Source organism: Flavobacterium bizetiae (assembly GCF_902804475.1).
Lineage (GTDB): Bacteria > Bacteroidota > Bacteroidia > Flavobacteriales > Flavobacteriaceae > Flavobacterium > Flavobacterium bizetiae.
Genome location: NZ_CADCSU010000139.1, coordinates 1 through 51015, shown reverse-complemented (window position 1 = coordinate 51015; position 51015 = coordinate 1). Strand labels below are relative to the sequence as shown.

General features: G+C 33.1%; 42 protein-coding genes. 29 read left to right on the top strand and 13 right to left on the bottom strand.

The window, feature by feature from the left end:
• Positions 1-189: 189 nt before the first annotated feature.
• On the bottom strand, positions 190-627 hold the full coding sequence (locus FLACOL7796_RS19130; protein ID WP_173972402.1) for a DUF4268 domain-containing protein: 438 nt from the start codon (positions 625-627) through the stop codon (positions 190-192).
• A 91-nt stretch (positions 628-718) separates the two neighbouring features.
• Between FLACOL7796_RS19130 and FLACOL7796_RS19125 the strand changes: the two genes are divergently transcribed.
• Together FLACOL7796_RS19125 and FLACOL7796_RS19120 are read left to right on the top strand one after the other, a co-directional pair.
• The gene (locus tag FLACOL7796_RS19125; protein ID WP_173972401.1) at positions 719-1375 is read left to right on the top strand and encodes an NUDIX hydrolase; all 657 of its coding nucleotides are present in this window, start codon (positions 719-721) and stop codon (positions 1373-1375) included.
• Positions 1376-1493: 118 nt separating this feature from the next.
• Positions 1494-2324: a lysophospholipid acyltransferase family protein gene (locus FLACOL7796_RS19120; protein WP_173972400.1), complete on the top strand. Its 831-nt coding sequence runs from the start codon at positions 1494-1496 to the stop codon at positions 2322-2324.
• Positions 2325-2449: 125 nt separating this feature from the next.
• On the opposite strand, the gene FLACOL7796_RS19115 is transcribed toward FLACOL7796_RS19120, so the two are convergent.
• The 3 genes from FLACOL7796_RS19115 to FLACOL7796_RS19105 all read right to left on the bottom strand — a co-directional run bounded on the left by FLACOL7796_RS19115 (position 2450) and on the right by FLACOL7796_RS19105 (position 4743).
• Complete coding sequence (locus tag FLACOL7796_RS19115; RefSeq protein ID WP_173972399.1) at positions 2450-3082, bottom strand: hypothetical protein; 633 nt, start codon at positions 3080-3082, stop codon at positions 2450-2452.
• A 6-nt stretch (positions 3083-3088) separates the two neighbouring features.
• On the bottom strand, positions 3089-3583 hold the full coding sequence (locus tag FLACOL7796_RS19110; protein ID WP_173972398.1) for an RNA polymerase sigma factor: 495 nt from the start codon (positions 3581-3583) through the stop codon (positions 3089-3091).
• Between the two features lie 98 nt (positions 3584-3681).
• Entirely contained in the window at positions 3682-4743 is a 1062-nt protein-coding gene (locus tag FLACOL7796_RS19105; RefSeq protein ID WP_173972397.1) for a DUF3810 domain-containing protein, read from the bottom strand.
• A gap of 177 nt (positions 4744-4920) precedes the next feature.
• On the opposite strand from FLACOL7796_RS19105, the gene FLACOL7796_RS19100 reads away from it, so the two are divergent.
• Entirely contained in the window at positions 4921-6381 is a 1461-nt protein-coding gene (locus FLACOL7796_RS19100) for an aminoacyl-histidine dipeptidase (RefSeq protein ID WP_173972396.1), read from the top strand.
• Positions 6382-6694: 313 nt separating this feature from the next.
• On the opposite strand, the gene FLACOL7796_RS19095 is transcribed toward FLACOL7796_RS19100, so the two are convergent.
• From FLACOL7796_RS19095 to FLACOL7796_RS19085, 3 genes are all read right to left on the bottom strand, one after another.
• Complete coding sequence (locus FLACOL7796_RS19095; protein WP_173972395.1) at positions 6695-7468, bottom strand: carboxypeptidase-like regulatory domain-containing protein; 774 nt, start codon at positions 7466-7468, stop codon at positions 6695-6697.
• A 249-nt stretch (positions 7469-7717) separates the two neighbouring features.
• On the bottom strand, positions 7718-9625 hold the full coding sequence (locus FLACOL7796_RS19090; RefSeq protein WP_173972394.1) for a DEAD/DEAH box helicase: 1908 nt from the start codon (positions 9623-9625) through the stop codon (positions 7718-7720).
• A 204-nt stretch (positions 9626-9829) separates the two neighbouring features.
• Positions 9830-10408 (bottom strand): non-canonical purine NTP diphosphatase, encoded by a 579-nt coding sequence (locus tag FLACOL7796_RS19085; protein ID WP_173972393.1) that lies wholly within the window; start codon positions 10406-10408, stop codon positions 9830-9832.
• A gap of 92 nt (positions 10409-10500) precedes the next feature.
• Between FLACOL7796_RS19085 and FLACOL7796_RS19080 the strand changes: the two genes are divergently transcribed.
• Positions 10501-12279 (top strand): ABC transporter ATP-binding protein, encoded by a 1779-nt coding sequence (locus tag FLACOL7796_RS19080; RefSeq protein WP_173972392.1) that lies wholly within the window; start codon positions 10501-10503, stop codon positions 12277-12279.
• On the opposite strand, the gene FLACOL7796_RS19075 is transcribed toward FLACOL7796_RS19080, so the two are convergent.
• On the bottom strand, positions 12276-12560 hold the full coding sequence (locus FLACOL7796_RS19075; protein WP_262889173.1) for a ribosomal maturation YjgA family protein: 285 nt from the start codon (positions 12558-12560) through the stop codon (positions 12276-12278). The genes FLACOL7796_RS19080 and FLACOL7796_RS19075 overlap by 4 nt on opposite strands.
• Positions 12561-12951: 391 nt before the next feature.
• Between FLACOL7796_RS19075 and FLACOL7796_RS19070 the strand changes: the two genes are divergently transcribed.
• From FLACOL7796_RS19070 to FLACOL7796_RS19060, 3 genes are all read left to right on the top strand, one after another.
• A complete protein-coding gene (locus FLACOL7796_RS19070; protein WP_173972389.1) occupies positions 12952-14133 on the top strand; it encodes a glycoside hydrolase family 88 protein in 1182 nt (393 codons plus the stop codon).
• Between the two features lie 4 nt (positions 14134-14137).
• Positions 14138-14545 (top strand): hypothetical protein, encoded by a 408-nt coding sequence (locus FLACOL7796_RS19065; RefSeq protein ID WP_173972386.1) that lies wholly within the window; start codon positions 14138-14140, stop codon positions 14543-14545.
• 237 nt (positions 14546-14782) lie between these two features.
• Positions 14783-15217, top strand: a complete 435-nt coding sequence (locus tag FLACOL7796_RS19060; RefSeq protein WP_173972384.1) for a hypothetical protein — start codon at positions 14783-14785, stop codon at positions 15215-15217.
• Positions 15218-15277: 60 nt separating this feature from the next.
• Here FLACOL7796_RS19060 and FLACOL7796_RS19055 read toward each other — a convergent pair whose 3' ends face one another.
• Together FLACOL7796_RS19055 and FLACOL7796_RS19050 are read right to left on the bottom strand one after the other, a co-directional pair.
• Complete coding sequence (locus FLACOL7796_RS19055) at positions 15278-16789, bottom strand: FMN-binding glutamate synthase family protein (protein ID WP_173972383.1); 1512 nt, start codon at positions 16787-16789, stop codon at positions 15278-15280.
• 33 nt (positions 16790-16822) lie between these two features.
• Positions 16823-17605, bottom strand: coding sequence for an NYN domain-containing protein (locus FLACOL7796_RS19050; RefSeq protein ID WP_173972381.1), 783 nt, complete (start codon positions 17603-17605; stop codon positions 16823-16825).
• Between the two features lie 203 nt (positions 17606-17808).
• Between FLACOL7796_RS19050 and FLACOL7796_RS19045 the strand changes: the two genes are divergently transcribed.
• The 6 genes from FLACOL7796_RS19045 to FLACOL7796_RS19020 all read left to right on the top strand — a co-directional run bounded on the left by FLACOL7796_RS19045 (position 17809) and on the right by FLACOL7796_RS19020 (position 23203).
• Positions 17809-18255, top strand: coding sequence for an RrF2 family transcriptional regulator (locus tag FLACOL7796_RS19045; RefSeq protein WP_173972379.1), 447 nt, complete (start codon positions 17809-17811; stop codon positions 18253-18255).
• Between the two features lie 21 nt (positions 18256-18276).
• Positions 18277-18795: an azurin gene (gene azu / locus FLACOL7796_RS19040; protein WP_173972377.1), complete on the top strand. Its 519-nt coding sequence runs from the start codon at positions 18277-18279 to the stop codon at positions 18793-18795.
• Between the two features lie 103 nt (positions 18796-18898).
• Positions 18899-19621: an iron-sulfur cluster repair di-iron protein gene (gene ric, locus FLACOL7796_RS19035; RefSeq protein WP_173972375.1), complete on the top strand. Its 723-nt coding sequence runs from the start codon at positions 18899-18901 to the stop codon at positions 19619-19621.
• A 102-nt stretch (positions 19622-19723) separates the two neighbouring features.
• Positions 19724-20962, top strand: coding sequence for a hypothetical protein (locus FLACOL7796_RS19030; RefSeq protein ID WP_173972373.1), 1239 nt, complete (start codon positions 19724-19726; stop codon positions 20960-20962).
• A 377-nt stretch (positions 20963-21339) separates the two neighbouring features.
• On the top strand, positions 21340-22602 hold the full coding sequence (locus FLACOL7796_RS19025) for an aminotransferase class I/II-fold pyridoxal phosphate-dependent enzyme (protein WP_099711537.1): 1263 nt from the start codon (positions 21340-21342) through the stop codon (positions 22600-22602).
• A gap of 118 nt (positions 22603-22720) precedes the next feature.
• Positions 22721-23203 carry a hypothetical protein gene (locus tag FLACOL7796_RS19020; protein ID WP_173972371.1) on the top strand — a complete coding sequence of 161 codons (483 nt, stop codon included), beginning with the start codon at positions 22721-22723 and terminating at the stop codon, positions 23201-23203.
• Positions 23204-23531: 328 nt separating this feature from the next.
• Here the strand turns inward: FLACOL7796_RS19020 and FLACOL7796_RS19015 are convergent, their stop codons facing one another.
• Positions 23532-24650 (bottom strand): GTP cyclohydrolase, encoded by a 1119-nt coding sequence (locus tag FLACOL7796_RS19015; protein ID WP_173972369.1) that lies wholly within the window; start codon positions 24648-24650, stop codon positions 23532-23534.
• Between the two features lie 53 nt (positions 24651-24703).
• Entirely contained in the window at positions 24704-25681 is a 978-nt protein-coding gene (locus FLACOL7796_RS19010; protein WP_173972367.1) for a transporter, read from the bottom strand.
• Between the two features lie 89 nt (positions 25682-25770).
• Between FLACOL7796_RS19010 and FLACOL7796_RS19005 the strand changes: the two genes are divergently transcribed.
• The 8 genes from FLACOL7796_RS19005 (at position 25771) to FLACOL7796_RS18970 (ending at position 34452) form a co-directional block, all read left to right on the top strand.
• Positions 25771-26091, top strand: a complete 321-nt coding sequence (locus FLACOL7796_RS19005) for a DUF4834 family protein (protein WP_228520363.1) — start codon at positions 25771-25773, stop codon at positions 26089-26091.
• A 51-nt stretch (positions 26092-26142) separates the two neighbouring features.
• On the top strand, positions 26143-28578 hold the full coding sequence (locus FLACOL7796_RS19000; protein ID WP_173972366.1) for a YfhO family protein: 2436 nt from the start codon (positions 26143-26145) through the stop codon (positions 28576-28578).
• 72 nt (positions 28579-28650) lie between these two features.
• Positions 28651-28818, top strand: coding sequence for a hypothetical protein (locus FLACOL7796_RS18995; RefSeq protein WP_173972364.1), 168 nt, complete (start codon positions 28651-28653; stop codon positions 28816-28818).
• A complete protein-coding gene (locus FLACOL7796_RS18990) occupies positions 28815-29279 on the top strand; it encodes a DUF6036 family nucleotidyltransferase (protein ID WP_173972362.1) in 465 nt (154 codons plus the stop codon). Before FLACOL7796_RS18995 ends, FLACOL7796_RS18990 begins: the two co-directional genes overlap by 4 nt.
• Positions 29280-29324: 45 nt before the next feature.
• Positions 29325-30611 (top strand): glycosyltransferase family 4 protein, encoded by a 1287-nt coding sequence (locus FLACOL7796_RS18985; RefSeq protein ID WP_173972360.1) that lies wholly within the window; start codon positions 29325-29327, stop codon positions 30609-30611.
• Positions 30612-30692: 81 nt separating this feature from the next.
• The gene (locus FLACOL7796_RS18980) at positions 30693-32162 is read left to right on the top strand and encodes a lipopolysaccharide biosynthesis protein (protein ID WP_173972358.1); all 1470 of its coding nucleotides are present in this window, start codon (positions 30693-30695) and stop codon (positions 32160-32162) included.
• A 94-nt stretch (positions 32163-32256) separates the two neighbouring features.
• Positions 32257-33909 carry a mechanosensitive ion channel family protein gene (locus FLACOL7796_RS18975; protein ID WP_173972356.1) on the top strand — a complete coding sequence of 551 codons (1653 nt, stop codon included), beginning with the start codon at positions 32257-32259 and terminating at the stop codon, positions 33907-33909.
• 243 nt (positions 33910-34152) lie between these two features.
• Complete coding sequence (locus FLACOL7796_RS18970) at positions 34153-34452, top strand: hypothetical protein (RefSeq protein ID WP_065447970.1); 300 nt, start codon at positions 34153-34155, stop codon at positions 34450-34452.
• 171 nt (positions 34453-34623) lie between these two features.
• Here FLACOL7796_RS18970 and uvrA read toward each other — a convergent pair whose 3' ends face one another.
• On the bottom strand, positions 34624-37419 hold the full coding sequence (gene uvrA, locus FLACOL7796_RS18965) for an excinuclease ABC subunit UvrA (RefSeq protein ID WP_173972354.1): 2796 nt from the start codon (positions 37417-37419) through the stop codon (positions 34624-34626).
• Positions 37420-37751: 332 nt separating this feature from the next.
• Between uvrA and FLACOL7796_RS18960 the strand changes: the two genes are divergently transcribed.
• The 8 genes from FLACOL7796_RS18960 to FLACOL7796_RS18925 all read left to right on the top strand — a co-directional run bounded on the left by FLACOL7796_RS18960 (position 37752) and on the right by FLACOL7796_RS18925 (position 50547).
• Entirely contained in the window at positions 37752-40553 is a 2802-nt protein-coding gene (locus FLACOL7796_RS18960; protein WP_317168354.1) for a triple tyrosine motif-containing protein, read from the top strand.
• 241 nt (positions 40554-40794) lie between these two features.
• On the top strand, positions 40795-43866 hold the full coding sequence (locus FLACOL7796_RS18955) for a SusC/RagA family TonB-linked outer membrane protein (protein ID WP_173972352.1): 3072 nt from the start codon (positions 40795-40797) through the stop codon (positions 43864-43866).
• An 11-nt stretch (positions 43867-43877) separates the two neighbouring features.
• Entirely contained in the window at positions 43878-45353 is a 1476-nt protein-coding gene (locus tag FLACOL7796_RS18950; RefSeq protein WP_173972350.1) for a RagB/SusD family nutrient uptake outer membrane protein, read from the top strand.
• 11 nt (positions 45354-45364) lie between these two features.
• Positions 45365-46921, top strand: a complete 1557-nt coding sequence (locus FLACOL7796_RS18945; RefSeq protein ID WP_173972348.1) for a hypothetical protein — start codon at positions 45365-45367, stop codon at positions 46919-46921.
• 14 nt (positions 46922-46935) lie between these two features.
• Positions 46936-48594, top strand: a complete 1659-nt coding sequence (locus FLACOL7796_RS18940) for a family 16 glycosylhydrolase (RefSeq protein ID WP_173972346.1) — start codon at positions 46936-46938, stop codon at positions 48592-48594.
• A gap of 81 nt (positions 48595-48675) precedes the next feature.
• Entirely contained in the window at positions 48676-49434 is a 759-nt protein-coding gene (locus FLACOL7796_RS18935) for a glycoside hydrolase family 16 protein (RefSeq protein ID WP_173972344.1), read from the top strand.
• A 334-nt stretch (positions 49435-49768) separates the two neighbouring features.
• Positions 49769-50353, top strand: a complete 585-nt coding sequence (locus FLACOL7796_RS18930; protein WP_173972342.1) for an RNA polymerase sigma factor — start codon at positions 49769-49771, stop codon at positions 50351-50353.
• 50 nt (positions 50354-50403) lie between these two features.
• A complete protein-coding gene (locus FLACOL7796_RS18925; protein WP_165606639.1) occupies positions 50404-50547 on the top strand; it encodes a hypothetical protein in 144 nt (47 codons plus the stop codon).
• Positions 50548-51015 lie beyond the last annotated feature (468 nt).

Here is a 51015-nt window from a genome sequence, read left to right as displayed (position 1 = left end):
AGATAATAGTATTATTTCTAAAAGTGAAAGAACTTGGAAATTAAATTATGATGAAAAGGGGAATGTAAGGTTTGATATCTATAATTAATCTTTAAATTAGAACTAAAAACAAACCCGACAATTTCTAAAATCTGTCGGGTTTGTTGTAAAACTTAGAACCTTAGCATCTAAGCACTTTAGTACCTTTCTCTAAGAATCAATATCCTTAATAAAATCATCATACTCGAGATAAAACATTTCAAGAGCATTCATTTTTTCGAAAAAGAAATCAAAAATAATATCCCAATTATTGCGGTTACTGAAACCTACACCTTGTATTTCGGTCCAGATTCTGCTAATGGTTTTGCCGCTTTCAAGCGTGTAATTTTTTTCGAAAACCAGATCTTTAATAAATTCCTCTTCCAGAATATTTTTTAAAGCTTCTAACTTTTCAAAATAAGCAGTACGTTTCTCATCGCTTCTTTGTTCGATGTCAATTAAAACCTGTGCTTTTTTATTGTCTACAAAAAATTTAAAAGAGAAATCTTTAATCTTGGTGTCGTATAATACCCATTTGCGTGGATATTTTTCGGCGAAAGCCACCCAAAACTCTCTTTTCATTCGTTGTGATTCTTCTTTACTGTACATTTTTATGGCTTTGATTTTAGAAAGCTTGTAGAAACGCGTTTTCTAAACTATATTTATATTTTATTTGAAAATACAAAAATAAACTTTGAATATGGATTTTCAAGATTTTTTGCAATATGTTCCTAATTTAATTCCAGTAACACTACCGGCAGTCGCCTCACATATAAAAATGGCTCCAAAAGAGCGCATAGAAGCCTTAAAGAATTTAGATTTAAAAATAGAAAATCCAAGAATTGCTGCTGTAATGATGTTGTTTTATCCAAAAAATGGAAAAACTCATCTGGTTTTAATTGTTCGTAATGCCTATAACGGAGTTCATTCTTCGCAAATTGCTTTTCCCGGAGGAAAATACGAAACCACCGATTTAAACTACGAGGAAACAGCTTTTAGAGAAACTCATGAAGAGGTAGGTGTTTCTCCTGAGAAAATTGAGTTGGTGAAACATTTTACACCAATGTATATTCCGCCAAGTAATTTTTTGGTACATCCGTTTTTGGGAATTGCGAAAGAAGAACTTTTGTTTTATCCTGACATCAGAGAAGTAGCCGATATTATAGAATTACCTTTGTCTGTATTTTTAAATGACGAAATTATTGTCGAAGCCACGTTGTCAACTTCTTATGCTAATAACGCTTCAGTTCCAGCATTTAATATCCAAAATCATATTGTTTGGGGAGCAACCGCTATGATTTTAAGTGAATTGAGGGATGTTTTGAAAATTGCTTTTGAATTAAATTCTGAAAAGTAGTAATTTAACAATTTGATATTCATTATAATAACAATTTATTTCCGAAATTGCTTTATAGTTCTGCTAAAAGAATAATTTTTGTATGTTTGCGTTCTACATAAAAATACAATAAACAGCTATGGGATTGTTTAAACGAAATCCTTTCGGACATATATTATTCATCAAGAAATGGTTAATCCGTATTTTGGGGGCCATGACTCATCGAAGATATAGAGGTTTTAATGATTTACAGATTGAAGGATCTGAAATTATTAAAACGCTTCCTGATACAAATGTTTTGTTTATATCGAACCATCAAACTTATTTTGCCGATGTTGTGGCAATGTTTCATGTGTTTAACGCAAGTTTAAGCGGACGTCAGGATACTATTAAGAACATTGGTTATCTGTGGCAGCCCAAGATGAATATTTATTATGTGGCGGCCAAAGAAACAATGCAGGCCGGTTTATTGCCAAGAATTTTAGCGTATGTTGGAGCTATTACTGTCGAGAGAACCTGGCGATCAAAAGGTGTTGATGTTACAGAGAAACGCGATGTGAACCCAAATGATACTGAAAATATTAGAATTGCGCTTGAAGATGGCTGGGTAATTACTTTTCCGCAAGGAACCACAAAATCGTTTAAACCGGTTCGTAAAGGAACAGCACATATCATAAAACAGCATAAACCTATCGTAATTCCTATTGTTATTGATGGCTTCCGTCGTTCATTTGACAAAAAAGGTTTACGAATGAAGAAAAAAGGAATTCTGCAATCCTTCATTATCAAAGAACCTCTTGATATTGATTATGAAAACGATACCATCGAAGAAATCGTAGAAAAAGTAGAATATGCTATTGAGCAGCATCCGTCATTTTTAAAAGTAATTCCAGCCGAAGAAATCAAAGCCGAGGAAGAACTTAACGAAATGAGAAGATGGAGCTATAAAGCATCAGAAAGCGAACATTAGTTTTAAGTTTTTGTTTGTCTCTATTCAGATTTCAATTTTAGAAAAAAACCTTAGTACCTTAGCATCTTAGAAACTCAAAAAAAAGAAACCTTTGAGCCTATGCAACTTTGTACCTTTGAACCTTATTAAAAATCAATTTTCTTCAATTCCTTATAATTAGCATATAATCTACGCAATAAAGTTCCGTAGATCAATCTGTAAATACACCAGAATATACCCAATAGTCCTAATATTGTCAGGATCAAAATTCCCACAGTAAAGAACATTGCTTTTCCGTCTGCGGCTAATTTATCTCTTAAAAAGCTCATATCAGGATTGTAAACAAAGGTGATGAAATAGCTGAATATAGAGATAACAACCAGCATTCCTAAATTGTACCATACGTAGTACTGAACTATTTTGCGGGTTCTTAAAATAGTACTCATTAATGTTTTTGTTGCGACAGTTGTTGAGATTGTTTTATAATTTCTATAAAAATTAATCACAAAAAAGAGAACGACTACATAATTGAAATAGGTTAAAATATCCAGAGCCAATACAATTTCAGGATGATTCATTTTTCGCAATAAATCATCAGTATTGATAAATAAGTTAGATAACGACCATAATGTAAACTCCAAAATGCTGATCACTAAAATCCACTTCACGGTCGAAGAAGATTGTTTGTGAATCATTTTGTAGATCTCTGTTTCAGAAATTTGTTGAAAAGAATCCGAGTTCTTTTTCCAGTCTTTTTTTAATAAATCCAGTTCTTTCATAATAATTTAAGGATTTAATATTTTTTTAAGTTTCCCTTTAATTCTGTTCATTTTCACACGTGCATTCACTTCGCTAATTCCGAGAGTTTCGGCTATTTCCTGATAATCTTTGTCTTCTAAATACATAAAAACTAATGCTTTTTCGATGTCATTAAGCTGATATACGGCTTTGTACATCAATTTTATCTGTTCTTCCTCTTCATAATTGTAATCTACATCTTTTATAAAATGCTGATGACTTTCGTACTCAACAGTTGATACGGTTCGTTTGGTTTTTCGATATAAGGTAATGGCGGTATTTAAGGCAACGCGATACGTCCAGGTCGAAAATTTACTATCGCCCCTAAATTTTGGATAAGCTTTCCATAACTGAATGGTAATTTCCTGAAACAAGTCTTTGTGAGCGTCTTCGCCGGCAGTATATAATCTACAAATCTTGTGGATTATATTCTGATTTGCCTGCAATTGCGCAACAAATAACTGTTCTAGATTTTCGCTCATAAAAGTATTAGTAGTGTTAAAATCACTTTTGTTACAATAATTTTATTTTTTTTGCCTCAAATTAAGCAGATTTTAATCTTTTAAATTAGTTACCGGAACTATAAATCTCTTGTTCTGTAATAATTAATCGTCAAATCGATGAATTTACTATAGCCTTCCATGCCGTCTTTCTGATTGTTTGTTTTTAAGAAGTTATCATAAAAAATATGAAAACCCTTATCTATAAAAGTATCGTATTGTTTCCAGAAATCCTGACTTTCCTTATAATTTTTTAAAATTCCAACATTCACCTTCTTCTTTAATTGCAGAAAAACTTTCTCGTTTTTAGCTTGTAATATTCCAAGGCAATATCTAAGCATAAAACTATATCCGGAATATTTATAATATAAATTTTCATTATTTAATGTGGCTAAAATGCCAATAAAATTACATTCGCTTTCGCTGGCAAATCCCATTTGATGTGCCATTTCATGACAGCTTGTAAGCGGGAAATTGTACATAGGCAATAAAAAATTTACCTGAGCTTCATTAGTAAAAGGATTTAAATATCCTCCAAAACCCATATAGGTTAAAGGTACGCTGAAAAGGGATTTTTTTATGCTTGGGATTTGATAATTAAAATACGAATACTCTTTAGCCAGATTTTCATAACCGTTTAAATTCATTTTAAAAGCTTCTGTCTGTGTATAAGGAAAAACGACTTTAGCGCTGTCGTTTTTAGTGATCTGAAGCTGAATTTCATTCGTTTTCAGAATTAATTTCTTTGTAAAAGCTAATAAATCGGCATCCGTATATTCTCTTTTGATTTCCATTTTTTCAAAAAGAGGTTCTCTATAATAATTAAAAGCCCACAGAAAATGGAAGAAAAAGTAAAAGACAGAAATTTTTCCTAAAATTTTTAGAAGATAATCTTTCCAGTCAGTTCTCCATGTTTTTCGTATTTTCCAAAACCATCCTATTATAGATAAAATTAAAATCGCATAAATGCAGTCGCCCACAGAAAATGGAATTTTGCCTAAAACGCTTCTGGAGAAGTGCGAAATTCTAACATATAAATTGTTGCTGTAAAAGCCTTCGACATAATCTGGAAAATATCTCAGGATTCTTAAAAAGATGATTTGAACTAATAGAAATAGGGGAAGAATGTATTTTGATTTCACAGTACAATTTTTGGATACGTAAATATAAATACAATTATTATAACTAAAAAAGAATTGCATTTGTGGAATTTGATTTTAAAGATGATAATTAGTGCTAATTCGTGAAATTTGTAGCGAAAAAAAATATAAACTTTGTAACTTTGACATTCTTAATTGTTAAACTTCAAACAAAATATAATGAGTCAGGAAATAAGAAATCTGGAACCTAAAGCGCTATGGAATAAATTCGCTGATTTAAATGCAGTTCCGCGTCCTTCAAAGAAAGAAGAACGTGTGATCGAGTTTATGAAAGACTTTGGAAACAGCTTAGGTTTAGAAACTTTTGAAGACGAAATTCGAAATGTAATCATCAGAAAACCGGCAACTCCGGGAATGGAAAATCGTAAAGCAATCGTTATGCAAGGGCATCTTGATATGGTGCACCAAAAAAATGCAGATACTGTTTTTGATTTTGATAAACAAGGAATCGACATGTATGTTGATGGTGACTGGGTTCGTGCGCGTGGTACTACTCTTGGGGCTGACAACGGACTTGGAGTAGCAACTATTATGGCTATTTTAGAAAGCAAAGATATTCCTCATCCTGCAATCGAAGCTTTGTTTACTATTGATGAAGAAACCGGAATGACAGGAGCTTTAAATTTAAAAGGAGGAATTCTTCAAGGTCAGATTCTTTTGAACTTAGATACAGAAGAAGATGATGAAATTGATATAGGTTGTGCTGGTGGAATCGATGTAACAGCTACAAGAACTTATAATGAAGAAGAAGTTCCGGAAGGATCAGTTGGGCATATTATTACCGTAAAAGGTCTTAATGGTGGTCATTCAGGAATGGATATTCATAAAGGTTTAGGAAACGCTAATAAAATTATGAACCGTTTGTTATTTGATGCTTTTGAAAACTTTGGTTTGCAAGTAGTTGAAATTAATGGTGGAAGTTTAAGAAATGCAATTCCTAGAGAAAGTGTTGCAAAAGTTATTATTTCTGAAATGTTTGATGAAGCGTATATTTTTGATATGCAGGAAATCATTAATGATATTAAAGCGGAGTATAAAACTACAGAACCAAACCTTACTATAGAAATCGTAAAATGCGATTTGCCTGAAAAAGTAATGGATTTAGGAGTTCAGGAAGGAATTATTCGCGCGATTTATGCTGCTCATAATGGAGTGTACAGAATGAGTGCTGATATGGAAGATTTAGTTGAAACTTCAAATAATATTGCTCGTGTTATTGTAAAAGACGGAGAGATATCTATTGGATGTTTGACGCGTTCATCTGTAGAAACTTCAAAATTTGATTTAGCAAATGCATTGCGTTCTGCTTTTGAATTAGTAGGTTGCGAAGTAGAACTATCAGGCTCTTATCCAGGTTGGACTCCAAATGTAAATTCTGAAATATTAGATACTTTGGTTGGAATCTATGAAAAACAAAATAACGAAAAGCCAAAAGTAGTAGCTTGTCATGCAGGTTTAGAATGTGGAATCTTAGGAACAAATTATCCTGATATGGATATGATTTCTTTTGGACCAACAATTCACGGTGCGCATTCACCAGATGAAAGAGCGAGTATTTCTTCGGCTCAAAAATATTGGAAATTTGTGTTAGAAATCCTTTCTAATATTCCGGTTAAATAATAAGTCACAGTATTCAGTCGCAGTCTCGGTATTCAGTTTTTAAAGAACTGTAAACTGAGACTGTAAACTGAGACTGAAACTTAATCTCTTTTAGGAGAATTTTTCTTCTCTCTTTTTTCTTCCTTCTTTTCTTTAGCCGTTTTTAACGGTTCTTTTTTTGCTGTTTTTTTAGCGTCTTGACTTTTTGCCATAATATCTTGATTTTGTTTGTGTTATTGATAATGGTAAATGTAAGGTTTTTAAAATCCTAAAGGCATAAAAAAATCCTCAATTTATAAAATTGAGGATTTAAATATAGGTTTAAATGTAAAATTTAATTTCGTTTCAGGACCTTATATTGTTCGTAACAGCCATTAATAGCGTCCATTATTTGTAAATCGTTTGCTGATTGTATAAAGGCTTCTGAGTAGTTGCAACGCTGTAAAATTTCAGGAATTTCATCTTTGCTAATGCCTAGTAATACTGATACAGTTTCGCGATCATATTTTGATTCCAATAGATTTCGAACAGTATCATCTTTTCTCATTTCCTTTAGCTTCCTGAGTTCTTTTCCATTTTTTCCAAAGAAACCATAGAGTACATCGGCAGGATTAAAGATAGATCCTAAAACTTTTCCAAAAGCATTTGGAGAATATTCACCTGCTTCATAACCTTGTGTAAGGCCTGAAATGCTGTAGCGATAGTTTTCTTTTGTAGGAATTAATTTTGAATCGACCTCAAGATAACCTGTTAAGTTAAAAGGAGCGATAATAACTTCTTCAAGAGCAATTGCTTTTTCGGTAAGCTGAATTCTTGTTACTTTATTTTTTATCCAGTCATTCGTTACCCTGATTCTTAGAGATTGAAATCCTAAAATCGAAAAGTGAATGGTATCGTTTAGCTGAACATCTATCTCAAAATATCCTTTGGCATCAGATTTTGCACCTCGAACCTTGTTTGTGTTGATGATATTAACATTGGCAAGTGGTTGTTTGCTATTGTCGTTAATAATGTAACCAGACACTCTTTGGGGTACTGTAGACTCACTGTCTTGCGCAAAACCAATTGTAGATAGTAATGTAAAAAAGAAAACTGCGAAATATTTCATATCCTGATTTAAAGCTCTAAAAGTACTAAATAGGGATTAAATATTTCGCAGACTTCGAATATAATTATCAGAAAATTAACAAAGCTACTAATGCTGCTTTTTATATTTAAATAAAATAGGATAAAGAAATTTAGATTGCATTGTTCTGGATCTAATTTTTATCCAGATTAAAATTCTTATAGCAAAAAAAAATCCCAAATTCCAGTTATGTTTGGAATTTGGGATTTTGTATTTCAAGATATTAAAATATTAATCTCTTCTTGGTCTTCTTGGTCTTGGTGAATCACCAAAGCTTTCAGAACGTCTTGGAGCTCTGTCTGAACCACCTTCGCTTCTTGGAGCTGAACTTCTAAAACCACCTTCTCTTTTTGGAGCAGATGAGTTTCTGTCGCTTCTGAAACCACCTTCTCTAGGAGCAGAGTTTCTGTCGCTTCTGAATCCACCACCAGAACCTTCACGTCTTGGAGCAAAACTTCCTTCACGTCTCGGTCCAGAACTACGTCCTCCACCGCTACGTCCGTTATGGTCACGTCTTCCGCCACCATCATTTTTAGAAATTTCAACATTAATACGACGTCCTTCTAATTGCACGTTGTTTAATACTTCCATTACTTTTTCAGTGTGCTCAGGATCAGTGTTAAAGAAAGAGAAGCCTTCTTTTACATCTACTTTGAAAACGTCATCACGACCTAAGTCTAATGTTTCTTTCAAGTAATCTTTAAGAGACATCCAATCGAAATTATCTCTTGAACCAATGTTTACAAAGTAACGAACTGCTCCGTTATTATTGAATTCTCTTGGCTCAGAATCATTTCTTTCGCGTCTTTCTCCAGATTGAGTAGAAATATCTCTGTTCTTTTTGTAGTAAGCAATAAAACGGTTGAATTCTACAGATACCATTTTCTTAATCAATTCCTCTTTAGATAAACCTTCAAGAACATTGTTAATAGCTGGTAAATAGTTGTCAATTTCGTGATCAACTTCAGTATCTTTAATTTTGTTTGCTAAGTGCAACAATTGAATTTCGCAAATCTCAATTCCAGATGGAATTGGTTTTTCTTCAAATTTTTGTTTGATGATTCTTTCGATAGAAGAAATTTTACGTAACTCACTTTTTGTAACAATTACAATAGAAGTTCCTAATTTTCCAGCTCTACCTGTACGTCCTGAACGGTGATTGTAAGTTTCAATTTCGTCAGGAAGTTGGTAATTTACTACGTGAGTAATATTATCAACGTCAATACCACGTGCAGCAACGTCAGTAGCAACAAGCATCTGAATTTGTCTTCCACGGAAAGATTTCATTACACCATCACGTTGCGCCTGAGATAAATCTCCGTGCAATGCAGCAGCGCTGTATCCATCTTCAATTAATTTTTCAGCTACAGCTTGTGTATCTCTTTTAGTACGACAGAAAACCACAGAGAAAATGTCTGGGTTAGCATCAGCTAAACGTTTTAAAGCTTCGTAACGATCACGTGCATTTACTAAGTAAAATTCGTGAGAAACTGTTGCAGAACCTGAGTTCTTAGCTCCAACAGTAATTTCAACCGGTTCGCTCATGAATTGTTTTGCAATTCTGGCAACCTCTTGTGGCATAGTTGCAGAGAACAACCATGTACTTTTTTGATCTGGAGTATCTGATAAAATAGATACGATATCCTCATAAAATCCCATGTTCAGCATTTCGTCAGCCTCATCAAGAATACAGTAATCTATATTTTTAATGTTAACCAATCCTCTGTTGATCATGTCTTGCATTCTCCCAGGAGTAGCCACAATAATTTGTGCTCCTCTTTTAATGTCTCTAGCTTGCTCTGTAATACTAGCCCCGCCGTAAACTGCTACCACATTAATACCTTTCTCGTATTTTGAGTAGTTTTTAAGTTCGTTGGTAATCTGTAAACAAAGTTCTCGTGTTGGCGATAAAACTAATGCTTGTGTATTTTTGTTGTCAGCATCAATTTTTTGAATTAGCGGAAAACCGAAAGCTGCCGTTTTCCCTGTCCCTGTCTGAGCCAACGCAACCATATCTGTGTCTTTTTCCAATAATAGGGGAATCGCCTTTTCCTGTACCTCTGACGGATTTTCAAATCCTAGATCTAAAATCGCCTTCAGTAACGATTCATTCAATCCTAATTGTTCAAATTTATTCATATGTATTTTTAAAATAGGGTGCAAAATTACTGTTAATTATTCAGATAAACTAATGCTATTTTAAGAATTATGTATTTGTTATGATTTGATTATCAAAAAGTTATGTTTAGTGTAGCACGATTTTTTTCTAACAATCCAGAAAATTCGGGAAAAATACGTCGTGAAATATAAATTTTGGGCTCTAAAATGTTGTATTCTAAACAATTATTTTGCTGCGTTCAGAAAATCAATTAGTTGGTGAGTTGCTTTTGCACGATGACTGATTGTGTTTTTGATGTCTGAGGCCAGTTCAGCAAAAGTCTCAGTATAATTTTCAGGTTGAAAAATAGGGTCATAACCAAAGCCGTGATTTCCTGTTTTATCAAGAATAATGTTTCCTTTTGCAATTCCGGTAAATAAATGCTGTTCTCCTTTTAAGTTTAAAGCAATAACGGTTTTAAATTGAGCACTTCGATCTTCTTTATCTGATAATGCATCCAAAAGTTTGTTCATATTATCATCGGCATTGCGCTGTTCTCCCGCATATCGTGCCGAATAAACGCCAGGTTCTCCGTTTAAAGCGGTAACTTCTAAGCCTGTATCATCCGCAAAACAATCATAGCCATATTTTTCGGTAACATAATTGGCTTTCAAAATGGCATTTCCTTCAATAGTATCGGCAGTTTCCGGAATTTCTTCGTGACAGCCAATTTCTTCTAAACTTAATAATTGAATAGATCCTTTTAGGATGCTTTGAATTTCTTTGATTTTATTGAGATTGTTTGAGGCGAAAACCAATTGCATGATGCTATATTTTTAAAGTTGATTCTTGAGAGTAATTCTAAAACACAAATTTAGAATTCTTATATTTGATATGCCACATGAAACAAAAATAAATGCAGATATCATTATTATATAAAAAAATAACTCCTTTTGTCAAGCCTTACAAAAAGATGGTTATTGCTACTTTGCTGCTTACTTTTTTAGGATCGTTTGCGGCTCAGGTAAATGCATTAATATTAAAATATACCGTAGATTCTATTAGTGATCTAATGGTGGCGCATAAACCTTTATCAGAAGGGTTTCATTTATTAGGTATAATAAGTATCGTTTTGCTTTCGAAAGAGTTGGTATATTCTGTGGTGCAGTTTGGTCAGAAATTTTACGGAGAAAAACTGCGCATCTTTATTACGCGGGATATATCTCAGGCAATTGTCGAAAAAATTCTGAGTTATCGAATGGAGTTTTATACTTCTAACGAAAATGAAAGCGGTAAACTGCAAACCAGAATCGATTTAGGAATTAGCAGCTTAACACGATTGGTTCAGAACTTTTTTATCGATATTTTGCCTTTGTTTGCCAATGCTTTTGTGGCTCTGGCGATTATGTTTTATGCTAATGTTTATGTGGGTTTGGTAAGTTTATGTATTATTCCGATCTACTTTTATATAAGTCAGTTACAAGCTACAAAACTGAGTGGTTTTAGGCGAAGAATGCGTAATTATCGCGAAACAAAAAATAACGGAATCATCAGTCTAATTGAATCAATAACGGTGATAAAATCATTTGTTCGCGAACCTATGGAAGCAGATCGTCATAAAGATATTCAGTTTGAAATGACCGAGAATCAGCTTGAAACCAGAAAAACCAGTTTTATTTTTGAAAGTGTAAAAGGCTTTGTAGAACAAATAGGCGTTGTTATTATCATTATTCTAACGGCTTATTTTGTGCTGAATAATACGATGACAATTGGTGCGATCATGTTTCATATTATGTTGTTTAATAATGTATCTGCACCAATCAGACAATTACACCGTATTTATGATGAAGTCAACGATGCCTTGATTTATTCTGAAGGTTTTTTTGATATTTTAGAATCGGATAATGAAAAAGAAACCAGCGGAAATTATATTCCTGAAAAAATAGTAGGACTTATAGGAGTTAAAAATGTCGATTTTATTTATCCAAATGGGACAAAAGCACTTTTTGGAATTGATTTTACCATTAAACCAAATGAAACTACTGCTTTGGTAGGATTAAGCGGAGCCGGAAAAAGTACTATTATTAATTTATTGGATAAATTTTACCTGCCTTCATCTGGAAAGATTTACCTGGACGGAGTAGATTTAAATGATTATAATACTGATTTTCTGCGCAAAAATATTGGATTGGTGTTGCAGAAGAATCACATTTTTAAAGGTACAATTGCAGAAAATATTTTATACGGAAAACCCGATGCCACGCAAACTGAAATTATAGAAGCGGCCAAGAAAGCTTATATTCACGAGCAGGTGATGCAATTGCCAAAAGGATATGATTCTGATGCGCATTTACTTTCGGGAGGACAGCAACAACGTATTGCTATCGCAAGATTGTTTCTAAAAAATCCACCTATTATTTTCTTAGATGAGCCAACAGCAAGTTTAGACGCAATAGCAACAGAGCAAATAAAAAAATCGCTCGATGCTATTAAAAAAGACAGGACTGTAATTATTATTTCGCACAGTATTTCTCAAATTATTGATGCAGCAAACATCATTGTTTTAGAACAAGGAAGATGCGTCGAAAAAGGAACTCATGACGAACTGTATGATAATAAATCCGTGTATTATCAAATATTTACGGCAATGGCAAATAGTCTGAATATTGATAAAATTACGCAAACGCTAGATTAGAGTTTGTTTCTTAAAGTGATTCTTTCGATTGTAAAAGCTGTCAGAATTCCAAAAGTATAGGCCAAAATATCGGTCCATAAAAATCCCTGTCCTAATACATATCTCCCAAAAAGAGTTTTTCTGATTTCAATAATCCATTCTGATTGATAGAGTTGGAAAAATTCGATGGCATAACAAATTAATAAAGAAGTAATCATTATTTGAATTGCTTTTTTATTAATTAGTAATATTCTAATCAGAACATACATCATAACAGCGTAAAGAAAATCTCCTATACACAAGGGGATTGCATTAAATTTTCTGGAGAAGATTCCGAGGAAAATAATGAATAGGAGAATGATGAAGTAATAAAGTCGTTTTCTTTTCAAGCTAAGTTAAGTTTGGGGACAAATTTATATTAAATCTTTTATTTGTAGATACTAAAGGATTCTGAGGAATTCCTCTTTGTTAAAGTTTTAAACTTTGACAAAGAGGAAGAAAGAAAAGGAAGCATTTGGTTTAATATATTGTGTTTTTAAAATTCTAGAAAATCCTTGTAGCTTTAATAAAGGTCAACAGAAAAAAAGGCATCAATAGTACACTTTTAGGGAACGAAAAATACAAACATTTAAATAAGTTTACTTTATTTTATAAATTTATCGGTTAAACAAATTATCTACTAAAAATAACCACATGAATGTAAAATTTTTTACCCTGATTGCTGCTGTATTTCTTTTAGGAAATCAAAGTTATGCTCAAAAAAACAACTCGTTTAATGTAAAAAAACAACTCGAATATTGTGCAGAACAAGCATCAAAAACATTAAAAGTAATTCCTGATGACGGAACTTCTCCACGAACAGTTCCTAATGGAAGCAAAGACTGGAAATTTGTCAATTATAAAGATTGGACAAGCGGATTCTGGCCGGGAGAATTATGGTATTTGTATGAAGCAACGGGAGATAAAAAATGGGAAAAAGAGGCGGATAAATTCAGTCAGTTTTTAAAACCTTTGTCGGTTAGTAAGGCCAATGATCATGATTTAGGCTTTCAAATTTTTAATAGTTTCGGAAACGGATATCGTTTGACAAAAAATCCGGAATACAAAGATGTTATTCTGAAAACTGCTGATACTTTGGCTACATTATTTAATCCAAAAGTGGGCACTACAATATCATGGCCTCACAATAAAATGGGTGGTCATAATACGATCATTGACAATATGATGAATTTGGAATTGCTTTTCTGGGCTTCTAAAAACGGAGGTAATAAAAAGTTGTATGACATTGCGGTAAAACATGCCGAAACGACGATGAACAATCATTTTAGACCAGATTATAGTTCGTATCATGTCATTATTTACGATTATGAAACCGGTAAAAAAATAAAAGGCAGGACTGCGCAAGGTTATAGCGACGATAGTATGTGGGCGAGAGGCCAGGCATGGGCTATTTATGGTTTTACAATGGTTTACAGAGAAACAAAAGATCCTAAGTTTTTAGATTTTGCCCATAAATTAACGCGTGTTTATTTAGACAGATTAACTACCGAAGATTTGATTCCGTACTGGGATTTTGATGCGCCGGGAATCCCAAATGAGCCAAGAGATGCTTCGGCTGCTGCTATTGTGTCTTCGGCACTTATGGAGTTGAGTTCGTATACAAAAGATGCAAATCTTAAGAAAGAATATTTGACAAAATCGAAAAAGATGATTGTTTCACTTTCAGATCATTATCAAAGCCGCGATGTTAATTCGGCATTTTTATTACATTCTACAGGTCATAAACCTGCCGGAAGCGAAATAGATTGTTCTATAAATTATGCAGATTATTATTATCTTGAAGCACTTTTAAGACTTCAAAAATTAAAAAAATAGCATTATGATGAAAAGAATTATCCAAATTTCGTGTGTCCTTGCTCTTGTTGTAGTATTGGTGAGCTGTAAAAATGCAAAACAAAAATTGCAGGAATATGTTAAGACTTATAATAGTACAGCCGCAACTTTTAAAGCTGATAATGTTACGCTTACAACGGCCAGAGGATATATTAATGACGATAAAATCGAATTGCGTTTTGAAACTGATTTAGAACAGAATGAATCGAATAAGATAAAAGCGAACCAATCGTTTCCTAAGCTGTTGAAAGAAATGATCAATAAAAACGAAATCCCTAAAGAACTTGTTGAAGAAGGAATTCAATTTGATGCCTATTTTTTGGCAGGTGACAATACAGTTCTGGTAAAAGAGATTATAAATAAAGAATCTATAAATGAATTATTACAGAAATAGTTTAGTTTTATAATTGCACAAAGCCGCTTTAATCGTTTTTAAAGCGGCTTTTTTTATTTGTTTTTTAACTGTAGAAGTAGTAGACACGAGTCCCGGTTTAGTGTAAATGGTTGTTTATTTTGGGATAATTTATTTGTAGTCAAATAATTACACGCTTTATTTTTGTGAAATGATGTTGCTTTTGTTTAAAAAGTTCATTATGTTTGAGTTAAAAAATAACCTAAAACCTAAAAATTTATGAAAAAAATTACCCAAATCGCATTTATTGCTGTTGTTGTGTTGTTAATGGTAAGTTGTAAAAATACCAAGCAAAAAATTCAGGAGCACGTAAGTACTTATAATAATTCGTCATCAATAAAAGGCAGTGGTATTACGAGTACGACAGCAAAAGCATTTTTGAATGACAACAAAATCGAAATTAGAATTGAAACCAATTTAGAAGAAAACGATACCAATAAATTAACCTACAAAGAATCGTTTCCTGATTTGTTGAAAGAAATGATCAAAAACGATCAAATTTCGAGAGCATTAATAGAAGAAGGAGTAAAATTTGATGTGTACTTTTTAGCGTATAATAATGCTATTCTTGCGCAACGAATAGTAGATAAAGAAGAACTGGCAGTTTTAGAAAACACAGCAGATTCTAAAGAAAAAGTAACTGCAAAATTGTAGTTTGAAGAAAATGAGCAAAAAATAAAGCCTCTTTGAGATTATGCAAAGAGGCTTGTTTTTTTATTTTTTAGTAACATTTGTTAAGATATCCGGGAAATAAGAATCGGATAAATGACCAAACTCATCACCACGCATAAAGATATTGATGTCAACATCGGCAAAACTGTTTTTGCCTGCTGCTGCTAAAAGTTCATTGGCAGAATGCAAAGTGTTTTTATGAAAATGATACACACGATCTGATTTATCGGTAACAACAAGTCCTTTCATTAGCATCTTGTTTTGGGTAGCAACTCCGGTAGGGCATTCGTTATTATGACAACGTAAAGCCTGAATACAACCTAATGAAAACATAAATCCACGAGCGCTATTACACATGTCTGCACCTAATGCAATGGCGTGTAAAATGGAGTAACCCGAAATGATTTTTCCGCTACCAATAATGCGTATTTTATCACGAATATTTAGGCCAACCAAAGTTTTGTTTACAAATATTAAAGCAGGTTCAAAAGGCATTCCCACACCATCAGCAAATTCTAACGGAGCAGCTCCTGTTCCGCCTTCGGCACCATCGATAGTAATAAAATCAGGGTAAATATCTTCGGCAATCATTTCATGGCAAATGGCTTCAAATTCAGCTGTGTTTCCAATACATAATTTAAATCCAATAGGTTTCCCATTCGATAATTGACGTAATTGCGCAATAAAATGAATAAGTCCTTTAATATCAGCAAAAGCATGATGACCAGGAGGAGAAAGAATCATGGTATGAGGTTCAACTCCTCTTATTTTTGCAATTTGCTCCGTATTTTTAGCTGCTGGAAGCACACCTCCATGACCTGGTTTTGCACCTTGCGAAAGTTTAATTTCGATCATTTTTACGTTAGGAAGATTCGCTTTTTCTGAAAATTTTTCAGGGCTAAAGTTTCCTTCTGCATCACGACATCCAAAATATCCTGTACCAATTTGCCAGGTAATATCTCCGCCGCCGGCAAGATGAAATTCAGTTAAACCACCTTCTCCTGTATTTTGGTAGAAGTTTCCTTTTTTAGCACCAATATTGATCGCACGAACAGCATTTTCACTTAATGAACCAAAACTCATTGCCGAAACATTAAATAAAGACGCTAAATAAGGTTGTTTACAATCTTTTCCGCCTACCAATACACGAGGTAATTCTTCGTTGACTTTTGCCGGAAAGATAGAATGTTTTATTCCCTCATAACTATCATGGTTTAGGTTTTGCTGTGTTCCGAAAGGCGTACTCGAATCAATATTTTTGGCTCTTTGATACACTAAAGAACGTTGGTTTCTCGAGAAAGGTCTTCCGTCAGTTGATCTTTCGATAAAATATTGCTGAATTTCAGGCGCAATCATTTCGAATAAATACCTGAAATAGCCCAAAACCGGGAAGTTTCGTAAAATAGCGTGTTTTTCCTGAAGCGCATTATAAATACCAATAACCAGTAAGATAGGAATGATAATAACGAGTAAAAAACCACGATCGGTTTTAAGATAGATTGCAAAAACAATTAGAAACAATAAGAATCCGTAGATGAAGAATTTTTTTCTCATGTTTATAAAATTTAAAAAAAAATAGTTGAATAATTAATTGAACCGCAGGCGTACATAAACATGTTTAATGCCCTTTTTATCTGATTCTCTTTCGTCGATCTCCAGAATATCAGTTAGGGATTTTAGCATGGGTGTAAGTTTAGAAAAGCCATAATTTCTTGGGTCGAATTCCGGTTTTTTCTTTACAATTAAGTTTCCTACATCTCCTAAAAATGCCCAGCCATCATCATCTTCGATGTCTTCGATTGTAGCTTCGATAAGTTCAATCGTTGGTGCATCAATTTTGTGTAAGGCTTTTTCGGCAGGTTTTTCTACCGGTTTTTTAGCATCGGTAGCTGTAGTTGTTTTTGGTTTTTTCTTTTGGATTGCACCGTCAAGAACCTCAATATAAATAAATCGGTCGCAGGCAACAATAAAAGAATTTGGAGTCTTTTTTTCTCCAATACCAATTACTTTCATTCCTGATTCTCTTAGTCTTATGGCTAAACGCGTAAAATCGCTATCGCTCGATACGATGCAAAATCCGTCTAGTTTTCCGGAATACAGTAAATCCATAGCATCGATAATCAAAGCAGAATCGGATGAATTTTTACCTACCGTATAGCTATATTGCTGAATAGGGGTAATGGCATGTTCTAGTAAAACAGCTTTCCAGCCATTAGAATTTGGTTTGGTCCAATCAGCATAAATACGTTTTGTGGTTGGTGTGCCAAATTTTGTTATTTCTTCCATCATGCCTTTTACATTACTGTAAGGCACATTATCGGCATCAATAAGAACGGCTAGTTTGAGATCTTTTGAGTTGCTTAAAGCCATTTTTTAGGTGTTAGGAAAATTAGTACTTCCAAAGGTAAAACTAAAATTGGTTTTTATTAGAATTTGGTGCTGAATTAGTGTTTTGTTCCATATTAATTATTTTGGTTATAAATAAGGGTGATTTTTATAACAAAACAAATAAAGATAAATTTGTCTTTTATGTTGAATTTGAATATATTTGTAGTCAATCAACAAATTTTCCTATGTTTTCAAAAGCCTGCGAGTACGGAATCAGAGCTTCGATATTTATCGCCACTAAATCATCAAAAGGAATTAGGGTTGGTATAAAAGATGTTGCCAAAGAAATTGATTCGCCAGAACCTTTTACAGCCAAAATAATGCAAATTTTGACTAAAAACGGAATCATCGAATCATCAAAAGGAGTAGGAGGCGGCTTTGAAGTTTCTGATAATGCTGTAAAATCGATCAAATTAATTCAGATTGTTGATGCGATCGATGGAGATACTATATATAAAGGTTGCGGTATAGGATTAAAAGAATGTTCAGAAATTAAACCCTGTCCGGTGCATAAAGAGTTTAAAAAGGTACGTGAATTGCTTTTAGAGATGCTTACTAATACCACATTAGAACAGCTTGCTTCTGGAGTTAAAACGGGTGATTTTTTTCTTAGAATAAACGATAGAGAATAATAAAAATTTAAATACTTACTGATGAATAAAAAAAATAGAATTTCGATTGTATTGCTAATGGGATGTTTAGCAATAACTTCTTGCGGTAAAAAAGATGCTGCAACCACCGAAGAGCCAACAGAAATAAACGAAACTACATCTGATGAAGGGCATCCTGCAGCAGCCAGTAATGTTTTAGTTATTACAGGAGATGATCAAATGCAGTTTAATACTAAAGAATTAAGAGCCGAAGCCGGAAAACCAATTACTTTAACGCTTAAACATATTGGTAAAATACCTAAACAGGCAATGGGACATAATATTGTGATTTTGCAGGAAGGAACCAATGAAGCAGATTTTGCTGTTAAAGCTGCTGCAGCTCAGGAAACAGATTATATTCCAGCTTCAGAAAAATCTTCAATTATTGCTCATACCAAATTATTGGGTGGAGGAGAACAAGATACAATCGAATTTACTATTGATAAAAAAGGAACATATAATTTCTTATGTTCTTTCCCTGGGCACTTTGCGATGATGAAAGGTGTTTTAATTGTTGAATAAATAACAAGGACTCTAATCCTGCTTTTTGGGTTAGAGTTTTTTCTTAAACTAATAAAAGATTAATTTGTCTTTTATTGTGTGTAATATCAAAAAAAATAAAAAAATGGAGAATTTAAGAGATAAAACAGTAGGTTCATTTGTGACAGAAGATTTTAGAACAGCAGCGGTATTTACAAAATACAAAATCGATTTTTGCTGCAAAGGAGGTAAAACCATCAATGAGGTTTGTTTAAAACAAGGAATTGATACGAGAGTTTTACTAAAAAAACTTAATGAAGTTTTACTTGCAGAAGATTCAAATGTCATTGATTTTAACTCGTGGCCTTTGGATTTATTGGCAGACTATATCGAAAAAACACATCATAGATATGTTGTAGATAAATCGGTTATTATCATGCAGTTTTTAAATAAACTTTGCAATGTGCACGGAGGACGACATGAAGAATTGTTTAAGATAAATGAATTGTTTAACCAATGTGTTACTGAATTATCGCAGCACATGAAAAAAGAAGAACAAGTTTTGTTTCCGTTTATCAAAAACATGGTAAAAGCTAAAGAAAGAGACGAAGCTGTTCTTCAGCCGCCTTTTGGATCGGTTGCTAACCCAATTGCCATGATGACGCATGAACATGAGGTAGAAGGAGAAAGATTTAATGAAATTTCTAATCTTACTAATAATTACACAGCACCAGCTGATGGATGTACTACCTATAAAGTAACATTTGCCATGCTAAGAGAGTTTGAAGAAAATCTCCATACGCATATTCATTTAGAAAATAATATATTGTTCCCTAAAGCAGTAATTTTAGAAAAAGAGTTTTCTTAAAACGGGTTTATAAAAAAGCACTGACGAGTCTCTAACTTATCAGTGCTTTTTTAAATTAATTATAATTGAATTTCACTGAAATACTTTTAATTTCGCTAAAAAATGAAGTTCCTGACTAAGATAAGCGTACAAAAAAGCTGGATAATAGTTTGTTTTTTTAATTTTCTGATAGCCTCATTGATGGGGTTATTGATGCGTTTTTATTATTTGTTTCCTGTAAAACATATAAATTACAGCTTTTTGCTTCATGCTCATTCTCATGTAGCCATGTTAGGCTGGACGTATTTGATGATTTACGTTTTGATTGTTCATTTTTTTATTCCAAAACATAAAAGCAGTAAACCCATTTATAATCAATTGTTTTGGCTTACAGAATTTTCGGTTGTAGGTATGATGATTTCTTTTTCTGTTCAGGGATATGCTTTATTTTCTATTGTGTTTTCGACATTGCATATTTTGCTTAGCTATGTTTTTTGTGGCCTGGTTTGGAGGGATTGTTGTAAAGGTAAGCGAACAGACAAAAAGTTACTTTTAGGAGCCATTCTATTCATGATTTTGTCTACTGTTGGGGTTTGGAGTTTAGGACCAATAATAGGTATGGTGGGTAAACATGGCATTTTATATCAAATTGCCATTCAGTTTTTTCTTCACTTTCAATTTAATGGATGGTTTTTATTGGCTGTTTTGGCTTTGTTTTTAAAACAGTTTAAAAATGAAATAGACAAAGAACAGTTTAAGGTATTTTTTATTTTGCTAATCGTCTCAACAATAGTAACAGTTGCATTTCCTGTCAGTTGGTATGTAAAAAATAATTTGATAAGCATTGTTAATGCCGTTGGTATAGTGTTGCAGCTTATTGCATTTGTATATTTTTATAAAATGCTAAAGGCACAAATTTCGTGGTTTAAAGCTAGTTTAAGTGCTACGGCAAAAATGGTATATAGTTTAGCAATCTGTTCTTTATTTCTTAAAATTATTGTTCAGTTGCTGCTTTTGATTCCTGATATCGCTTCGTCTTCACACCAAATTAGAGGTTTTGTAATAGGTTTTATTCATTTAACCACTTTAGGAATTATTACAGGATTTTTGTTTGGGATTCTGTTTCAGAATAAATTACTTTCAGCAAATTCTTCTTTAGTTCGATCAGGTGTAAAGTGTTTTATTGTGGGATATATTTTCACAGAAATAATACTGTTTCTGCAGGGCGGACTTTTTTACTTCAATATTGGTTTATTGCCTTTTTATTACGAATCAATTTTTGCGGCAAGCGCATTTATCGTTTTAGGTTTGATTTTGATTATTATATCAGAACTTAGAATAAAAAAAATAAGGGCCGATTAATTATAATCACCCTTATCTCTTACTAATGAATCAATCTATTTAAAATGCGTAATTTTTAGTTTATGGTTTGCTGTTTGTTGTTAATATATAAGTTTGTTTAAAGTCAATTTAGCTTTGTTTTTAATACAATGTAAAAGTAAGGGATGAACTTATCTTTTATAATGATAAAAATCATGTTGCAAAATATAATTAGTATAAAATTTAAAATTCTTTTAATTCTAAATCTATTTATAGTCGGGAAGCGTTAGAAACAAATACGATTTGATCGATGTTATCTGATTATTTTTAATAAAAATAAAGGGCAAACTCGATTTTAGAATAATAATCATTATTTTTGCACCCTGTATAAATTAAAATTATTACTTCAAAATATATTTATGGTAAAAGATTTATTCGAAAGAATTCAGAACAATAAAGGACCATTAGGAAAATGGGCTTCACAAGCTGAGGGATATTTTGTATTCCCTAAATTAGAAGGGGAACTTGGTCCAAGAATGAAATTTGGTGGAAAAGATATTTTAAATTGGAGTTTGAATGACTATTTAGGTCTTGCTAATCATCCAGAGGTTCGTCAGGCAGATATTGATGCTGCTACTCAGTACGGTGCTGCTTACCCAATGGGAGCTCGTATGATGTCAGGTCATACTAAATACCACGAACAATTAGAAAATGAATTAGCTGAATTCGTAATGAAACCAGCAGCTTATTTATTGAATTTTGGTTACCAGGGAATGGTATCTATCATTGATGCATTGGTAACTAAAAACGATATTATTGTATATGATGTAGATTCTCACGCTTGTATCATTGATGGTGTTCGTTTACACATGGGTAAACGTTTTACTTACAAACACAATGATCTTGAAAGTATGGAGAAAAACCTGCAACGTGCTACTAAAATGGCAACAGAAACAGGTGGTGGAATTTTATTTATTACCGAAGGTGTTTTTGGAATGAGAGGACAACAAGGTAAATTAAAAGAAATTGTAGCCTTAAAAGAAAAATATAATTTCCGTTTATTAGTAGATGATGCCCACGGTTTTGGTACTCTTGGTAAAACAGGAGCCGGAGCAGGTGAAGAGCAGGGAGTTCAGGACGGTATTGACGTTTACTTCTCTACTTTTGCAAAATCAATGGCTAATATTGGAGCTTTTGTAGCTGCTGATCAGGATATTATTGATTATTTGAAATACAACTTGCGTTCTCAAATGTTTGCAAAAGCATTGCCAATGATTCAAACAATTGGATCATTAAAACGTTTAGAATTATTGCGTAATCACCCGGAATTGAAAGATAAACTTTGGGAAAACGTAAATGCATTACAAAACGGATTACGTTCAAGAAACTTTAATATTGGAGATACAAATACTTGTGTAACACCAGTATATTTACAAGGAAGTGTGCCTGAAGCAATGGTTATGGTGAACGACTTAAGAGAGAACTACGGTATTTTCTTGTCGATCGTAATTTATCCGGTAATTCCAAAAGGAATAATTTTGTTAAGAATGATTCCAACAACTTCACATACTTTAGCTGATATCGACGAAACGTTAACAGCATTTGAAGCAATTCGTGAAAAATTAGAAAACGGTACTTATAAAGAAATTGCAAGCAGAACTACAGTAGATTTAGATGCTTAATTTCTAGAGAATAAATTCCTAATATGGGAATTATGTAAAAAAATCCATTCGTTATGCGAATGGATTTTTTTTATTTCAACTAAATTTATACTCATAAACCACAGTAAAAATAAAAAATATGAAAAAAGTATTAGCCATAACCGTAATTGTTTTAGTTGTTTTTGTCTCTTGTAAAAAGACAGAACCTGTGCCGGAAATAGCACCAAATCCTCCTAAAGCAGCTGAAATTGCAGAACCTTCAGGAGATCAGTGTTTTGCTTTTTCAAATGATAGCAGTAATGTTGAATTGAGTTTTAATGTGAATTCGCATCAGGAAGTAAATGGAAAACTAACGTATAAGTTATATCAAAAAGATAAAAACGAAGGAACCTTAATAGGAAACATGAAAGGAGATACTTTAATAGCAGATTATACTTTTATGTCTGAAGGAACTTCATCAGTTAGAGAAGTTGCTTTTCTAAAAAGAGAAAACACTTTTATTGAAGGTTACGGAGATGTAGCAGAAGCAAACGGAAAAGTAATTTTTAAAGATAAAAAGAAATTAAAATTCGATCCGAAAATGGTTCTTACAAAAGTAGACTGTAAACCTAAAGTAGAGTAAATTACTAAATAAAAAATCCATTCTAGAACGAATGGATTTTTTATTAGCATTAAAAAAAATAATAACTTATTTCTTTGATTTAATTTTATCTAAATAATCATTTGAATTGCCGTTCCAATAGCATTTTATACAACGTTGATTTGTAAATTCATGCTCACAATTTTTATATCCGTATAAAATGTTTGAACATTCAGGACATAAATTTTGCATTAAAGAAGAATCTTTATAGAATTCACTTTTACATTCATCACAAGTTTCAATTTTAGACATTTATTGTTTTTGAATTATGTATGGCTGTGCTAATTTAATGCTTCGAATGAATACTTTATTAAAGATATTTCAAATACGTTTTTCTCTGACAGTGAATTTTTGGATCAAAGTTTTTCCATAGTAAATGAATCGCTGTATTATCTGCTAATTCAGGAGTTCTGATACAAGTCTGAATTCCTTTTTCGGAAAAAGTTTTATAATATTCATCAAAAATGATGGCTGTAACTCCTTTATTTTGATAATCCGGATGAACTCCGATAAGGTAAAAAACAACATCTTTACTCTTTTTACGGGCTCTTAATAAATGGATAAATCCAAAAGGGAATAGTTTTCCTTTCGCTTTTTGTAAAGCCTCAGAAAAACTTGGCATTACAATACTAAAAGCTACCAGATTATCATCTTTATCGACTACAAATTTGATATATTCCGGATTGATGAAGCTGATGTATTTCTTTTTAAAATATTCCTTTTGAACGTCAGAAATGGCTACAAAAGAAGCAAGTTTCGCATAAGAATCATTAAACAAATCAAACATTTTGTCTACATGCGGCATAATGTCTTTTGTTTTTGTAAAAGTCAGGGATCTTAAACCGTATCTTTTTTTAATCAATTCCTGTGCTTTAAGGAAAAATTCAGGTTTAACATTCGAAAACGGAAAAACACTTTCGATATATTCCTTTTCTACCTGAAAGCCCAATTGTTCAAAATGAGTTACATAATACGGATTGTTATACCACGTAATCATGGTTCCCATTTGATCGTAACCTTCTGTAAGCACACCCACTTTATCAAGGTTAGAAAAACCCATTGGGCCTTCAACATGCTCCAGGTTATGTTGTCTTCCTAATTCGTATACTTTTTCTAGTAAAGCCTTTGTAACTTCAATATCATCTATAACATCAAACCATCCAAAACGAACTTTTCTTTTATGCTGATTATTGACTTCGGCCCAATTGATGATGGCAGTAATTCTTCCAACAATTTTATTGTCTTTGTATGCTAAGTAAAAATAAGCTTCGGCGTTATCAAAAGCAGGATTTTTTGTTTTGTCAAAAGATTCTAATTCATCTGCTATAATAGGCGGAACCCAATACGGATTGTCTTTATACAGAGAAAACGGAAATTTGACATAGTCGGTTAATTCCTTTTTGGTTTTGGCTTCTTTAATTGTAATCATTAAGATTCAGTATGTAAATTGTCTCTTTATTTAGAGAAGTTGATTATTAAAATTTATTCGTATTTCGATTTACGTTTTCTTTCTTTGGCCTGATAATCGATTTCTCTTTGTTCCATCTGATTATCCTTATTTTTTTTGGCTTTTTCTTTTCCTTTAAATTCCATTTGCTTTTCTTTATAACTTCCGTCATAACGCCAGGAAACTCCAACTCCACCATACAATACAGAAGGCGTATTCTTGAAATTAGTACTTACAGAAGCATCCACCTGAAGATTAGAGTTGATTAAATAAGCCGCTCCTCCACGAACAATTGCATCACTGTAGAAATCGCTTTTGTAACCCTGATTTTCAACAAATCCGGACCATTTATCATTAAATCCGTGAGTTAATGTCAATACGTAACCATAACTAGGATAATCTGTTGTAATGTAATCGGCAATAATGTTGGTTACAAAAACCCATTTTCCGCCGCCAAATAAATTTTGGGTAATCAAAGCCACTTTTGGCGATATAGCAGATTGTGGTGAAAAGTAATACGGATTGTCAGCACCAGTAAAATTAGCTCCGGCAAAAATAGAAACTGCAGGAATTAATTCATGCCAGTTAAAACTATGATTGGCTTTATAACTATAAATATTAGCTTCTTTTTTGTAGTTTTTATAAGGATCGTAAACTAAATATTTTGCTCCTAAAACGGTTTGTCTAAAATTATTCTTTTTGTAGCTGGTGTAGGGAGTATCAAAATTTTCCATTTGATATTGTATGTCCAGAATCAATTCTAGTTTTTCCAGAAAAGCACCATAACGCAGGGTTAAATCTGTACCAAAACCACTTGCATCATAATCTAATAAATCATGTTTTTCTTTGATGCCGTAAATACCAAGTTCTGCCTGAATTACAGATTTTCCAACTGCATAAGCAGACATTGTTTCACCAGGACGATTAGAGTTAATAACATCAGTATACTGCGCGAAAAATAGTTGGGGAACTAAACAAAGAGCTGCAATAAATAAGTTTTTATTTTTTAACATAAACGTTTTTTTTGATTAAAAAGTAATAACGCATTTCAAATGTACTATATTTTATTATTTATTTAAGATTGATATTTTAATTTTAAACAATGGATTTATTAATTTTGGAAAAAAATTATATGATCATGCAAGAAGCATCTTTTACAAATTTGTTTAAAACGATAATGTGGATTATTGCGTTTTATTATATTTTTAAATTTTTAGCTAAAATATTTTTACCGGTATTGGTAAAGAAAGCAGTTGAAAAAGCAGGAGAGAATTTTCAGAGACAACAACAATATAGTCAGGATACTACATGGCAAAAAACACGTTCGAATAATGATGAAATTATTATCGATACGGCCAATGCAAAAAAGCCACGCGAAACCAAAAAGGTGGGCGATTATGTTGATTACGAAGAAATAGATTAAGTTTGTGTCCTAGAGTTATAGGATTCATCATTTAACCCAAACCAGTTTCAATTGAAAATAGTAAATAAGTTCTATCCGCATGCCCTTGTTATATTGGGCTTTATTATCGTTTCTTTAATTTATTTTTACCCCGTTTTACAGGGAAAACAAATCTTCCAATCGGATATTGCCCAATATACCGGAATGGCGAAGGAACAAAATGATTTTAGAGCTACAGAGCATTCTGAGCCTTATTGGACAAATTCAGCATTTGGTGGTATGCCAACCTATCAATTGGGGGCAAATTACCCAAACGATTTTATTGGACATTTAGATGATGTGTTACGTTTTTTACCACGTCCTGCAGATTACTTATTTTTATATTTCTTAGGTTTTTACGGCTTATTATTAGTCTTAAAAACCGATCCTCTAAAAGCTTTTATTGGAGCCATTGCCTTTGGTTTTTCTACCTATTTAATTATAATTCTTGGAGTAGGACATAATGCAAAAGCACATGCAATTGCTTATATGCCACTTGTTATTGCCGGATTTATACTGGTTTTTCAGAAAAAATATATTTGGGGAGGATTACTCACCATGTTTGCGGTTGCATTAGAAATTAATGCGAACCACTTTCAAATGACCTATTATTTATTGATTTTCTTATTGATATTATCAGGTTATTTTGCTTTTAATTTTATAAAAGAAAAAGAATATAAACCGCTCTTAACTGCTATTGGCGTTTTGGCTGTAGCGGGAATTTTTGCCATTGGTGCCAATTCTACCAATTTAATGGCAACAAGCGAATATGCTAAATTTAGTACTCGTAGTAACAGCGAATTGACTTTTAATCCTGACGGATCTAAAAAGACAAATGAAAATGCTTTAAGCCGCGAATATATTACAGAATACAGTTACGGAATTCCGGAAAGTTTTAACCTGATTGCGCCAAGATTATTTGGAGGTTCTAATCATGAAAATGTAGGTACAGACAGCCGTATGTATTCGTTTATGATCGAGCAAGGTGTGCCTTCAGAGCAGGCTCAGGATTTTGTGTCCGGAATGCCGACATATTGGGGAGATCAGCCTATTGTGGCAGCTCCGGCCTATATTGGTGTGGTTGTTTTCTTTTTAGGAGTTCTGGCATTATTTATTGATGATAGAAAAATAAAATACGTATTTCTTGCAGGAGCATTAGTTTCTTTAGTGCTTTCATGGGGTAAAAACTTCGCTTTACTGACCGACTTTTTTATTGATTACGTACCAATGTATGATAAATTTAGAGCTGTGTCATCGATTCAGGTTATTCTTGAATTGTGTTTTCCTGTTCTGGCTATCATGGGACTACAATCTTTCTTTAAAGCGAAAGATGAACCTAAATTACAGCAAAAAGCACTTGTACAAACGGGTGTTTTTGGTATGGGAATAATCATAATCTTAGTTTTTGCTAAAAGCATGTTTCATTTTACAGGAAGCAACGATAATTACTTCTTGCAAAGTTACGGGCCAGCTTTTGTTGATGCTTTAAAAGAAGACAGAATGACATTGTATTCTGCTGATTTATTGCGTTCAGGATTTTTTATCGTGTTGACTTTTGGAATCTTGTGGTTGTTCATTAAAAACAAATTGGCTCAAAATACTACCTTGATTATCGTTGGTCTTTTAATGATTTTCGATTTGTTCTTTGTAGATAAAAAATATGTTTCGGCTAAAGATTTTGTGAGTCCTGCGCAAATTGCAGCTCCGTTTCAGGAAACGCCATCTGATGCCCAAATCTTAAAAGATACAACGCATTACAGAGTTTTTGAAGTAAACGGAAACATGTCAAGTGCGCGTGCTTCTTATTTCCACCATTCGTTGGGAGGATATCATGCAGCAAAACCGAGAAGAATGCAGCAGTTATTCGATTACCAGATTGCAAAAAACAATATGGAAGTTCTGGATATGCTGAATGTAAAATACATCATCCAAACTGATAAAGAAGGAAAAGAATTCCCGACTATAAATCCAAATACAAACGGAAATGCCTGGTTTGTAAGTACTGTAAAATTGGTCAATAAGCCAGATGATGTCATGAAGGCTTTAGACAATATTGATACTAAAAAAGTAGCCGTTTTTAATGTTCGTGAACACGAAGGTAAATTTAGAAGCGCTCGTTTAAAGAAGGAGTGGGATACAACCGGAACAATTAAAGTAGTACAATACAAACCAAATTATATTAAATACAAATCAGATAATAAGAAAGATGGTTTAGCTGTTTTTTCTGAGATTTATTATAAAAATGGCTGGAATGCATATATCGATGGTGAATTAACAACTCATTTCCCTGTTGATTATGTTTTAAGAGCTATGGAAATTCCTGGTGGAAATCATACTATCGAGTTTAAATTTGAGCCTCAGGTTGTTAAAACCGGAAGTATAATTACTTTGATCAGTTCAATTGGAATGTTCTTATTGTTGATTGGTGGAATTTATTTGGAAAGAAAGAAGTCTGTTGCTAAAAAGTAAAATTTGATTTTCTTTCATATCTACGATTATGTATCATTTATTATCTTTGCTACGTATTTAAAAGACTGAACAATGAAAAAGAACGTGTTAAGTTTTGGTACTCCACAAGAGTTGGAAGCTAAGAGAATAGCTGAAATAAGATCACTTTCTTATTTAGAAAGATTAGAAAGATTAATGGTTCTAATTGAAGTTTCTTATACGCTTAAAATAGCTAAAGTAATCCAATCTAAAAAACGATGAATGAGCAAATAATTGCTATTTGGAATAGTTTTTTTGAAAACAAAGTTAAATACATAACTATTGGTGGATTTGCTGTAAATATTTATGGCTATAATAGAAGTACCGGTGATATTGATATTTATTTAGAGGATACAATTGAAAATAGGATTAATTTAAGAAAAGCTTTAAAGTCAATTAATTTAGGAGATTTTGAAACTATAGAAACAATGCAGTTTATTCCGGGTTGGACAGATTTTAGTTTAAGCTACGGTTTGAGATTAGATGTAATGACTGCTGTAAAAGGTCTGGAAGATAAATCTTTTTCATCATTGCTAGAAGATGCTACAATCGTAATGATAGGTGAAACTCCAGTTTATTTTATTGATTACGATAATTTAATAATTGCTAAAAAAGCATCAAACAGACCGAAGGATATTTTAGATATCGAAGAACTTAGAAAAGCAAATAATAATTCAGAATAACATTCTTAATCTGCATAAACTGATATTTTCAGAAATTAAATAAAATTGGAACAAAAAAAACTTTTAATCATTACTTATTATTTTCCTCCTGCCGGAGGACCTGGTGTACAACGCTGGTTAAAATTTGTAAAGTATTTACCTGAATTTGGCGTTCAGCCTATTGTTTACGTTCCTGAAAATCCAACTTACCCTATCATTGATGAAGGTTTAGTTGATCAGATATCTGATAAGGCAATTATTCTGAAAAATAAAATTTGGGAGCCTTATCAATTGGCTTCTGTTTTTTCGAAAAATAAAACCAAGAAAATTAGTTCCGGAATTTTTCCTCATAAGAAAAAACAAACTTTCTTAGATAAAACCTTTCTTTGGATTCGTGGAAATCTATTTATTCCCGATGCCCGTGTTTTTTGGGTAAAACCCTCTGTGGCTTATCTTGAGAAATACATTAAAGAAAATAATATTGATACCATTGTAACTTCCGGGCCACCGCATAGTTTGCATTTAATAGGTTTAGAATTAAAGGAAAAATTAAATGTAAAATGGTTTGCAGATTTTCGTGATCCGTGGACAACAATTGGGTATCATAAAGCTTTACGTTTATCAGGTTATGCTGCTAAAAAGCACAAAACTCTTGAACATAAAGTATTAAATACAGCTGATACCATTATCGTAACCAGTAAAACGACTAAAACCGAATTTCAGGCGATTACCAATAAGCCAATTTCGGTAATTACGAATGGTTATGATATCGAAAATGTAGAAAAGCAAACTCTCGATACTAAATTTACTTTAGCGCATATCGGCTCATTTTTGTCTGATAGAAATCCGAAGTTTTTATGGGAATGTCTTGTAGAATTACTTCAGGAGATTCCGGATTTTAAATCGCATTTAGAAATTAAATTGATAGGAGCAGTAAGTCAGGAAGTTTTAGACGCTATTGCAGCTTTTAATCTAAATGATTATTTGAATCTTTTAGGATATGTATCGCATCGCGAAGCCATTGCACATCAAAAAAAATCCCAGGTTTTGCTTTTAATCGAGATTAATTCTGAAGATACTAAAAGCATTATTCCGGGTAAATTGTTCGAATACATAGTCTCAAATCGCCCCATAATCGCCATTGGACCAAACGGATCAGATTTCGCGGATATCATCAAAGAAACTAATACAGGAGTATTTTTTGATTATTCTGAAAAAGCGAAGTTAAAAAGTGTAATTTTGGACTTTTATAATCAATTTTTGGAAGGGAAATTACAATCTCATGGTGTTGGTTTACAACAATATTCAAGAAAAAGCCTTACTAAACAATTGGCACAATTGATTAGCGAATAAAAAGCAATAATAATTAAACAATCTATAGAGAGTAGAAAATCAGAAATCTAAACTCTACAATCTAAAATTTGCAATCAAAACATGGGTATTGTTTTAAACCAGTCTTTCAAAAATACTATTATCACTTATATTGGTTTCGCTATTGGAGCCATTAACACACTTTATTTATACCCTGTTTACTTAGGTGCAACTTATTATGGTTTAACTAATTATGTGACATCTTGTGCAAATGTAATTATGCCATTGTTTGCGATTGGAATGCAAAATACTTTGGTTAAATTTTATTCACAATATCAAACTGACGAAGAAAAATCACGTTTTTTATCCTTCACTGTTTTGTTTCCTCTGTTATTGATAATTCCGCTTTTATTAATTGGACTTGTTTTCTATGATGATATTTTGTTCTTTTTGTCAAAAAAGAATGCCATTGTTAAAAGTTATATTTGGTTAATACCATTTATAGGATTGTGTATGGCGTATTTTGAAATTTTTTATGCTTGGCTGCGAGTAAATATGCATTCCGTTTTTGGAAACTTTGTTAAGGAAGTAGGTTTAAGATTGTTTTCATTATTTTTATTAATAGGTGTTTATTACGATTGGCTTAGTGTAGAAGGTTTTGTATATGCCACAGCAATTTTATATTTCTTAGCATTCTTAATAACTATGTTATATGCATTTAGTATTCAGAAACCTATTTTTCAGTTTACAATACCAACAAATACAAAAGATATATTAGTATATACTTTTTATATTATTTTATCAGGAAGTGTTGCCAATTTACTTTTAGACGGTGATAAAATGATATTGAATCAATATATGCAGATTGAAAATATTGCCTTCTATTCTGTGGCTACTTATATTGCTTTGGTAATTTCAGTTCCAAGTCGTGCCATGCACCAAATTGTATATCCAATTACGGCAAAATTAATGCACGAGAACAAACACGATGAGTTAAATCAGCTTTACAAAAAGACCTCAATAAATCTACAGATGGTGGGTGGTTTTGTAATGCTTTGCATATTTGTAAATATTAATCAGTTATACGAATTGGTTCCTAAAGAATATAGCGGAGGAATAGCCGTTGTATTTATGATAGGATTATCGAAGTATTTTGATTTGATTTTAGGGAATAACAATGCTATTATTTTTAATACTAAATATTACCGAATGGTATTGTATTTAGGATTAATGCTTGTTGTTTTAACAGTAGTTTTGAACATGATTTTTATTCCGATTTTCGGAATCTTTGGTTCTGCTTTTGCGACTTTATTGTCTATTACTTTATACAGTTTAGCAAAGCTTCTTTTTGTGGTAAAAAAACTTCATTTATATCCGTTTACCAAACAAACGGTATACTCGATTTTGCTTACATTCGCTTTGTTTTTACTCTTTTATTTCTGGGAATTTCCTTTTTTCCAATTGATTAGTATCGCGCTAAAATCGTTTTTAGTAACGATTTTATATGTTTACTTAAATTACAAGTTTAATATCTCTCCTGATATTAATAAAGTAATCGATATGCTTTTGCGAAAAATAGGAATTAAAATTTAGTACGATTTTATTGAGAAAAGAGAAAGTAATTTAAATTCGAATCTATTTTGTCTCTATATTTGTTAGAAGGATAACCACTTATTGCTAACGAAATATGAAAAAGAAATTAATTTGTTTTTTAGCATTCTTTATTGTTTTGTTTTTTTCATTGGCTTTTGGTCAAAAAGATAGTCTGCAAACCTCAAAAACTACCGCAACTGAATTAAAACCAAAAGGTTATCCTGTAAGTCCATTTAAGGATACGCTTTTTTATGTTTATAATAAAGTGGGTTCTTTTTCTGCCGAAAACAGGGCAAATGCCATTACCGAAAAAATTAGAAAACTATACGAAGATTCTTTTTTTGAGAAAGATTCTATTTTGGTTGTTCCTTCGGATATTTCTCAGGATATCATATATAAGAATGATTTCATTATTATGTCAATCCTTGATGTTGATGCAAAAGCCGAAAATCAAACTGCCAGTTTTATTGCCAAACGAAATTTGAACGCAATAAAAAAAGCAGTCATTTATCAAAACGAAAATTATTCAATGCTTCCTAAAAGGCTTGCCTATACTGCATTACTGATCCTTATTATTGGAATCGTTTTGTATTTTGTGGGCAAAATTTTCAATAGGATACGCTTACACATTCTTAAAAACAGCGATAAATACTTTAAAGGTTTTAGTTATAATAACATCACAATACTTTCGCCTCAAAAGCAACAAGGATTGCTTATGCGATTGTATAGCTTTATAAAAGGTTTTACGTTGGTTTTGATTGTTTACTTTTCATTGCCATTATTATTTAGCATTTTCCCTGCCACAGAAGCCTATACCACAACCTTATTACGTTGGATACTTACGCCTGCAAAATTGGCTGTAATGGGATTTGTTCATTTTCTGCCAAGCTTTGTGACAATCGTAGTAATTGTTTTTATTTTTAAATATACCATAAAAGTAATCCGCTTCTTTTTTGATGAGATAAAAAAAGAGAATATCAAAATTGATGGCTTTTACAGCGATTGGGCAATGCCTACATTTAATATAATTCGGTTTTTGTTGTTGGCATTTATGGTAGTAATAATATTCCCGTATTTGCCGGGATCGGATTCTCCAATTTTCAAGGGAGTTTCAGTTTTTGTAGGGATTTTATTTTCATTAGGTTCTTCGAATGCCATAGCGAATATGGTAGCAGGATTGGTTATTACTTATATGCGTCCGTTTAAGATTGGCGATTTTATAAAAATTGGCGATGTAAGCGGAGAAGTAATCGAAAAAACAGCTTTGGTAACCCGAATAAGAACGCCAAAATTTGAAGATATTACGATACCTAATTCGACTGTTTTATCGAGTACTTCAACAAATTATTCTTCAAATACAAAACACGTTAATAATGGTTTGTTAATTCATACCACTGTTTCAATTGGTTATGATGTACCCTGGAAAGACATTCATAAAGCATTGATTGAAGCAGCGCTAAAAACTGAACTGATAGAACAGACTCCATCGCCATTTGTTCTGCAAACAAGCTTAGATGACTTTTATGTTTCGTACCAAATTAATGTGTATACGAAACACCCTACAAAACAACCGGTAATTTATTCTTCCTTGCATCAAAACATTCAGGATTCATTTAATGCAGCGGGAATCGAAATCATGTCACCACATTATAGTGCGTTACGCGACGGAAATAATACGACTATTCCTGAAAATTATTTAAAAGATGATTATGATGCGCCTTCCTTTAATGTTAAAAATAAAAGCTAATAAGTTGAAAATGTGTTATTAATCTTAAAAATTTAACAGTGATTTGTTTTGAAGTTAATTTTATAAAAATTAACTTTAGCTGAGAATTTAGCCACACTTTACTGAAGAGGATAAAAAAGATCTCATTTAAGGCAATAAAAGTGTGTGTTATTATGTTTATTAGGTTGGATTACCCCGCTCAATAAATGTTAAAGCGGGAAATAATTTTTGCAGTATTTGGATTAATTTTTTTACGTAATGATTATGAAGAACAATGGACTTAGTCAGGAGCAGAGCTTACAGGTGTTTTCTAATATGATATCAAACAAAGTTCATAACGGATTTACATTAGAAGAGAGAAATGATGAATTCCTTTTTGCAGTCCTTTCCAAAGGCGGAAAAGTGGTAAATCATGGTTTAAATTTCATTATTTTTTGTCTAACCTTAGGATTGTGGTCATTTGCATGGCTTTATCTCACAATTGAGGCATCAAAACAAAAAAAAGTATTAGTTGCCATCGACGAAGATGGTTTCCCCTTTGAAGAACGATGTTTAGTCGCTTAACAAATTTAAATCGCAAAATTTAAAAATTCCAAATTCCAAATGATTAACTCATTGGAATTTGGAATTTTTTATTTTATTGTCAGGCTGAGCGAAGTCAAAGTATTAAGTTCTCTAAAATAAAAAGTAAAAAACCTTTGTCCCTTTGCACCTCAGTACCTCAGCACCTTTCCTCTATAATTTATCTTTTAAATAAATCCCCGTAACAGATTTCTTTTCTTTTACAATGTCTTCTGGTGTTCCTGCGGCTAATAGATATCCACCGTTTTCTCCTCCTTCAGGACCTAAATCAATAATCCAGTCAGCACATTTTATAAGATCCAGATTATGTTCGATTACAATGATCGAATGTCCTTTTTCTATTAATGCATCAAAAGAAGCTAATAATTTTTTGATATCATGAAAATGCAAACCGGTTGTAGGTTCATCAAAAACAAACAATGCTTTATCTTTTGTTGCTCCTTTTACTAAAAACGAAGCGAGTTTAATACGTTGCGCTTCACCACCGGAAAGAGTAGAAGAAGACTGCCCCAATTGTACATATCCTAAACCAACATCTTGTAGCGGTTGAAGCTTTTGAGTAATCTTAACTTGTTTGTTTTTATCGAAAAAAGCAATGGCATCATCAATAGTCATGGTTAGAATATCGTTGATGTTTTTATTATCGAAAGCAATTTCTAAAATTTCCTTTTTAAAACGTTTTCCTCCGCAAGTTTCGCAAGGCAAAGAAACATCAGCCATAAAGACCATTTCGACGTTTATAGAACCTTCTCCTTTACAGGTTTCGCATCGGCCGCCATCGACATTAAAAGAAAAATGTTTGGCCTGATAACCTCTTATTTTGGATAATTTCTCTTTAGCATATAAATCACGAATATCATCATATGCTTTAATATACGTTACAGGATTTGACCTTGAACTTCTACCAATCGGATTTTGATCGACATATTCGATATGTTTGATCTGAGAAAAAGAACCTTTTATTTCGCTAAACTGACCCGCTTTTTCAGCAGCATTTTCCAGTTTTTTCTGCATTGCCGGAAACAAGATCTTTTTGATCAAAGTACTTTTTCCACTTCCTGAAACTCCTGTAACGACAGTTAGAACATCTAAAGGAAAAGTAACATCGATATTTTTTAAGTTGTTTTCTCTGGCGCCAATAATATCAATATGATTTTTAAATTTTCGTCTCTTTTTAGGAACCGAAATTTCTAAATCACCATTTAAATATTTTGCTGTTAATGAATCTGATTGCAGAATTTCATCATAAGTTCCCTGAGCCACAAGATGACCACCAAAAGTTCCTGCTTCAGGACCAATATCGATAATCATATCAGCAGCTTTCATGATATCTTCATCGTGTTCTACAACAATAACCGTATTGCCTAAATCACGTAGGGACAATAAAACTTTAATTAAGCGCTCAGAATCTTTTGGGTGTAAACCAATACTTGGCTCATCAAGAATATACATCGAACCCACCAAACTACTTCCTAACGAAGTGGCCAGGTTAATACGTTGCGATTCTCCACCGGAAAGCGTTGCAGAGTTTCTGTTTAAGGTAAGATAATCTAAACCAACTTCTGTTAGAAACGATAAACGATTATTGATTTCGACCATTAAACGTTTTGCGATTTGCTTTTCGTAAACATTTAGATCAATATTTTTGAAAAAAGTAACCAAATGTTTAATTGGTAAATCGACTAAATCGGAAACTGTTTTGCCGTTAATTTTTACGTAAGAAGCTTCTTCGCGTAAACGTTTTCCGCGACACGCATGACATTTTGTTTTTCCGCGGTAACGCGATAACATCACACGGTTTTGAATTTTATAATTTTTTTCTTCAAGTTCTTTAAAGAAACCGTTCAACCCCTGAAAATACTGATTTCCTTTCCATATTAAATCCTTTTGATCTTCGCTTAATTCAAAGAAAGGTTTATGAATAGGGAAATCAAATTTATAAGCGTGTTTTACCAATTCGTCTTTATACCAGCCCATACTATCTCCTCTCCACGGATAAATAGCATTCTCAAAAACAGATAAAGAGGTATTTGGTACCACTAAATCAGCATCAATACCAATAATATTTCCGTAGCCTTCGCAAACCGGACAAGCTCCGTAAGGATTATTAAAACTGAATAAGTGAACGTTGGGTTCTAAAAACGTAATTCCGTCTAATTCAAAATTATTCGAATAGGTAAATCTTTTGTCTGAACCTACTTCCTGAAGATAACAAATTCCTTTTCCTTCAAAAAAAGCTGTTTGTACTGCATCGGCCAGACGGTTATAAAACTCTTCTTCATCCTTGACAACAATCCTGTCAATGATTAGTAAGATATCTTTATTGTCTAATTTATGAACTTCTGTAGGCGTAAATTCGTCTAAACGAACCATTTCGTTATCTACCAGAATACGTGCAAAACCTTGTTGCAACAATACTTTTAGTTTGTCTTCAAGTTTTCTTCCTTCTTCAAGATGAATAGGAGCAAGAAGTATCCATTTGCTGTCAAGTTCCATACCTTTTACATCTGTAACAACATCCGTAACAGTATTTTTTTTGACTTCAAGTCCGGAAATAGGTGAATAAGTACGACCAATCCTTGCGAATAAAAGTTTTACGTAATCGTAGATTTCGGTAGAAGTTCCTACAGTCGAACGCGCGTTCGTTGTATTTACTTTTTGCTCAATAGCAATTGCCGGAGCAATACCTTTTATATATTCTACTTTTGGTTTGTCTAATCTGCCAAGAAACTGACGTGCGTAGGATGATAAACTCTCTACATAACGGCGTTGTCCTTCGGCATACAAAGTGTCAAAAGCTAAACTTGATTTACCTGATCCTGAAAGACCTGTGATTACAACCAGTTTATTTCTGGGAATAGCAACATCTACATTTTTTAAATTATGTACTTGTGCTCCTTTAATTATAATATTATGTTTTGGGTCGAGTGTAGAAAGATCAATCTGCATACAAAAAGTCAATTTTTACAAAAGTAATCAATTTTGAATTGAGTTTTGTTAATGCCATTGTTCCAAATTCTAACATAATTACCATGTTTCGTAGTCTTTAGTTTCCATAAGGCTGAAATCATAAGCTACATTTAATTCTATAGTAGAGAAGAATAGATAATGGTTTCGATCATTGGGGCGTAACATACTTTCACATTCTATATTCTGAGCTTTACGGGTGAATTAATTGAGGTGTACTAAATCGTTTTTTATTTTATTAAAAATTTGTGATTTCAATATAAAATGAGCTATTTTAGGACTGTTTTTGTAATAAATTAATATCACGGCTAAAATTGAAGACTAAAATATCTATCCTGTTTTTTTTGATGAGTTTTATCCTGTTTTCGCAGGAGTTTCCACCAATTATTAAATATTCCTCTTCTGTATATGGGGCCGGAAATCAAAGTTGGATGATTTCTCAGGACGATCAGAACTATTTGTATTTTGCCAACAATGATGGCCTTTTAGAATACAACGGTACAAACTGGCAATTATATCCTACGCCAAATGAAACCATAATGCGATCTGTAAAAGTTATTGGAAATAAAATTTACACAGGCTGCTACATGAATTTTGGTTATTGGACGAGGCAAAAAAACGGTAAATTAAAGTATACTTCGCTCAGCGATACGATCAAAAATAAAATTTTAGACGACGAACAATTCTGGAATATTCTTAAATACGATCAGTGGATTTTATTTCAATCCCTGAACCGAATTTATATTTATGATACCAAAACAGGGAAATTTAAAATCATTGCACCCAAAAATGGTGTTGTTAAATCATTCGCAAATAAAAATGCCATTTATTTTCAAACCTTAAACGAAGGACTTTTTGAAATAGAAAGCGGTGTTGCCAAATTAGTTTCAGATCATCCAATCCTTAAAAAATTCACGATGGTCAATATATTTACCACAGAAGAAGGCTTGCTGATTCAGACACAATTAGACGGTATTTATAAATTATCAGGAAGTAATCTAGCGCGTCTTACAACAGATGTTGATGCTGAACTAAAATCGAGTTTTGTCTATAGTAGTCAGCTTCTCGAGGACGGAAGTTTTGCTTTGGGAACTGTTTCAAACGGAATTTTTATTTTATCAGATACAGGAAAACTAAAATATCATATTTCGCAAAGCAAGGGGCTGAGCAATAATACCGCATTGTCTCTTTTTGAGGATAAGGATCGTAATTTGTGGGCGGGGCTGGATAACGGAATCAATTGCATCAATATTAATTCGCCCGTACATAGTTTTACAGATGATACCGGAGTTCTGGGAACCGTATATGCATCGGCCAGTTATAATGGTATGTTGTATGTAGGAACCAATCAGGGATTGTTTTGCAAAAGTATTCAAAGCAATGCTGAGTTCAAATTCATAAACGGAACAAAAGGACAAGTCTGGTCGCTTTTTGTATATGATAACACACTTTTTTGCGGACATGATTCAGGAACTTTTATTATTACAAATGATTCGGCGCGAAGTATATTTTCTGGTTCAGGAACCTGGAAATTTGAATCTGTTCCCAATAATAAGAACAAACTGCTTCAGGGGAATTACTACGGAATTTCGGTTTTAGAAAAAGTAAACAATCAATGGGTTTTTAAAAATAAAATAAAGGGATTTGATTATTCGTCGCGTTATTTTGAAATCACCAATAATTTTGATGTTTATGTAAGTCATGAATACAAAGGAATTTTTAGATTAAAAGTAGATCAGACCTTATCCAGAACAAGTGGATTTTATACTTATAAATCTCCTAAAAAAGGTAAAAATGCAAGTTTAGTTAAATTTAATAATGCGATTTATTATGCGTACAAAGACGGAATTTTCAAATTAAACCAAAACACTAAACAATTCGAAAAAGATAATTTACTTAGTTCTATTTTTGAAAAAGATGAATATACATCAGGAAAATTAATCGTAGACAATTCGAACAAAATCTGGTTGTTTTCTAAAAACTACATTCATTATTTTTCGGCCAGTAAATTAAGTAATCAATTAAAACAGAATGTAATTCCTATTCCGTCTTCGTTGACCAACTCGATGCTGGGTTTTGAGAATATTACGCAAATTTCAAAATCGACTTATTTAATAGGTACTACAGATGGTTATTATACCTTGAATATCGAGGATTTAAGTTTTAAAAATTATACCGTTTTTATTACTGATATTACAATCAATAAGCAAAATGAAAACCTGAAGAATGTCGCGATTCAGGACGAAGGAGAATTTAAATCAAACGAAAATAACATCACTTTAAATTACACCGTTCCGGAATACAACAAATACATCAACTCAGAATATCAGTATTTATTAGAAGGTTTTCAGAACGATTGGAGCGAATGGAGCACAAAAGCTACAGTAAATTTCAAAAATTTAGCTCCGGGAAAATATACTTTTAAAGTAAGGGTAAAATATGCCAATACAATTTTACAAAATACTGCGACCTATACATTTGTAGTTTTAAAACCATGGTATTTGACCAATTTGGCGTGGTTTATTTATTTTCTTTTAATGATGGTTCTGGCGTATTTCGTAAACAAAGCCTATCGCAATTATTATCATAAACAAAAAGAAAAGCTGATAGAAGAAAATAATCTTTTACTGGAGATTAAAGAACTCGAAAATGAACAGCAATTAATGAAACTCAGAAACGAGCAGCTCTCTCAGGACGTTGATAATAAAAATAGAGAACTGGCGGTTTCGACCATGAGCTTGAACAGTAAAAATGAATTGCTGGCATTTATAAAAGAAGATTTAAAAAAGACGAGTCAAAACGATAGCACTAATATCAAATCGGTTATAAGTACGATAAACAAAAACATTACCGAGGAAGATTCCTGGAATGTATTTAAAGAAGCGTTTGATAATGCCGATAAAGATTTTCTAAAAAGGATCAAGCAGCTTCACCCTTTACTTACGCCAAACGATTTACGTCTTTGTGCCTATTTGCGATTGAACCTTTCATCAAAAGAAATCGCTCCATTATTTAATATCTCTGTTCGCAGCGTAGAAATAAAAAGGTATCGTTTGCGTAAAAAAATGGATTTGCAACACGAAAACGGTTTAGTCGAATATATTTTGGCTGTATAGTAAATTAAAAAAAGCTTCTAAAAAACTATACATTACCTCAACATTAACGGTTTGTTGTGATTTTGCAGCATTTATGTTAAAGAAATTAACATTCGTAAATTATAGTTAAATAAGGGTGTATTTTGAGATATCTTGAATTAAGCTATGATTTTTTTATGATGTATGTTTTTTGTTGAGGTTAAAATTATCGTTTTCCTAAACGGATAAGATAAATTTATCTTTCAATAAAAACTAACTAATTATGAAATCTAGATTATTACTAACCGTACTAATACTGTTTACATCTTATGCGTTCTCGCAGTCTTTAGATGTAAGCGGTACAGTATTAGATGGCTCGGGTTTATCTCTGCCGGGCGTAAATGTAAAAGTTAAAAGTTCATCACAAAGTACAACCACAGACTTTGATGGATCTTTTAAATTATTAGGAGTTCCAAAAGGAACTATAATTGTTTTCAGTTATATAGGTTTTAAAACGCAGGAAGTTGCGGTTTCAGGAACCAAAATAACAGTTAAAATGACTGACGATGCCAGATCTCTTGATGAGGTTGTAGTATTAGGATACAGCAGCAGGAAGAAAAGAGATGTTACCGGAGCAGTTACAGTGGTATCCAGCAAAACGATCGAGGATCTTCATCCTCTTAAAGTAGAACAAGCCCTGCAAGGTACTGTTGCCGGTGTGAGTGTTACAGCGCAATCAGGTGCTCCCGGAGCACCAATGAATATCAATATTAGAGGTATTGCTACAAACGGAAATAATGCAGCAACTGTATTTATAGATGGTTATCAGGGAGATTTAAGTATTTTAAATCCTAGTGATATCGAATCGATAACAGTACTTAAAGATGCGCAGGCAGCTGTTTATGGAGTATTAGGAGCCAACGGAATTGTGTTGGTAACAACAAAAACGGGTAGAAAGAATTCTAAAACCAAGGTTTCTTTTAATTCTTCTTTTGGTACGCAGGAAACATCAAGAAAAATGTCGATGCTTAATGCTACAGAATATGCATTATTATTAAACGAAAGTTATGCTAATGGAGGACAAGCATTGCCTTATCCGAATGTTTCCGGCTTAGGAAAAGGAACTAATTGGCAAGACGAAATTTTTAATCCGGCTCCGGTTATTAATAATGATATTTCAATTTCTGGAGGTTCAGATAAAATTACATATTTATTTAGCGGATCAGATTTAAGCCAACAAGGTATTATTGGTGGATCAAAATCTGACTTTAAAAGAAATACAGCAAGACTATCTTTAGGGGCTGATTTATCGAGCAAGATCAAACTACAAACCAATTTTATTTATACTTATCTGGACAGGGATTCATTAAATGAAAACGGATTAGGTTCGGTACTTTTTAATGCAATCAATACACCATCAACTTTACCGGTGCGCGATAAAAACGGAAATTATTCATTAGTTCCTAGTACACCAGGATATGGGGTAGAAATCATCAATCCTTTGGCACAAATAGATAATACTTATAATGACTATAAATTAAGAAAACTAAACGGAAGTGTTAGCCTTGTTTATGACATCACCAAAGAGTTTAAATTTACGTCTCGTATAGGTTTTAATACAGGAAATAGCATTAGCAGAAACTTTGCGAAACAAGTAAGTTACGGAGGAAAAGTGTTTGATGTTACCCGTAGCAGTGTTACTCAAAATACCGTAAACGATAATGATTATACGCTTGACCTTATTGCAGAATACAAAAAGACTCTTTTTGGAGATCATAATATCAAAGCAATCTTAGTATCAACAGTTTACAAAACCTGGGGTTCAGGACTTGGGGCAACTGGTTTTGATGTTCCTAATAATTCATGGAAATATGCTGATATCAACCTTGCAAAAGGAACAAGTCCGGCTGGTGGTCGCGATGTATCATCGTATAGTTATGATGAAAGAAGAGTTTCTTATGTTGGGATTCTGGAATATGATTATAAAGGGAAATATCTTTTAAATGCAATTTTTAGAAGAGATGCATCAACTAAGTTCGGACCAGAGAACAGAGTGGGATACTTTCCTTCATTTACTGCAGGATGGGTAGTTTCTGAAGAATCATTTTTAAAAGATAACAGCTTTTTAAATTTCTTAAAATTTAGAATAAGTTATGGAGTTTTAGGAAATGACCAAATACGACTTAATGGTTATACAGGATTATTAGACGGAGAAGCTACTTATGTATTTAATGGAGCTTTGGTAAACGGAACAGCAGTTGGAGGATTACCAAATCCTAAACTGCAATGGGAAGAAGCTAAAAAGTTTGACGTAGGTTTTGATTTTAGATTATTGAATAATAAGTTAGACTTTACAGCAGATTATTTTATAGATACACGCGATAAATTATTAATACCAAAAATTCCGGTATCTGGAATAACAGGAGTTTATGCTCCGGGAGCGTCTTCACCTACAATGAATGCAGGTTCAGTACGTAACAAAGGATTCGAATTTTCGGTTAATTATAAAGACAAAATATCAGATAATTTTAATTTTAATATCGGATATAATATCACTACAATCGACAACGAAGTTTTAGAAGTAGCCAATAGTACGGGTTATACAGAAGCGGGAGGTTTTGGTGTAGGGCAACCTCTTCTTCCTTCAAGAATGGAAAAAGGACAGCCTATAGGATATTTTTACGGATATAAAACAGACGGAATTTTTCAGAATCAGGCCGAAATTGCAGCACATCCATCACAGGCAGCTTTAGGATCAGCTACAGCTCCGGGAGATATTCGTTTTAAAGATATGAATGGTGATGGTATCATAGACAGTAAAGACAGAACCTATATTGGAGATCCGATTGCAAGCGTAATTATGGGATTAAATCTAACCCTTAACTACAAAAATCTTGATTTTCTTGCCTATGCTTATGCTTCTATAGGAAACGATATGGTTAGAAATTACGAGCGTACGCTTACAGATGTAAACAAATCTAATTACGTTTTAGGAAGATGGACTGGAGAAGGAACAAGTAATACAGTTCCCAGAGTTACAACGGGAGCTACCAATAACAACCTTTTTTCTGATTATTATGTAGAAGATGCTTCTTTTGTAAGAATTCAGAACGTACAATTAGGGTATACACTAAACAAAACATTCTCAGATAAAATTGGGATTTCAAAATTTCGCCTGTATGTAGGGGTAAACAATTTGTATACGTTTACCAAATACAAAGGTTTTGATCCGGCTGCTATAACAGGGCCAAGAAATGACGATAATGTTTCGCAATCGTCTGTAGGATCAGGAATCGACAATGGATTTTATCCAACTCCAAGGATTTATACAATGGGACTAAATCTAAATTTTTAAAAACCAAGAAAATGAAAAAGTATATTATAAATATAGGATTAGGAATCGTGCTTTTAGGAGCTTTGAGCGTTTCTTGTTCAGATAACTTTGTTGAGCGTGAGCCTGTATATTCAATAGATTCTGAAAATTATTTTAATTCAGAATCAGATTATAAGAATGCCTTAATTGGAGCGTATGATTTGCTGCAATCTACTTATATCAATGTTTTATTGGGCGAAATAGCCTCAGATAATACATTGGCCGGAGGAGAAAGTGCCAGTGATGTAATTGGTTTTCAGCAAGTAGATGAAATGACCCACACAGCTGTAAACAGTAATATAAAAGATGTCTGGAACTGGATGTTTGCTGGAGTAAACAGAGCAAGTTATATCCTGGAATTTAAAGATAAAACAGACTTTTCAGGTAAAAATCAAATATTGGCCGAAGCACATTTTTTAAGAGCATATTATCATTTTGAGTTAGTAAAATGGTTTGGAGGCATTCCGTTAAATGGAGATAAGAGGTTTAAATTAGGTGACGAGAAAAAGATTCCGCGTTCATCAGTTCCGGAAGTTTACGCTTCGATTGAAGCTGATTTGCTTTATGCCATCGATAATTTAAACCCGAATGCCCCTGAAGTAGGAAGAGCAACAAAAGGTGCAGCACAGGCCCTATTAGGGAAAGTGTATTTGTATCAGGATAAATTTGCAGATGCATCCAAAGTTTTAGACAAAGTAATCGAATCAGGAAAATATTCATTGGTAGCCGATTATAACACCATCTTTGAAAACGCAGGAGAAAACGGAAAAGAATCAGTATTCGAAGTACAATACAGTGATGCAGAAGGAGCAGGTTTTACTTGTTTACAATGTAGTGAAGGTAACGTAGCTGTTGGTTTTAACGGAATAAGAAATTATGTAGGGCCTGTGTTTGATTCAGGATACAGTTTTAATGTACCAACCGCAAAAATTGCCAATGCATTTGAAGTAGGTGATAAACGTAAAGACGTTGCTATTTTGGATATTGTTGCCTGGGCTGCTGCCAATAATGCTACTTATGGTACGGGATATAAACACACTGGGTATTTTAACAGAAAATATTTACCACGTCAGGGAGATTCTAATATTGGAGATCAAAATCTTACAAACCCTAATAACTACAGAGCAATTCGCTATGCAGATGTATTATTAATGGCTGCCGAAGCTTACAGCAGAGGAGGATTAGGCGATGGAAAAGCAAGAACCTATTTAAACGAAGTTAGAAGACGTGCATTTGGAGATTTAAATCATGATATCTCAGCTTCAGGACCGGCCTTAACGGATTTTATCTGGTCAGAAAGAAGGTTTGAATTTGTTGGAGAAGGAATTCGCTTTTTCGATTTAGTGCGTACAGGTAAAGCAGCACAGGAAATTGCTGGTTTCAAGGCAGGAAAAAATGAAATATTCCCAGTTCCTATTGAAGAGATTCAATTCGCAAACGGAAACTGGCAGCAAAATCCACAATATTAAAAAATAGTATTATGAAAAAATTACATTTTATTATAAGTCTGTTCGTTTTGGCAATCACAGTAAGTTGCTCTAATGACAGTGATGGCAGCGATGTTGATATCGATTCGATAGGAGCGCCAAAAAACATATCGGCACTCGCGACCATTACTCAGGATAATTCAGGTAAAGTAACCTTTTTACCTAAAGGAGAAGGGGTAACGCAATATCAAATTAATTTTGGTGACGGAAGTCCGGTATCGAGCTATCTTTCGGTAGGTGCATCTGTAGCGCATACCTATAAAGAAGGAGTTTATCAGGCCAAAATTATGGCAATGGGGATAAACGGAAAAGTAACCGAAGTAACACAGGAAGTTACAGTTTCATTTTTGGCTCCAAGTAATTTGCAGGTAACATTAGCACACGTAATTGGTGATAATTTATCAGTATCGGTAAGTGCTAAGGCAAGCTTCGAAACCTATTTTCAGGTTTACTTTGGAGAAGCCGCAAATGAAATTCCGGTAGACTTTATGGAAGGTGAAACGATTAAGCATACTTATGCTAATATCGGAACCTACGAAGTAAAAGTTGTCGCTTTAAGCGGAGGAAAAGCAACAACAGTACATACAGAATCTGTTACAATTTCGAACCCAATTTTATTACCGGTTGATTTTGAATCGGCTACCCTAAATTATGCCTTTACTACTTTTGGAGGTGTAGCAACAGTTGTGGCTAATAATCCTAGCGTAGACGCCAGCAATGTAAGTGCAAAAGTGGCTAAATTAACCAAACCGGCAGGTGCTGAGGTATGGGCAGGTTCATTCTTAGAATTAGGAGAACCAATTAATTTCTCTACATTGAAAAAAATCAAAATCAAAGCATGGTCGCCAAAAGCAGGAATTGTGGTGAAAATGAAATTAGAAAACTTAACCAATCCTGATATTAATGCCGAAGTAGATGTTACCAATACCGTAGCAAACAACTGGGAAGAACTGATATTTGATTTCTCAGCTGTTGATAATGCAAATAAATACCAAAGAGTAGTGCTTTTCTTTGACTTTGGTAATGCAGGAACCGGAGTAGATTATTACTATGACGATATTCAGTTAACCTCAGGAGCAGAATCTCTGGTATTACCATTAACATTCGAATCGGCTACATTAAATTATCCTTACGGAAATTTTGGTGGTGCTGCAGTAGCAGTAGTGGCTAATCCTGATAAATCCGGAATTAATACATCAGCAAAAGTAAGTGCATTAACGAAAAATAATGGTGCCGAAGTTTGGGCAGGTTCATCATTACCGCTTGAAACAGCGATTAATTTCTCAACATTTAAAAAATTAAAAATGAAAGTCTGGTCACCTCAGGCAGGAATTATAGTAAAATTTAAATTAGAGAATTTAAACGATGCCAGTATAAACAAAGAAATTGATGCTACTACAACAGTGGCAAACGGTTGGGAAGAACTCACCTTTGATTTTGATGGAATTGTAAATGCCAATAATTATCAGAGAGTTGTACTTTTCTTTGATTTTGGAAACAATGGCACAGGCAAAACCTACTATTTTGATGATATTAAACAATCCAACTAAAAATATAAGTAATCATGCGTAAAATAATTATAAATATCGTGTCCGTACTTACGATTCTGCTTATGGTGGGTTGTCAGGAAGACGATTTAAAATTCGGAAACTTACAAGCGCCAACAAATCTTGTAATTAAAGCCGAGGTTGTAGGTAAAAGCGATGCAGATCCAAACGGAGATGGCTCGGGCTTAGTAAAACTTGTTGCTACAGCAAATAATGTGATCTCATATAAATATGTATTTAGCGACGGAACATCAGCAAATGTACCATCGGGTAAAATGGAAAAAAGATTTACCAAACCGGGATTAAATACTTATACCGTAACTGTTATTGCAACAGGTACGGGAGGAATAGAAACCAATACCTCAATTGACGTTACCGTGCAAAGTGATTTTAGCGATCCTGAAGCCGTAGCATTCTTAACAGGCGGAACTTCTAAAAAATGGTATTGGTCAGCTTCAGAACCAGGACATCTTGGTGTTGGGCAAAACGATGGTGATGCAACCAAAAATTATTTCCCTAACTACTATTCAGCAGGACCTTTCGAAAAAGCAGCATCTCCGGCAAGTAGTTGTTTGTATGATAACGTATTAACATTCTCTCTGGATGGTGATGTAGTCAAATACCAATTAGATAATGGTGGCTCAACATTCTTTAATTCATCTTTTTCAAGCATAGCAGGCGGAAGCGGACCAGATGATGCATGTTTGGCATACGATGCAAGCGGAACAAAAATCGTGTCGCTAAGCCCTTCAGAATCGGTTGTAATGAACAACCCGGATCATTTAACACAAACCAGAGGAACGGCAATAAACTTCTCTGATGGTGGATTTATGGGCTACTATATTGGTCAAAGTACTTACGAAATCATCTCTATAACAGCCAACAGAATGGTGGTAAGAGCAGTAATGGGTGGTAATCCGGCATTGGCATGGTACCACATATTTACAACTACAAAACCTACTCAGGCACCACCGGCAGATTATACTAAGTTAGTTTGGTTTGATGAGTTTAATACAGACGGAGCGCCTGATGCTACAAAGTGGAATTACGATCTAGGCAGAGGAGACAGCGGTTGGGGAAATAATGAAGAACAAAACTACACCAACTCAGCAACAAACGTAATCGTTCAGGGCGGAAACCTAAAAATTACGGCTAAAAAAGAAGCTTCAGGAGGTGCTAATTATTCTTCAACCCGACTAAAAACCGACGGTAAATTTAAATTTACTTATGGTAAAGTTGAGATAAAAGCCAAACTTCCTACAGGTGTAGGAACCTGGCCGGCAATCTGGATGTTGGGATCGAATTACGCTACTAAACCATGGCCAGCCTGTGGAGAAATAGATATTATGGAGCATGTAGGTAAAAATCAAAATGTTATTTTGAGTACGCTGCATTATCCTGGGCATTCAGGAGGACAAGGTAATACAGGTTCTAAAACGATACCAAATGTTTCAACAGAATTTCACGTTTATAAAACAGTTTGGAGCCCTGCATCAGTAACAACTTTTGTAGATGATGTTCAGATCCATTCTGTTCCTAACGATGGCAGTTTGCCTTTCAACAGCGATTTTTTCTTAATTCTGAATGTTGCAATGGGAGGTAATCTGGGCGGTAATATTGATCCTGCTTTTACACAATCTTCTATGGAGGTTGATTACATAAGAGTATATCAATAGATTATAAATTAATTAGTAAGAATGAGGTGAGAAGGTCAGTTAAGGCTGACCTTCTTATTTTATTAATTTTAAAAGGACTTTATGAAAAAAGTAATTGTATTATTAATGATAACCAGTTTTAGTTTTGCACAACAAACAAAAAGAAAACTAGTTTGGGAAGAAAATTTTAATAAAAAAGAAGTCAATGAAACCTTTTGGAATTTCGAACTTGGCGACGGATGTCCTAATCTGTGCGGTTATGGAAATAACGAAAGACAAATTTATACCAAAACAAATCACGAATTCAAAGATGGAAATCTCGTTATAGAAGCCAGAAAAGAAGGCGATAAATATACCTCGACAAAAATCACCACAAAAGGCAAAAAAGAATTCAAATATGGCCGAATCGAAGCCAGAGCGAAACTACCCTTAGGACATGGTTTATGGCCGGCATTCTGGATGCTTGGCGCTAATATCGATGAGGTAAAATGGCCCAAAACAGGAGAAATCGACATTCTCGAATACATAGGCAGAGACCCTCACATGGTATACACGACTTTACATACGCAAGACAGTCACGGTAATACCATTAATACAAAAAGAACCCCTTTTCCTAATATCGAAGAAGGGTATCATGTGTATGCAATTGAATGGACAAAAGATAAAATCGATTTTTTTGTAGATCAAACATTAGTATACACCTTTAATCCTGAAGTAAAAAATGAAGATACATGGCCTTTTGATAAACCATTCTATATTATCCTAAATTTGGCCATAGGGGGAAATTTTGGAGGTCCTGAAGTAGATGATAATGTGCTTCCTCAAAAATTTTATATCGACTATGTTCGTGTTTATCAATAAAAAGCATTAGTTCGATAAAAGTGCTATATTAGTCAGATGTAAATAGGTTAATTATTTAGTATTGAGTTATTTATGTCTGATTTTTTATGTTAAAAAAAGTGTCGAATTTTATTTTTTTTGATCATTTCAGGCCTAAAATTAAGTTTGTTCTGCAAAAATTAACGATTTATTGTTAATTATTCTTCATTTTGTTTGCTTTTTAAAATTATAATTTGTTAAATTTGGTCAGAATATTAACATAACATCATAACCCAAAAGATACGCCTATTATATAAAACTACTTTTTAGAAAAATTACTCCAAATTTTAAAACAGAACTAAAAAAAAGTAGTATTATGGCTGATCTGCATATTCCAGACGCTCTATTAGTGAGAAATTATGTCGAAGGCAACGAAACTGCCCTGGCGACATTAATTAAAAGACACGAGTCTAAGATATATGGATTTATATATTCTAAGATAGCTGATAGAGATATTTCAAATGATATTTTTCAAGACACTTTTATTAAGGTAATTAAAACCTTAAAAAGTAATTCCTATAACGAAGAAGGTAAATTCTTGCCTTGGGTAATGCGTATATCTCACAATTTAATTGTAGATCACTTTCGTAAAACCAAAAAAATGCCAATGTACAGAGAAACCGAAGAGTTTTCTATTTTTTCTGTAATGTCTGATGATTCCTTGACAATCGAAAACAAAATGATCTTTGATCAGGTCGAAGTAGACTTAAAAAAGATCATAGAAGAACTTCCCGAAGATCAAAAAGAAGTTTTGGTTATGCGTATGTATCAGGACATGAGTTTTAAGGAAATATCTGAAATTACAGGAGTTAGCATCAATACTGCACTAGGCAGAATGCGTTATGCCCTAATGAATTTAAGAAAAATAATCGACAAACATCAAATTATTTTAACCAACTAATACTATTTTGAGTAATAGTCCGTTATACTATAATAAAACATTTTGATAGTATGGCGAAAATTTACTCTAAAAAGGCATTAGCTTCTAAAGATTTAAAACCTAAAAAAGAAGTAGTTTCTTTTTTATTAAATTATTCACAAGCTTTAACGATTGTGAAAATTGAAGATAAAAGTTTTGAAATTATAGCTAATTAAACAGCCCACTACATTTGTCGGATGTTTATTTCGAAAGAAAAACCAACTGGTCGTTTGGTTGAAAGCTCACTATTTGTATGCAAATACAGGTAGTGAGTTTTTTTTATGTTTTTTTTTATTTGAGATGCTAAAAGATACAATTTCAAAAATTGGCGATTAATAAAAAATACCCCCAATGATAAAACATAGCCAATGGTTTCAACTATTGGGACGTAATTAATATATTCATAACCCATCCATAATACGTTTCTCATCATCCGTTCCCCAAGGTTGAAACCTTGGGCTATGTTTGCAATATGATGATGTAGATAATTTTAAGATAATAAAAAAAAATCTCAATTAGAGAAAACATAACCAACGGTTTCAACCGTTGGGATGTAATCCATCCACAATCCATCCACAATCCATTTCCATCATATATAGCGTAATAATAACCTATTCTTTATTGAAGATATTACCTATTAATGA

What these genes read in the sequence shown, in the direction of transcription:
- FLACOL7796_RS19130 (WP_173972402.1), bottom strand. Translation starts at nt 627, where the DNA reads ATGTACAGTAAAGAAGAATCACAACGAATGAAAAGAGAGTTTTGGGTG.
- FLACOL7796_RS19125 (WP_173972401.1), top strand. Translation starts at nt 719, where the DNA reads ATGGATTTTCAAGATTTTTTGCAATATGTTCCTAATTTAATTCCAGTA.
- FLACOL7796_RS19120 (WP_173972400.1), top strand. Translation starts at nt 1,494, where the DNA reads ATGGGATTGTTTAAACGAAATCCTTTCGGACATATATTATTCATCAAG.
- FLACOL7796_RS19115 (WP_173972399.1), bottom strand. Translation starts at nt 3,082, where the DNA reads ATGAAAGAACTGGATTTATTAAAAAAAGACTGGAAAAAGAACTCGGAT.
- FLACOL7796_RS19110 (WP_173972398.1), bottom strand. Translation starts at nt 3,583, where the DNA reads ATGAGCGAAAATCTAGAACAGTTATTTGTTGCGCAATTGCAGGCAAAT.
- FLACOL7796_RS19100 (WP_173972396.1), top strand. Translation starts at nt 4,921, where the DNA reads ATGAGTCAGGAAATAAGAAATCTGGAACCTAAAGCGCTATGGAATAAA.
- FLACOL7796_RS19095 (WP_173972395.1), bottom strand. Translation starts at nt 7,468, where the DNA reads ATGAAATATTTCGCAGTTTTCTTTTTTACATTACTATCTACAATTGGT.
- FLACOL7796_RS19090 (WP_173972394.1), bottom strand. Translation starts at nt 9,625, where the DNA reads ATGAATAAATTTGAACAATTAGGATTGAATGAATCGTTACTGAAGGCG.
- FLACOL7796_RS19085 (WP_173972393.1), bottom strand. Translation starts at nt 10,408, where the DNA reads ATGCAATTGGTTTTCGCCTCAAACAATCTCAATAAAATCAAAGAAATT.
- FLACOL7796_RS19080 (WP_173972392.1), top strand. Translation starts at nt 10,501, where the DNA reads ATGCAGATATCATTATTATATAAAAAAATAACTCCTTTTGTCAAGCCT.
- FLACOL7796_RS19070 (WP_173972389.1), top strand. Translation starts at nt 12,952, where the DNA reads ATGAATGTAAAATTTTTTACCCTGATTGCTGCTGTATTTCTTTTAGGA.
- FLACOL7796_RS19065 (WP_173972386.1), top strand. Translation starts at nt 14,138, where the DNA reads ATGATGAAAAGAATTATCCAAATTTCGTGTGTCCTTGCTCTTGTTGTA.
- FLACOL7796_RS19060 (WP_173972384.1), top strand. Translation starts at nt 14,783, where the DNA reads ATGAAAAAAATTACCCAAATCGCATTTATTGCTGTTGTTGTGTTGTTA.
- FLACOL7796_RS19055 (WP_173972383.1), bottom strand. Translation starts at nt 16,789, where the DNA reads ATGAGAAAAAAATTCTTCATCTACGGATTCTTATTGTTTCTAATTGTT.
- FLACOL7796_RS19050 (WP_173972381.1), bottom strand. Translation starts at nt 17,605, where the DNA reads ATGGCTTTAAGCAACTCAAAAGATCTCAAACTAGCCGTTCTTATTGAT.
- FLACOL7796_RS19045 (WP_173972379.1), top strand. Translation starts at nt 17,809, where the DNA reads ATGTTTTCAAAAGCCTGCGAGTACGGAATCAGAGCTTCGATATTTATC.
- azu (WP_173972377.1), top strand. Translation starts at nt 18,277, where the DNA reads ATGAATAAAAAAAATAGAATTTCGATTGTATTGCTAATGGGATGTTTA.
- ric (WP_173972375.1), top strand. Translation starts at nt 18,899, where the DNA reads ATGGAGAATTTAAGAGATAAAACAGTAGGTTCATTTGTGACAGAAGAT.
- FLACOL7796_RS19030 (WP_173972373.1), top strand. Translation starts at nt 19,724, where the DNA reads ATGAAGTTCCTGACTAAGATAAGCGTACAAAAAAGCTGGATAATAGTT.
- FLACOL7796_RS19025 (WP_099711537.1), top strand. Translation starts at nt 21,340, where the DNA reads ATGGTAAAAGATTTATTCGAAAGAATTCAGAACAATAAAGGACCATTA.
- FLACOL7796_RS19020 (WP_173972371.1), top strand. Translation starts at nt 22,721, where the DNA reads ATGAAAAAAGTATTAGCCATAACCGTAATTGTTTTAGTTGTTTTTGTC.
- FLACOL7796_RS19015 (WP_173972369.1), bottom strand. Translation starts at nt 24,650, where the DNA reads ATGATTACAATTAAAGAAGCCAAAACCAAAAAGGAATTAACCGACTAT.
- FLACOL7796_RS19010 (WP_173972367.1), bottom strand. Translation starts at nt 25,681, where the DNA reads ATGTTAAAAAATAAAAACTTATTTATTGCAGCTCTTTGTTTAGTTCCC.
- FLACOL7796_RS19005 (WP_228520363.1), top strand. Translation starts at nt 25,771, where the DNA reads ATGGATTTATTAATTTTGGAAAAAAATTATATGATCATGCAAGAAGCA.
- FLACOL7796_RS18995 (WP_173972364.1), top strand. Translation starts at nt 28,651, where the DNA reads ATGAAAAAGAACGTGTTAAGTTTTGGTACTCCACAAGAGTTGGAAGCT.
- FLACOL7796_RS18990 (WP_173972362.1), top strand. Translation starts at nt 28,815, where the DNA reads ATGAATGAGCAAATAATTGCTATTTGGAATAGTTTTTTTGAAAACAAA.
- FLACOL7796_RS18980 (WP_173972358.1), top strand. Translation starts at nt 30,693, where the DNA reads ATGGGTATTGTTTTAAACCAGTCTTTCAAAAATACTATTATCACTTAT.
- FLACOL7796_RS18975 (WP_173972356.1), top strand. Translation starts at nt 32,257, where the DNA reads ATGAAAAAGAAATTAATTTGTTTTTTAGCATTCTTTATTGTTTTGTTT.
- FLACOL7796_RS18970 (WP_065447970.1), top strand. Translation starts at nt 34,153, where the DNA reads ATGAAGAACAATGGACTTAGTCAGGAGCAGAGCTTACAGGTGTTTTCT.
- uvrA (WP_173972354.1), bottom strand. Translation starts at nt 37,419, where the DNA reads ATGCAGATTGATCTTTCTACACTCGACCCAAAACATAATATTATAATT.
- FLACOL7796_RS18955 (WP_173972352.1), top strand. Translation starts at nt 40,795, where the DNA reads ATGAAATCTAGATTATTACTAACCGTACTAATACTGTTTACATCTTAT.
- FLACOL7796_RS18950 (WP_173972350.1), top strand. Translation starts at nt 43,878, where the DNA reads ATGAAAAAGTATATTATAAATATAGGATTAGGAATCGTGCTTTTAGGA.
- FLACOL7796_RS18945 (WP_173972348.1), top strand. Translation starts at nt 45,365, where the DNA reads ATGAAAAAATTACATTTTATTATAAGTCTGTTCGTTTTGGCAATCACA.
- FLACOL7796_RS18940 (WP_173972346.1), top strand. Translation starts at nt 46,936, where the DNA reads ATGCGTAAAATAATTATAAATATCGTGTCCGTACTTACGATTCTGCTT.
- FLACOL7796_RS18935 (WP_173972344.1), top strand. Translation starts at nt 48,676, where the DNA reads ATGAAAAAAGTAATTGTATTATTAATGATAACCAGTTTTAGTTTTGCA.
- FLACOL7796_RS18930 (WP_173972342.1), top strand. Translation starts at nt 49,769, where the DNA reads ATGGCTGATCTGCATATTCCAGACGCTCTATTAGTGAGAAATTATGTC.
- FLACOL7796_RS18925 (WP_165606639.1), top strand. Translation starts at nt 50,404, where the DNA reads ATGGCGAAAATTTACTCTAAAAAGGCATTAGCTTCTAAAGATTTAAAA.